This window comes from Leptospira perdikensis (assembly GCF_004769575.1).
Classification (GTDB): domain Bacteria; phylum Spirochaetota; class Leptospiria; order Leptospirales; family Leptospiraceae; genus Leptospira_A; species Leptospira_A perdikensis.
The window spans coordinates 57,672-110,141 of record NZ_RQGA01000010.1 but is presented as its reverse complement, the minus strand read 5'-3'; the positions used below and the strand labels follow the sequence as shown (position 1 = coordinate 110,141).

Below are 52,470 nucleotides of genomic sequence, written 5' to 3'. Positions count from 1 at the left end.
CATGTCGTATACATTTGTTGGGAAAAGCCTTACGTCAATTGATGTGAGGCTTTTTTTATGTTCGGATATATTTCTGAATCCAATTTCGATCTTGGATCGGAAACCCAAACCAGAATGCGTTTCTGACGGAAGCGGAGTCAAAAGTGCGGAGCTCGCCAGTCTGAGGAGGAATACCGAAAGCAAGTGGCAAAATACCCTGATGCAGTTCGCTGGTTTATCAAACGCAAAAACAAATTAAATAGTACCGAATATGCCTTTAAGAAAGTGGACATTTTAGAAAAGAAAATTGTAAAAGCCATGATCACTCATAGAAAAGATATCGATCCAGACTTAGAAAGTCGAAGACGTGAGATTGAAGACATCATCTATACGAATAGAGATAATTCGGGAAAGTTAGATAACTTATTTGGAAATCATTATGAGTATACTTCTGAATATTATAAACTAAAAATGTAGCTATTTGATTTGATCAATCCCATCCAGATGGATACTTGAAGCAATTTATAACTTCTTTCAAGAAATCTCTTCGCTTTCTGGACTTTCTACCCACAAAGCATGAACTGTATCAAAAAATTCTTTTACCTTCTGTATCTTACCTTGGTGCAGGGTAAATAGAAAATGATACTGGTTGTTATAATGTTTCCCGGTAGATTTTCTAATTGCATGAGATTCGGCGATAAGGCTCACTCGCTCCTCTTCTCCCGTCATCTCTTTCAAAGTGAACTGGAAGTTCTCAAACGCTCTGAAGATCATTTTAAATCCAAATGTAATCTTTTTAAAGTCGTAATCACCGGAAACGGGTATGTTTCCTACAATCCACCAATGTAAGTCTTCATCGAATAATTCGAATGCATCTTTCATATTTCGTTCATTCAAGTGTTTAAAAAAATCGATAACAATCTTTTTGTTTTCAGATACATTCATATGGAATTCCTTCGTAATGGATATTTTAAAAAACTAGAGCCAGTGTAGTGATCCAATCGGTCTACTTTGGTGATAGGTGCACTCTAGGTCGATCAAAAAAGTTAAGTTAAAATAGATCATTCATTTTTTTAACTTAATTCAATTTTCAGTGCACATTCCAATGAATCAAATTGAAAAAACTTTTGGAAACATTCGAAGTTGAATCCCTTTTTTAAACTGTTAAACAAACCACTTCGTATACTGTGATTGGTTTTGATTTTCCTTTGACAATGACTTGATCAATTTCACGAATTTCGAACCCATCATCTGATGAATATTTGCCGACTACTTGTTTGTAAGTGGCTTCCGAAATTAAAATAGGACAATGGTAATGTTTGGTTAATCCTTCAATTCGAGAAGCTAAGTTTACGTTGTCACCAATGACTGTATAATCTAACCTTCGGTCGGAACCAATGTTTCCAACAATGGCTTCGCCTGTATGAATCCCAATTCCCACTTGTAATTTGTCTTCTGGATTTGGCATCGTTTCGTTTAGTATTTCGATTTCACGAATCATAGCGACAGCGGATTTGACGGCGCGGAGAGCATCATCATCTCGTTTGAATGGAGCACCAAATAGGGTCATGATCGCATCACCGATAAATTTATCAATGGTGCCATTGAATTTAAATATGACCTCTGTCATGCGAGATAAATAATGATTTAAGAATTGAACCACTTCTTCGGCAGATCTTTGTTCTGAAAATTTTGTAAAAGATCTGATATCTGAGAAAAGAATGGTTACTTCTTTGTTTTCGCCACCAGGTTCTAGTTGTGCCTTGTTTTTATAAAACTCACTGACTAACTGTGATGGAAGATACCTTTCCATCATTTGTTTTGCATTGGCTTCTTTCACCATTTCGATATTGGAAACCGTAGTTAGATATCCCATTCCCAACATCATTGCCAATCCAAACATCATGGGAATCAAATCAAATGGGTAACCATCTTCTAATCCAATGGAGACCACAAGGAAGTATACAAATGCCAAAATAGCACCGTAGATCGTTCCTGCTTTCGAATGTCTCAGAAGATTGAACTGGAAAACAAACATGGCACTTGTCATTGCGATAAAATAGATGAGGCCGTTTCCTTTTAGAATCGTTGGGTCAAGAAAAATCATAAGCCCAATGATAAAATAGTCTAAGGTAATCGTGAAAAATTTTAAATACGGTTTGTAAGGTAAATAAAATAGAAAAACCAAAACAAGGGTGGCAAAGATTAGAAATAAAATATCCAATCCAACAGTGATGAGACTAGTGGGAACGATTGTGTAATGGATCCATCCAAAATAGGATAAACTATCTAAAATTGAAGTGAGTGAAAATAGGGCAAATCGAACAAAAGCGACTGTTTTTTCGTTTTTCATCTCCCTTGCAATTAAGATTTCATCAACTAATGAAAGTTTCATGTATTAAACCATATCAAAAATTTAGAGCTATTATTCCGAAATCAAATTGAAAAATAAAGATTTGGTTTTTTGAAAAAGTTCGGAATCTATCCGTCATGATAAGAGGTGTGTTGTGTGGAATGCGAGTCTATTTTATTTCACTGAGTTCCCTGTGAAAGGATCGGCGAATGGAGTGGTTTCTTGAATTTTCCCGCGTTAGGGAGACGAAGGGCTTGGTCACCTGCCATCGTTAGATGGCTGGGGACGGGAGCGTTAGCGGACCCCGGAGTGGCCCGACCCTTATTAGATCAAATCCAGTGACACGAACCCATTGGGAACGCCCTAAAAATTCCCACTAGTCCAGGCCGATCTTTCCATCTGCCCAGTAGGCACGAACCTTTAGTTTGTTAGTTGGTATGCCGGAGTTTTTTAAATAGTTTCTGACTTGTTGGATGGAACTTGCTCGACCGGTTAAAAAAACTTTTGTGTCGGGAATCTGCGAGATGCGGTCCACAATTTCTTGTGAAAGTTTTTGGAGATGTGATCCATCGGCGGATCGTTCTAGCATTCTCTGCCCAGTAACTCCTAATTTTTCGAGAGCCTCTTTGTTTGTTTCTACCGAAGTCAGCTCGAAGAATAAGTGAGATTTTTTCCCCACTTTGTTTTGCAAAACCTTCGCGATACCAAAAGAAGTTTCATCGCCGAATAGGATGGCATCTCCCTCAAGGTCCGAAAAATCCAATGACTCACGAGGGCCGAATACTTCGCATGTGTCACCAACTTTTAAGGTACTTAACCAATGGGAAGCAGGGCCATTGTGATGTTCGTAACATAAAAAAGAAAGTTTGCCTTCCGCTTTATCAACGTTAATGGGAGTGAAAGTGCGGTAGGTTAGATTTCCAACATCGACTTGTACTTTGCCACCGGGCACCCACTTTGACTCTTTTAATTTTTTCCCCGTCATTTCGATAAGGACGAATGTATTCGTTAGCCGTTCTATTTTTGAAATTTTAGTTTGAGTTAAAAAAATACTGAAGACCGACTTTAAGCTACGTTTGAAAAATGAATTTGGTTCCGACATTTAATTCTCCTATGAATGTGTGTCCGCTTGTTTGTAATGTTTCAAGCGATCCGTGAGATAAGTATAAAACAATTTTCTTCCGTGCAGCCGTGGAAGAAAAATAGAATCATAAACCGAAAAATACGATTTTTTTGATAAAGGGAAACTAATCTTTTCCAAAGTATTTTCCTAAAATTGGGTCTCTAACAAACAGAACCGTTAAGAATCAATTCGGAAAGCAAAAAAGGAAATATTTTACGAATTCTACTGTGAATCACAAAATGGTGAAACTGGAATTTATCCGTTATGAAAATAAGTAAAACCATCCTTAATTATTTATCTGAATTAAAATTAAATAACAATCGAACCTGGTTTATTGAAAACAAAGATCGGTTTACTGAAATCCAGAGTGAATTAGTTTTACTCACTGGTTATTTTTTATCAGAGATAGAGAAGTTTGATAAAAGTTTAAAGGGTGTTGATCCCAAGTCTTGTATTTTTAGGATTTATAAAGATGTTCGTTTTTCTAAAGATAAAAGCCCTTACAAAACTCACTTCGGAATTTTTATGAGAGGTGGGAATCGGAAAATTGAAGGAACGGGTTATTATCTTCACATCGAACCAAGTGAATCCCTAATCGGTGGTGGGTGTTATATGCCCGACCCGAAATCATTATTTAAAATCAGAGAAAGAATCATAGCGGATTCGAAAACTTTAAAAACAATATTTGAGGACCGTAAGTTCATCCAAGATTTTGGAACGGAATTCTATGCAGAGAAATTAAAAACAGCTCCCAAGGGATTTGATAAGGAACATCCCATGATTGAATTTTTGAAATACAAAGGATTTGCCGTAGCCAAAAAAATAAAAAATTCAGACTTAACTTCAAATCACTTTGCGAGCGAAACTGTAAAAACCTTTCAAAACCTATATCCCTTGAACCAGTTTTTGGAAAAGGCAATGGATCGAAAGTAGAACGAAAAAGCACAATCTGAATTTACTATTTTGACAGTTAAAATAAAACCGAAGCTAGGATCTTTTTTATTTTTTGGATTTTTGTAAGAAAAGATAAGAAACAAAAATGATTACAAGTATGGAATCGAAAACAAGAGCAATTCCCGACTTCATTAAAAAAGATGATCCATAAATCAGATTGAGTAGAACAAAAATACTTTTACTCAACGAAGCCACAACGAGAACTAAGTTACGATTTGGTTCGTTATAAGCTCCATAAATGAGCATCCCACCCACAATAGTGATCAAGGCAGCCCAATTACGAACGATGATATTGGCTAAATCGCCGTTTAACGTATCTCCAAAGGTTAACATAAGTCCTAAACTTGGATGTAACGCAGAAAGTAACATGGAACAGGTGATGATTCCGGACCCGAGCATAATCCATTTGATATTGGAAAAAATAAATTTCATTCTTTATACCTCGGGACTAACAGGAACAGAAAGGGAAATAAAAGCGAGTTTTATTTCTTTAGCTTTTCCTTTGAATTTTGAATTCTAGCTCTTTCGGGTACCGTGCTCGAAAAAAGATCTTCTTTGTGAACGGAGCGATGGTTTGTTGAGAATATTGTATAGCTTGGATTAGATAAATCAGTAGAAGCACCGAATAAAAATCGTTCGATTCGATTGTTTTTTTATGATAAGCACGGGCACCAGAATGTGGGGATGTGAGGATTAAGAAAAATATTACCAGCGAAATAAAATATGTATGAATTTATATTCGGAGTTACTAATGCGTTTGCGAATTGACTTTGTTTATGATCCAGATTTTGAAATCAATTTCTGTTTTTCCCTAATTTGATTGTTTGCATTTTTGAATGACTTCTGAAATTTTACATTGATTTAAATAGCAAGTCGTGTTTTTTTCCAAGATAGTTTTAGCTTAAAGAGATTTTGATTTTAGGGGGAAAAATGAATAAATTAAAATATATTGGTATCTCCATTGTCACCTTGATTGTCCTTGGGATCGCATTTTACGGTTATATGGGTGGGTTTCAGCAAGTGACGGTGAGTCGCGAATCATTTGGTCCAGCGGAAGTTTACTATACAACCCATAAGGGAGCTTATGAAAACATAGGGGCCAGTTGGGAGAATTTTCAGAAAGATTGGGAATCCGTTGGAATTACCGATTGTGATAGTTTGGCAATTTATTTGGACAGCCCTGATACAGAACCTGAAAAATTACGATCTGTTTTAGGTTGTCGATTGGAAGGGCTTTCTCCAGAACAAAAAAAACAAATAGAAGGTAAGTTTAAAACTTTTTATATGCCTAAGATGAATGGACTGGGTGCTTCTTTCCCATTTAAGAATTTTTTGTCATATTTTTTAGCGCCGACCAAAGTGTATCCAAAGTTCCAAGAAATACTAGTTGCTGAGACGGCGGAAACTTCTGTGGCGATTGAAATCTACGGAGGTTCTTCTAAAACTGTAGATAAGATCGGATTTTTTATGCCTGTTGGTGTTAGTCGAGAAGTGTTTAAGTCTTTGGAAGAAGCGTTTCAATAATAAAGTTTAAATTAACCCGCGTTAGGGATCGGTAGGGCTTGGTCCGCCATAGGGCGGACGGGAGCGTTAGCGCACCCCGGAGGAGCCCGACCCGGTATTTATCAAATTTCAAAATAAAAACAAAATTGGGAACGCACAAGTTAATAAAATGCAATTCCATAATATGATAACATTGTATTGTATGAATCTGATTTGGTTGTGAGAATTATGAAGATGCGTATAAAAATTTTGTTTTAAGAGGAATGTTATGCAATTGTTGCGTTCTAGGAAAGTTGTAGCCGTTTTTGGTATTTCCACATTGTTTGTTTCTCTCATTGGACTTTTTATGTATCCAAGTCAAGCGGCATTGAGTGAAGGATTTAGAACTCCAGTCATTGCTTTCGAATTTGCGCAATCAACAGAAGATTTAAAATTTTTAACGGGAAACGAAGAAGTAACAAAAAAACTTCGCTCTGAAATGAGGGTAGGTCAAAAGCTCGATATCTTTTTTCCTTTTTTATATGCCGGTTTCATGTTTTTTCTTGTATTCTCTGAAATTAAAAAAATAAATCCGTTCACTTGGTTGGGTTTTGTTATTAGTATAATCATTGTTCCCTGTGATTTGTATGAGAATTACATTATGGATCAAATTTTATTTCGTTTGGATAGACTAGAAGATTTTCGTGACTTACTCTCACACCTAGAAGTGGCTACTTGGTGGAAATGGGGAGCTATAGCGATTGTTATGTTTGTTTTGTCTTCGATTTATTTTTCCACTAAACAGTGGTTTAATGGAATGATTTCTTTTTTTCCTGGTGTTGCAATTTTTTGCACTTGGATTTCTGGTTCCAATGGGTACGTCGCAGAAGTCATGATGATTTTTGTTTCTTTCTTTTTTATTTATTTTGGGATTCGTAGTTTTATTCTGTATCGAAAATTTGAGACAACTTGATTGGATTTGGTTCTTTAATTTAAAACGATGAAACAATTTTTGATCTGGGATGATTTTGCTACTTATCGTGGAGACGGTTTCTCAACTCAGAGGCACAGCCATTTTTATATTCAGATCAGTTTGCCTGATTCTGGATATGTAGAATTACGTACGTTTGGTGGTGATTGGAAAAAATATCACGCGGTTTGTATTCCTTCTGGTGTGAGTCATGAAATGCGATCTGCCGAAGGAAATCTCACATTGCTTTATTTGGACCCTTTAACCACAGGATATCATCTTTTTCGTGATCGGAGTTTGACTGCAAATCACTCTGCATTTGAAGTTGGGGATTTGTTTACCGAAACGATAAAACATCGAATCCAGGAAATTTTGAACCTATCAAATACAAACGTTCGTTCTTTGTTATTAGAAATCATTAACAAAGATTTTGTTTATCCAACAAACCGTATCATGGATGTTCGCATTCAAAAGAGCATTCAAAATGTAGAAATCGAAAATTTTTCACTCCAACGTTTAGCTTTGGAAGCATCTTTGTCTGCGGAACGGTTTCGTCATTTATTTCGAGCGGAAACCGGTGTTCCTTTTTCTGTTTATCGACTTTGGCTGAAAACAAAGAAGGCTGTGGATTATTTGGCGAATCATCCTCATTTATTGGATGCGGCTCATGAAGGAGGGTTTGCCGATCAATCTCACTTTACCCGTATTTTTCGTAGATCCTTTGGGGTTGGTCCTTCCGATTTTACAAAAAAGAAAGAACCTTTTTCTGCCATTTTCTTCTCTCGATAGCCGTTCCGTTCAAGACTGATTTTTTAAATCTGATATTGTATTTGTTTCGGAGAGAAAGAGATATGAGTTCAAAAGTTACGGCGAAAAACCTCGCAGAATTGTTTTATGAGAGTGCCAAGAAGTATGGTGATAAACCAGCCTTTGGAACAAGGAACAATCTTAAACAATTTGTTACGATTAATTTCAGTGAATTATATGAAGTTGGCCTCGCTCTAGCTACTGGATTAATCGAACTTGGGTTAAATGCTCGTGAACATGTAGCCGTTCTTTCTGATAATCGGAAAGAATGGATCATCGCCAATTATGGGATTATTCTCAGTGGAGCTGCAGATGTGCCACGCGGAACAGACGTAACTGATGGTGATATTCAATATATTATTCCACATTCTGATGCCAAAATGGTGTTCGTAGAAAATGAAACTACATTGCGAAAAATTGAGAAAAATCGGAATGATTTACCAAACATAACCTATGTGATTCTTATGGATGAGGAATCTATTTTAAAAAACACAAAAGATAATTTAGACAAAAGAATACAAACTCATTCGAATGTCCAAACGATTTCTAATACCATAAAAATGAGTGATCTGATCGCAAAAGGGAAAAAGTTGCGGGAGTTAGGTGATAGGCGGGTAGAGGAACGAGTTGCCGCAATCAAACCGGAGGATTTATTTACCATCATTTATACATCGGGAACCACGGGGGAACCAAAAGGTGTGATGTTAACTCATACAAATATGATTTCGCAGTTGCGGAATATTCCAATTTCAATTGGTCCGAAAGATCGATTTCTTTCTATTCTACCTGTTTGGCATAGTTTCGAAAGAGTTTTTCAGATGGGAACCATTGCTATGGGCGCCTCACAATACTATACGAACGTTCGAAACATTCGTGAAGATCTATCCATCGTAAAACCTACTTTTATGGCCTCCGCACCGAGGCTTTGGGAAAGTATTTATCAAGCAATGCAAACAAAGATACAAACAGGTTCTTTCCTTAAAAAAATATTATTTAAGGCTGCCTATCACTCTGCTCTTCGCATACAAAGATCACTCCATTTTTTTAAAGGGAACCAGTTGGATCTGAATGGTCGGAATTTTTTGCAGTCTGTTTTACTTTTTATTTTCTCTCTGTTTACATTCATCATATTTCTGGTTCCCTACTTGATCCTTGATACTCTAGTTTTAAAAAAAATTAGACAAGTGACAGGTGGGAACTTAAGAGGCACTGTTTCTGGTGGGGGAGCTTTGCCTTTACACATTGATGAGTTCTTCAACACGATCAGAATTCCCGTATTTGAAGGGTATGGATTGACGGAAACTTCTCCTGGTCTTGCGTTCCGTACACCAAAACATTTGGTTGTTGGCAGCGTGGGACCCTTGTTTCCAGAAACAGAAATTATGCTGAAAGATATAGAAACTGGTAAAGTATTATATCCTCCTGAAAAAGGAATCAAAGGCGAAGTGCATGTACGTGGACCTCAGATTATGAAAGGTTACTACAAAAGACCTGATATTACCACCAAAGTATTGTCAAATGATGGTTGGTTTAATACAGGAGATCTTGGGATCATGACGTACAATGATACACTTAAGATTGTTGGTAGAACTAAAGAAACAATTGTTCTTCTTAACGGCGAAAACATTGAACCTGTACCTATTGAAAACAAACTTTGCCAATCTCCTTACATCGACCATGTGATGGTTGTCGGTCAGGATCAAAAATACTTAGGTGCATTGATTTTACCTGCACTTGATAAATTCAAAGATTACGGATCTACTTACGAACAACTGGCAACAAATCGTTCCGTTCAGCAGAAAATGGAACAGGAAGTGAAGAATATGATTCGTACGGAAAATGGATTTAAAAGTTTTGAAAAGGTCGTCGAAGTAAGACTTCTCCCAAAGGCATTTGAAGTTGGGGATGAATTGTCGGCAAAATTATCGATCAAAAGACATGTTGTCACTGCTAAATATCAATCTTTGATTGATTCGATGTATTTGGAAAAAATAAAAGTTTCTGTTGATTAAAAACGATTTTTTTAGGAGATGATCGCAACTGCTTTGTAGGAAAAACAGTTGCGATTATTTTCTTTTATGATGAGGGTCGGAAAATTATTCTGTAATAAAAATCGCCTCCGCTTCGTTATAAGAACCGCCTCCAGGATTGAGACAACCTGTTTGGTTGGTGGTTTGGTTTGCAAATCCACCTTCTGCATAATAATTTCTTGTAGTTAAGCCACTGTCTCCAGGATAAGTGCAACGTCCGGTTCTTGTTGGACTGTATACTGCCATTTGAACAGCACAGGTGTTTGTTGTGGCTGGTCCAGTCCCCATTGTATCATAACATAGATTAAACGTCCATCCGGAGTAAGTTAATTTAGCTGAAGAGGTTGGCACTACTCCGCTATTGGCCACTTGCAAATTATAAGTACCACCGAAACCACTGATATGTTTTGCCATAATGTAAACAGTTCCTGCATTCAGTGCAACGCGATTGAATTCTGCCCCCGTCATTCTTTTTTCAGCAAAAGGAATGGGGGTACCGTTCAAACTTGTAAAATAATATAAATCTAAGTCAAAAGCTCCATGACCTAAAGTATTAAAAACATGCGTTGCTGTGGTTGCCGTAATTTGGAAAAAACTTTTATTGTCTCTGGCATCAATCGGACGAGAGGTTCCTATCGGTTGGTTGATCGCCCAACTGAGTATTGGCCTGTAACGAACCTTTGTAGAATAAACACTGGCTCCATCTTTTTCGACTACAAAATCAACGGCTGCATTTTCCGTTATGCCTGGGATTGTTGGCATCGTGAATTGGATGGTGTCGGAAGCTGGTGAGGAAACACCCGTGGCTGTAATCCCACCCACTTTCACTGTAATTCCTGAGGTTTTCCCTGAAAGTTCCGAATTCTTCAGCTGGTTTTGCGAGCCAGGATATCCCAATTCGAAGACGATATCAGTGGGAGCCAGAAGGAACAGAGCTAAGAGAGTGTTCTCAGTATCAGAAGAGTCCTTTTTTTTGCAGCCAAACAGACAAAGAAGGAAGGTGAATAGGAGGATCGGTTTCATAGCATATACGAAGTTAAATGGTTAGAAAAAATAGTAAATACGAAAATTCGGATTTATGAATATTGCGTGTTTTAAAAAAAACTATAAAAAAACAAGCGAAATGCAATATTCGTAAACATAATGCAAAAGTAGGGGGTTGGTTCCCTGGGTAAAACGATAAGAATTTTGATAATAATGTTTATGAGGGAGTGAATTCCTTTTTTGACCTTATGATTTTGGGTTAAATAGAAAATAAATAATCCAAATAATAGGTTTAAAATAATTACCTAACAAATATTAGAAATTTTTTTCCATATTGTTTTTATCGAATCGCCTATATCAACAACAGGCACTTACTAGTCCAGCATCCGAAGCCCTAATCAAGGGAGTTGGGCCACAATCGAAAAGTCCAAAATGTTTTGATTTATCACCAATGATTTGAAAATGGTCTTTGTAGTGAGTGGTAGAGACCATGTCTGCCGTATTACCACAAACTAACATTGGTTTTCCTGTGATAAAAACATGGTGATCATCTAATGTAAAATTATGTGGGGATCCGTCGATGGTTCCTTTGTAATATGCTACTTGCCCATAGTCTTCGCAACGATCTTCCAATGGAATGTTAAAGGCCCTAAATGTGATGGAATAAAAGTTGATATTCCCCACTTTTTTCTGAATTTCCGAGTTCAATAAATTAATTTTGGACTGAGAGACAATCCGAAAATCGTGAATTCCTAGTTCAGTGAGTAATCGTCTAAAATCTTCTGTATAAAGAGCTCCTCCCAAACATTCACCAAGTAAAACAGGATCTTTTTTGAGTTCTTCAGGAATTCTTTGGTCAGCAAATACATCGGAAAAATACAATTCACCACCTGGTTTTAAGACTCTAAATATCTCGGAAAAAACGGATTTTTTGTTAGGTGATAGATTCGTAACACAGTTAGAAACAACTAAATCGATAGATTTATCTTCTATACCACAGGATTTTAAGTTTTCAATATAACCTTTAACAAAAGAAACATTGGATTTTTTATAACCAAACTGTTTTTGATGGTATTCGATGTATTTATTTGCAACTTCTAATTGTTCGTTTGTCATATCGATACCAATCACGGATCCAAACTCTCCAACTAATTGAGATAATAGATAAACATCTCTTCCTGAACCACATCCTAAATCTAAAATTTTTCTGCCAGTAAGTGCGGGTGGAAAGGGGGATCCACACCCATAAAATTTATCTTTGATCACTGGGTGGATATTGGACAATAACGGTAAATAGGTGGAAGGTAAGGATTCAGTGCTACAACATGCAGAGGTTTTTAAATCTTTGTTTGTTTGGAGTATTTTTCCATAATAATTTTGTACTGCTTCCAATGTCTCATTTTCAGTATTTTTAGCCATCGATTTGGTTCCGATAAATTAGGTAAGTAAAACTAGGTTTATGATTTGTTTCACCTTTTTGATGTAAATCGAATCCTTTGTGGGAAGTTTTCAGTCCGCACAAAATAATGGTCTCTTATTGCATTGAATTGTTCTAAAAGTAAAATTACTACAATTTGAATTCTTAAGTTACCGCTATTTTACGAGGTATGATTTGGAACTATTGAACAAATACCAATTCGTTATTAGGTAGATTTTGTTGGGGTCGGGTGAATGATTGTTGGCAACCATTTCAGAAGAGTGTGTCTCAGATTTGTTAATCGAGCTGGTTTTATCAAAACTTCATCCATTCCTATGGCTATACAACGTTCATTTTCTTCGCTTAAAACATTTGCAGTATAACCGATGATAGGGATTCGTTTTTGATAGCTAAAGGTTTCCACATTTCGAATCTCTTTTGTTAATGCATAACCGTCTTTAATAGGCATGTTACAATCGGTAATGATGAGATCATATTTGTTTGTTTGCCATAACATGAGCGCTTTTTCACCATCTTCAGCACCGTCTACTTGAAGTCCCAAGATTTCAAGTTGGCGAATTAAAAGTTCCAAATTTACCGAGTTATCATCCACGGCTAAAATACGAGGGACAGCAGAGGGAGGATGAGTGATGGGTTCAATGGATGTATTCTCAGTTCCCAATTGGTTTGAATTTTTTAGATCAAGATTAGCGATAGGAAGAGGTAATGTGATGCTGAATGTAGAACCTACACCCGGTTCACTATCAATCGTGATCGTACCATCCAATAAATCTGCCAATCGTCTGCAGATGGCAAGCCCAAGGCCAGTGCCACCATACAACCTCGCTGTATCAGCAGTAGCTTGTGTGTAAGTTTGAAACAATTTGGTTTGGTCTTTTTTACTAAGACCTATTCCTGTATCTGTGACCGAAAATTGAATTTGTTGTGCATTGGTTAGATTTTTAACCAATGTTGCAGAAATCTTTATATTTCCTTTTAAGGTGAATTTAATTCCGTTACTGACAAAATTATTGATAATTTGCGATAGGCGTAGCGGATCCATAATATGTGCATCCAAAATATTTTCGTCAACACTATATGTTAATATTAAACCTTTGGCACTTGCAATATGTAAATAAGTTGTTACCACTTCAGATAGAAGTTGGTTGATAGATGTTGGCTGTAGTGATAATTCTAATTTACCTTCTTCTATTTTTGACCAATCAAGAATGTCACTTAAAATACGTAGTAAACTGTTCCCGGATCCTAGAGCATTTTTAACCATACTTCTTTGATCATCACTTAAGTTAGTTTGAAAAAGTAATTCTAACATTCCTATGAGCCCGCTAAGTGGTGTACGAATTTCGTGACTCATTGTGGCAAGGAATGAATCCTTTGCTTTGTTTGCTAGTTCAGCGTCTTCTTTTGCTTTTTCTAAAAATGTTTTTGCTGCAAACTCTTCTGAAATATCTCGAAAAACTAAAATGGATCCAATGATCTGGCCTGATTTATTTCTTATTGGTGCGCAGTTATCTGAAAGATTGATCCTTCTTCCATTTCGATGGATTAGAATTCCATCTTGACTATTTACCTTTGCTTTCCCGGTCGATAGGACTTCAAATATTGGAATATCTTTGGTTATGCCAGTTTTTGCATTTACTAATTTTAATACTTCGTTTACATTTCGACCAATTGCTTCACTTTCAGTCCATCCAGTTAACCCTTCTGCTACTGGATTTAAACGGTTGATGATACCATATTCATCTGTGGCAAGTACAGCATCACCTATCGAACTTAAGGTGATAGATAAGTTTTGTTCGCTATTTAATAGAGCTTCATTTTTTTCAATGACTTCTTTGGCACGAGTAATCACTTCGGATTCCATCTTTGCGATTCGCTCTGACATATCTTCAGTAACTTCTGATTGTTCTAATTTTTGTTGTTTTAAATAAACAAATTCGGTAACATCTTCCGCACAATGAACAATACAAATTAAGTTTCCGGCTTTATCTAACACTGGAGAGTTTCTAGGGCTCCAATACCTAACTTCAAATCCACTTCCATCAGGTTTAGAAATATCATATTTTTGTAATGTCATTGTGCTAGAAACTTTGTAGTTAAGCACTTGCATCAAAGAAGCTCTGAGTAGTTTGACTCCATCAGCATTTTTATCATTTGGATTGTCCGGGAATATTTCAAAAATATTATGTCCTACTACTTTATCTCTTTCAATCAATGTGGCTTTCGCATAGGCATCACTGATGTTGATGATATTAAAGTCTAAATCTAAGAGCATATAAAGCTCGGGAAGAGCCTCAAAGACGTTTTGGAAATTTAAAATTGGATTTGTTTTCTCTTGGGGAGTCGGTTCCGACCTTTGCTCTTTTGAATCCATATTTCTTAATCCATTCTAGTGGTGAAAAAGCGTAAAAAAGAAGGGCACCATGAAACAAAACTATAGGCAATCAGAAAATATACTGATGTAGCGAGATAATTGTAATAAATTTCCCGATGGTTTGTTTTCTGTTTCTTCTCTTAGTGAAAGAACTAAAGCAGTGATAAAAAAACACAAAAATGCTATTTTTTTTAGGATCCATGCAATAAATGAAAACCTGCGTTATGCGAACACGGTTCTTGAATGTCGGAACGGATTAGGGAAATCCTATTTTTTACAGTGATGTAAATATTGGTTGTGTAGACAATCAACTGACTCGGATTTTGTTATTTAAACAATAAAATAACACCGCCGATATCATCAGTTGTAGATTTGATTTTCTCTAACAATTTAGATAAATTTTCTCCTTCTGAAAATGTTGCTTTTACGTTTGAATCCATCGCTTGTGCCACATCAGAAATTAACTTTTGTGAGTTATTTTGATCTGTAATGTTTTCGTTGATCTCAGCTAACATTTGTGAAAGTTGTTCGGATTCGAAAATTAATTTCTCTTTGATTTGAATTTGGTTTGTTGCCGATTCGGAAATGAAATCAATTTTTTCGAAAATTTCTTTTACTTCTCCAATGATTTCTTTGTATAACTGGTTGGTCTCGTTAATTTTTTGACGGTTAAGAGTTACTTCTTCTTTATTCCGTTTTACGTTATTATCAATTTCTTTGATGCTATTGGAGGTTTGAGTTGCTAGTTTTGATACTTCTTGGGCAACAACAGCAAAACCACTTCCATATTCGCCGGCTCGTGCCGCTTCGATAGAAGCATTGAGTGCTAGTAAGTTAACACGTTCCGAAATTTCTTTAATGACAATGACCATCCCTTCAATTTTGCCGGAACTGACAGCAATGTTCTCAATGACGTTCGCCATTTCTTCCATCGCCTTATTACCTTTTTGAATTTTATTTGAAATACCAAATGTTAAATTTTTTGATAAGTTACTATTTTTTTCTGACTCATTGATGTGTTCGGAAAGAAGTTTGATACTTTCAGAAACTCTAATCAAAGTCGAATAATTATTCGTAGAAGCATTTTCTATATTTGTCATGTTGTCCGTCATTTTACGGACTGTTAAATCTAAATTCTGCGAATAGTCTTTTTGACTGATTAAACTTGAGTTAAACGAATCGTCAGCTAACTTTGCATTATCGACGGAAGCTTTTAACCCTTTTGTTGCATCTTTTAATAATGAAATAATGTCTTGAAAGATATGTAATAGTTCAAATAAGGATAGTAGTATTGAATCAACTTCACTTTTTTTGTTCAATTTTGATTTGAGCGAAGGTTCAATGTGTAAACTACCATTGATTGCATTGGTTATTGTCTTTTTGATAACCAAAAATTGTTTTTTATAACTTTTAATTTGTTTGAAGGCAAATAACACTGTGACAAGCGAGAGGATAAGTCCAGTCGCTTGTAAAAGAGTGATGACCCAACTTAGTTTTGATGTATCATATAGTTGATACACCAAAGTGGCAAGTTGGGTTGTGATCAGTCCAATCGATAAAACTAAGTATTGGGTTGTTTTGTTAAATTTCATGAATGGAATCTAAACTGACTCCAGCCATTTGTATCCTTCTTCAGGTGTTTCGAAAATTTTAACTTCGATGCCATTTGTAGCAAAAAAATCGACAAGGTTTTTTTCAGACATAGCAGACAATGCTGATTGCGGTTGGATCAGTGCCCACTTTTTCCAGCCAGCTTTGATGGCTCTTGGAGTCCAGTCGTTGTTCAGCCATTCTACATCTTCTGCAGTATGTGTGCCCATATTTCTGTTATCGGACAACCACTTGACTGCTTTATTGTTAATGAGCGCCTCAACTCCTTTGTCTAAACTGTCTTTTAAATTAGCTCCAGTGTTTTTTCCTGTCTGTGTAAGAACGACGATCTTTTTATCTTCCAGGTATTCTGTCACAGCTGTGGGGCATTGAAATATAATCATTCGAATTGAACCTTCTTGTTGAAGTGATTGGTATTTTCTTAAGACGAAAATTGCAAGGTAATTCTATTTCGAGTGATTCCTTTTTTTTGTTTTGTTGTTCGATGCTGACACTGAGATGTCATACGCGCATGAGAATCATTTCATTTTTTATGTGGGAGTCCATATTGAACTTGATTAGATTTCTGATCATTTCTGGGTCTCAGTTTTAAAAAATTCCACCATTTTTGGTAATAGAATTTTTGTATCTACCATATGATCTTGTTTTGGCACTCCTTGTAAAAGAGAAGTTTGGATGGTTTGTCCCAGTAAACGAGATACCCTTTGAATTTCCTCGGGACTTTCTTCTCCGTAAGCAATACAAATCGGTATTTTGATTTTTGATAATCTTTCTGTAGGTGCGAGATTTTCAGTAAGAGCAATATCATAAAGAAGGGTTGGTGCCAGTTTTACAGTTCTTTTCCAACCTGGAGTGAGCGGTAAAAAAAATGTAAATATCCTTGGCATACCAATGGAAACTAGAAACTCATCAACGGCTTTAGAGTATTTTTCTTCGGCAAGTAGAGTTTTGACTTTTTCTTTTGTTAGCTGATAATCTTTATATTCTTTTTCGTTTGATACATAGGATGGATCATAAATATAAACTTTTTTAACTTTGTTTGTTAAAGTGAGCGCGGCTTCCATAGCTAATACTGCACCTGAAGAATGACCGTAAATGTATGCTGATCCTCCGGCCGCATCGATTAATGCTTCTATATCCTGTATTTCCGATTGGATGGAATAGGTTTCTGTATCTCCGCTATCACCTCGGCCACGCCTATCGTAATTATAAACAGTAAAATTTTCACTAAGAGCCTTTGCATCATCAATGATCGGTTGGAACTTTCTATGGCAAATGGCTCCCGTAATAAAAATTAAGGCTGGGCCGGATCCGATTTTTTCATACGCAATGTTCGTTCCGTCTTTTGAAATTACTTTTAAAAATGGTTCATTGTTATTCGAAGAACTGTTACAAGCTGTGCTCGCTAATGCAATGCTGATACTGGTAAGTGCAATAAAAAGGATTTTCATATCTTCTCCCATGTTTCTTATCTCCCATTGTAAAATTGTTTGACCCGGATTGGTTTAGGGATTATTATAGAACTAGACTGTCTAGTACTATAATTTAGTAATAGTTGATTGAAAGTTGTCGTCAAGACGTTTTTTAATAGGGTTTGTGTGAATGAGTCAATACGAAGAGAAACATCAGTTTATATTAAGTGCAGGTACTCAAGTTTTTTTAAAGAAAGGGTATCTGGGCACTAATATGGAAGAGATTGCAACGGAAGCTGCTGTTTCCAAACAGACGGTATACAAACATTTTGCTAGCAAAGAAGTTCTATTTACAGAAATTATTACGAACTTGACCTCTCGGAAAACCGCTGATTCTTATCAGAGTTTAAAACCGACCAGCGAAGTAAGGGATATAAAAAAATTCTTAGTTGGTTATGCTATCGGAGAACTTTCTGTTTTACTCACTCCGGAAGTCATCAGGCTTCGGCGACTTGTGATTGGTGAAGCGGACCGGTTTCCTGAATTAGCAGCATCTTTTTATAAAAATGGTCCTCAAGTGGCTTTTACCAAACTAGCAGAATTGTTTCATCATTTTTGCAAACAAGGTTTGTTACAAATGGTTGATAAAAAAAAAGCAGCAGAAGATTTTAATTGGCTAATTTTATCTGCCTATTTGAATCAGGCGATGTTTCTTGGTGACTCAAGTTTACCGAATCAGAAAGAAATTCGTAAACATGCTGTACATAGTGTATCTTTGTTTCTGAAGTTTTATGGAAAAAATAGAAAGTAAATAATCTCGTTGAATATCGTCAACTCGGGAGAGGTAAGTTGTATGACAGAAAAAAGATATTGGAAAAATTCAGAACCCTATCACCTTGTCGAAATCCTAATCGAAGGAGATCATGTTATTTTTAAAGATTGGTTTGATACAGGGAAGGATCCTAATCGTTATGATTGGAAGTTTGAAGAAATTTTGAATGGATCTGGAAAATCTGATATTGAATACCATTTGGGTTCTGGTGTTTATTTGGAAATTTTGGCGGAAGTGAAAACTAGATTGAAAAAATAAGAACAAAAGTTTAGAATTTACTTATCTTCTAGTTGGTAAGTTTAATTCAATCTACGATTGTGATTTTGATCCATTTGGCTTTATTATATTAGTTTCCTCATTTGATTCGAAAACATCATCTTCCATAAAATCATAAGTAGTAAATCCTAATAAGAAGTCGGTAAATTCACTAAAGTTAAATCCGGCACGAACACCTAAAAATAAACCTAAAGAAACTTCGACACTTACCGGTTGGTTGCAGTGTTTTTTTCCTGAACTAGTTTTTTTATCCGTAAAAAACACTAACATCATCACGTTGGATGCATCATAGGATTTTTTTCGACTTCTTTTTAAATCAGGATAAATAGATCTATGTTGGTTGGAATTGAGAATTATAAATGAATTTCCCATTTGGTTCGTAAAGGTTTTGTTACTTGGTCCACCAAAGATTCCAATATCATCAACACCGCCAGCTTTGTACAAACCAAGATGTCCGTTCCGTAAACCGATTCCTTTTGCGTTTTGGTTGATATTAGCTCCTCCTCCCAAACACCATACCCAAAACCCGGCACCATAATGGTTTGTTTCCACTCCGAGTGTGAAAGAATCCGCAAGGTCCAAACTCCTATTTGTTAAATAGTTTCCTGTGGATTGGCAAGTGAATAAACTAATAAAAGAAAAAAGAATGAATAATATTTGTTTTGTTAACATCTGTTAGTTAAAACAATTCTAATTGATTAAAAAAGTCGATACATTTATTCTTTCTTTTTTAGTTGCATTATCTTAATTTTATTAAGATAATGAGTCAAAGTTCACAATGACAACACTTTTTAAAAAAGACTATTCGATTATTGTCTCGCTTCTTTTTTTAACTTTGGTTCCTGGCATTGCGGGTTTCATTCGTTTCACTCAATTAACAACTGGCGTTGGTTATACTGTGGAAAATCAAAGGTTTTTTAATGATCCGATACCTGTTCTCATTCATATTGTAGCAGTGATTTTCTTTAGCATCTTAGGAGTGTTTCAGTTTTCACCGGGGTTGCGAAAGAAATATACCAGCTGGCATCGAATTTCGGGAAGGATTCTCGTTTGTATGGGACTTGTCTCCGCATTATCTGGTTTGTGGCTTACTATTTTTTATCCAAGAGTTCCAACTGATGGAGATTGGCTGTTTGGAATTCGTTTGGTGGTGGGAGTTTGGATGACTCTATGTTTAGTGGTTGGTTTTTCTTTGATTCTTCAAAAAAAGATCACATTACATGGTCATTGGATGATTCGTGGTTATGCGATTGGGATGGGTGCTGGCACACAAGTGTTTACACATTTACCTTGGTTCCTTTTTGTTGGTGGTGATCCTTCCGGAATTCCACGGGATTTGATGATGGGAGCAGGTTGGTTGATCAATTTTTTATTTGCAGAATGGATTGTAAGGAAGACCAGTCGGTGAACCTGGATTTAAGTTTATGTTAAGTATCATCATTCCAACTGACAATGGAGAAAATTCACTTTTCCAAGAATCTCTTAAGGACTTTGTCAATCGCCAGGATCTCGAAATCATTCTTGTAAGTCAGTCGGAAGCAGTCAAACGAGCAGAAAGATTAAATATCGGATTTCATAGATCCAAAGGTGAGGTGATCCTTTTCCATCACCCGCGAACAAAACTTCCCAAAGAAGCCATTGAACACCTAATCCAAATCAGTTGCGCGAGCGAAAGGCCGATGATTTGGGGTGGATTTATCCATCAATTTGATAAATCACATTTTCTCTTGAGATTTATATCCTGGTATTCCAATTTTATTCGTTTGAAGTGGCAAGGGATTGTTTATCTTGATCATTGTATTTTTTTTGATCGTAAGTTTTGGAAATCGGATCTAAGTTCTGAATATCTATTTGAGGATACAGAACTGAGCATTCAGTTTCGAAAAATTGAACAGCCTGTTTTATTACCTTATCTTGCTATTACGTCAGCCCATCGATTTGAAAAAAACGGGATATTACAACAGGCGTTCATCAATCAAATTTTAAAATTGGGATATTTTTTACGACTACCTTCTTCTTTTCTTTTTTCTCTATACCAAAGATAAATTTGATTTGGATTAGGTTGTGTTGTGACAGTTGTTGCATCCAAATGGGTTTCGATGTTAGAGTCTAGGATTGTTGTTCAAATAAAGATACAATTTTGCAATATAATGGACTTTATTCCCTGATTTATAGATTCGCAAATTGATTCTGAAGCTGACTCTTGAAACTATAGTATTTTAAAAAAGGAACTATCGAATGATGAAACCATACTTTTTAATTCTCATTTTTTGTTTTAATTTATCGGTATTTGCTGAGACAAAAACCATTTATGAAATTTGTCAGCCAGAGATTGCCACTTACTGTAAAGGTATTAAACCCACAAAAGCTCGGATTTTACAATGTTTGAAAGAACGGGGGAAAGATCTTTCCGATGTTTGTGAAGCAGCTCAGAGTGCACTTTCTGATACAATGAAAACTAAGTCACAAGGTTTTTGTAAGGAAGATGTAAGTGAATATTGTCGATGGGTCATCCCAGGCGGTGGACGTATTTTAAAATGTTTGTTTGAAAATGAATCAAAAATCTCAAATCAATGTAAGGTCGTTTTAAACGAAACATGACAAACGTTAGGGATACGTAGGGCTTGGTCTGCCGAGAGGCAGACGGGAGCGTAAGCGGACCCCGAAGGAGCCCGGCCCTGCCTTGATGGAATTTGTATTTAAGGTTGGATTGGGAACGCAACACAAAAGGTCATACAACTCTTCCTTCTGTGTTACGTTTATGATACTACGATTTTTTGTATCAGTTCAAAGATGGAAATCTCCATTTGCTTCCGGTTGGTATTTGATATTAGTGATTTGGAATTGGTTTTCTCCGCCGGGAACTTTCCATTGAATCACATCTCCAATTTTATAACCTAAAATTGCAGTTCCCATCGGTGCTAAAATAGAAATTTTGTTTTCATTTGTATTGGCATCCTCAGGAAAAACTAATCTAAATTCTTGAAACTCTAGTTCTTCTAGGTTTTTGATTTCAATTACTGAATTCATTGTCACAAAGTTTGATGGGATTTTTTGTGAGTCCACTTTTTGTGCTCTTTCCATTTCACCTAATAGATCTTTTACGTTAGCATCCATTTTGTTCCTTTTAGTATACTCCTGAATCATTGATTTGAGTCGTTCATAATCATAATGAGTCAAACAGATTTTGTTTTTAGTATTCATTCTAATACTCCTTTTAATTTGTGCAAAACTTTATACTATAAATAAACTGCTGGCGTTGTCAAGGGATAATGGGCAATGGGTGTTTGTAGACTTGCAAGCAATTCGAACTTGACAAAAAAATAAAACCAATTATTGTTGCTATAGCAACATATGTCGGATTCATTTGATTTAGAGAATTCATATGCTTATTTAATTTATCGAACGGTTCGATCTTTGCGGCGTCAGTTTATGAGATTGGCATCTGCAAATGGGTTGGAGTTATTTCCGGAACAATGGTTTGTTCTGGTTCGTTTGATGAAACAACCTGGTTGTAGCCAATCGGATTTGGGCAGGGATTTTGATGATAGACCATCTATGGCGCGAGCACTTCGGAATATGGAAGAAAAAGGTTGGATTAAAATCCAGACTGATTCAGAGGACCGTAGGAAAAACCAAGTTTATCCTACTAAAAAAGGTTCAGAAATCTATCACTTGATGGTGTCTGTTGTTACAGAAGAACGGAAACGAATGTTTAAAAAACTTTCCTCACAGGATTTTAAAACATTCAAACGAATCATCGATCAAATTTATGAAGAATCAATGGATTGATTTTTTTATTTATATTGTTGCTATAACAACAATAATTGATCTTAAAAATTGAGGTTTTATTAAGGTATTATAAATTTTAGGAGAAAGGCGATGACAATTCAAACAAAGATGGATGGGGAACAGGATATTTTGAAAAGAGAATTTATTTCTCTTATGAAGAATATTGATGAAAGGAAAGTTTCTGAAGTGGAGTCTGCATTCCATTCAGATTATACTGATAGTGTTTCTATCAAAGGAAGTGGTTCTATATTTAGTTCCGATAAAACAAAATACATAGAGTCTCTGAAGGAAGGAAAAATTGGTGGTGTGGAAAGAGAAGTGAAAGTTCATTCGATTGAATTTTTGGATCAGTTTGGATTTGTAAAAGCGGATTTGGAAAGTAAGGTAATGAAATTCCAATCTGTTTATACATTTTATAATGATCAAAATGGCTGGAAGATAATCAAAGCGGTTGTAGTTGCTGAAAAAAAGTAATTTAGTTCAACCATGTCCAGAAGGTTTTTGGTTTAAGGGAATGGAACCGGACTGAAAAACCTTTCTGGATTCTTTTACCGTTTCTAAATGAATGAGTTCGTTTAAACCATTTTGATAATCGATAAAAAAGTCATAATCGATCGAATCCAAGTTGAATTCAGTTTGTAAGATTAAAGTTTTTAGTTCTTCACTCTCAAAGACTGTGTTTGAGACAAGTATCTTTGTTGGTTCATTTGGTTTTGGATTTTTATTTGTAGTATATTCTTTTTTAAAGATCCACTCTTTTAGAAAAACTCGCCTCGGGCCGTATACACGAAAACGAAGTGCCCTGAATAAATCTCCCGTCGGGAAAGAATGGTCGATTCCTATACTTTGAATTTTGATTAATACTTGATTGTTGTTAATTTTCGTTGCGCTGACATCAAAAGAGTCTGAAATTAATTTTAAAGTATGTCCTCCGGGAAATGAGTGAGATTCTTTTTTTCCACTAGAAAGATGGCATGACTGGCAAGTTTTTTTGTTTGATGATTTGTTTTTTATCCATTCCTTGTATGTGTCTTGCATGGCTACCATGGAATATTCAAAGGAATGATTTTTTTCGAGAGACTGTGATGTAGGAAATGAAAATTGATGGCAATTGGCACAAAACTTTGATTCGTTCATCATTTCTACTTTTGTATAGTTATGTGTAAGTGAATTTAATTTTGGAATTTGCCCTGTTAGAATTTTACCCTCTCGTACATGACATGTGATACAAGAAACACCGTCTTCCTGTTGGATTCTTTTTAACTGATTTTCTTTTGATTTTATTTGTTCACCTAACAAGGGAGCGTGGCAGTTCAAACACCAGTCCATTGGTTCAATTTTGAAACTAGTTTGAAAAAGTTGGTTTGTATAAGCTTCTTTATGGCGAGATTTAGACCAATTGAGATAAATTTGTTTGTGGCAGGTTTCACATGATTGGTTAGTTTCTAATAAATTATTTGTTTTTGAGTCCCAAATAGAATCTTTTGTGAGTGAATACCCTATAGGATTCACTCCATTCGTAAATCTTAACGTATTTTCATCGTTTTGATTTTTACAACTAATTGTGAAAGTGGTTGTTAGGCCCACAAACAAAGTAACGGAAAAAAACGAGATTAAGTGATAACTCATTGAGGGAGTTAAATTTTTGATCGTATCAACTTCCCAGATTTTAATGTATATTTGTAGGTCTTTTTCCCAATTTTTAAAATGAGATTTGGTGATTCAATGTTCATTGAACATGTAGTATTTTCATTGGCCTGGTCCGTATTGGAAGATAAATCAAGAACCTCTTTGTTGTTAATGGTAAAGCTACATGAGTTGGGTGAATAATCATTAGTTTCCATTTGCAAAATCTGAACAAATTTTGAATTTTGAAGTGAATAGATATGAAGGGAATAATCCGCTCTCCCCGATTTTGTTGATTTCCACTCAGAAATCCCATCTCCATCTATATCTATAATTTCGCTGTCTGAATAGTTTTCTGTAAGAACATAAAAGTCATTTGATACCTGGCGTATTAATTGTCTCGGTTCCCATTCAGCATTATAACTATTGTCTAATTTTTTATAAGAAACATCCCAAACTTTGTTGAGTTGGTTATCATTTAAAGGTAATTGATTTACTTTTAAAGTGGATACATCTTCTAAAGGGTTTTCGTTTTGATTGTGAAGGAATTGAATCAGCGGTAATTGTTCTTTTTCCGGATAATCAGCAAGAGTTTTCTCATACAGTGAATCTTTGACATATTCTAAATCATTGGAAGAAACCCATCCAGATAAGTTTCCTTCGCAATCTCTTGAATTAATACTATAATAACAGAATTCGCGTTCAAGGTAGTAATAAGTTTCTCCTTCTACGACTGCTTTTTTCAAAGCTGGGAACCGTAACCCTGATTTTGTATGTTTTAACAATGATTTGGGTGCTCCGAAATTATCCGAATCATCTTTGTCGGTTAGTTTTACTTTGTTTGGTTCGAGCCAAAATGTTGGTTGGTCTTGTGTTAGAACAACAAATCCTGATATAATTTCTTCATTTGTTAAGACCGCTTCGGTTTCATCTTTTACTTCTCTTAAGAATCCCCCGTAACTAAAACCGGAAATACCAGAATTTGTTTTTACTTGGATCCAACTATCCCATTTATCCTCAACTTTAAATTTATGTGCAGAAGATCCGAATGCTGTGATAATTTCACCGTTCCGTAAAGATGTAATTACTTTTGCTGACAATGAAGGTAGTTCTCTCAATCGAAGGGAACTTGCAGTGACAACCATTTTCCATTCTGTGAGATTGGGTATGATGACAGAAAACTTTAATCGAATTTCTTCTTCATCTTGTGATACGAATCCTATTTGTTGATTGGTTCTGATTTTATACCAATTCATATAGCGATCGTTAGCTTCATTTTTAATGTTTTTTTCTAAAACTTCGACTTTGGTTCCGGGTGTAAGTCTTAAAGTACACAAAGACAGAACCGAAGGACTTTGGTGTAAACAAACATCACCGAAGACATAACCTTCGCCAATTGGTGCCAACGTCTCTTTAGGTTTACAACTGAACATGAGCGAAAGCAACAAACAGAAATTGAAAATCAACAGTATCTTGGATGGTTTCTGCACGGTGGGTCCTCTTTGTCGGGTAGCTGGATGATTCTATGGGCAAAGAATGATGGGAATCAATTTCTTTTTGAGACATTGTTCGGGACTAAAATCAAAGTTCAGCACGATTCGTCGTAAATCTTCTGACAATCTTTCCCTTTTTCTCGTACAACTCCGATTCGATTTCGGTTTTCAAACGGTTCGGCTTTTTTTATTTGCCAGGAAACATGAGAATCAATATTTGTTTCCATTAGAAACAAAGGATACAAAGTATGTTTCCAATACAAATAATCGAAACCAAAATGACTCCTCCTAGTGCAAACCTTCTGGCCTTATTTTTCGCTATTTTCGTAGCATTCGGGCCACTTTCTGCTAAAGAGCCCGTGAAAGCTACGTCTTTGCGAATGGATGACATCCTCCGGATGGCGTGGGAAAACCAGGTCAGTTTACAGACCTTAAAATTGCAGTTAAAGACCACAAACTATGATTGGGAAAAAGCAAACGGAGCTTATGCCTGGACGACGGAGGCGAAGGGGACGGCAAAGAACACAACAAACTTTAATCTTCCGCAATACGCCATCCAAGGAACAAGAATTACAGATAACAGTCTGCAGGCGGGAATCAACAAGAAGTTTAGCACAGGGACAACGTTTGGAATTGCAGTCATTGACAATCGTTTTGAAACAAATGCCGGTAAAACGCAGAGTTCGAGTGGATTCTCCAGTTTTGCACAACCTTCTTATCATTTTGCCACTGTAGGTATCAATATTAGCCAAGATCTCTTAAAAAACTTTTTTGGTTATCAGGATCGATTAAAATTAGCAACTGCTAGACGGTCATCTTCCATCCAAAGATTGAATACATTGGATTCTTTATCTAAAAGTTTGGTGAACTCATTAATTGAATTCTGGAATTTGAGTTTATCGGAAGAGATTTTAGAAACAAACTCATCGCTTCTTGGAAATGCAAAAACGATTAGGGATATTTATTCTAAAAAAGCAAACTTTGGCTTTGATACCACTGGTGATATTCACCAATGGAATTCTATTGTTCTTACTGCCACAAGTGCTGTCAAAAATTCAGAATTAGAAAGAAACAAAAATAGACGGGATTTACTTGCTTCACTTGGAAGGGAACCAGAAGAGAATTTTTCGTTTTTACCCGTTTTGATTGAAGAAAAAATTGCGGTAACCTCTAATTATGAAGAAGAGGTACACACTGCTCTAGAAAAAAGATATGATGTAAGAGCATCACTTTTGCAACTCAAAAATTCAGAAGATAACTTTAAGTCAGCTGATAATGGTTTATTGCCAAAGTTCTCTGTTGGTGGAACTTACAATTTTAAAAATTATGACCAACAGTTCCCGCAAGACTTCTATGGAATTCTAGGCGGAAGGTTCAATCAAAACACCGCTGAGTTTAAGTTGGAATATCCTTTAGGAAATGAGATAGCAGAAGCTGAATTTAAAAAAGCCGAATCAGAAAAAAGACAAGCACAGTTAGAGTGGATTGAAGCTCAAAACAAAGTAAGAGCTGATTTGTTATCGAAACGAGAAAATCTAACTATCAGTTATGAACTCTTTTTAGAAGCCAAAAAAAACAAAGAGGAAAGTAAACTTTTTTACGATAAAGCTTTATCCGCTTTTCGTAACGGAAGAGGCACTTCTGTTATCTTAAGAAATGCAATGGATGCCTATGTTCGGTCCCAATCGAATCATTCACAATCTCTCATTACTTACAATATTGCAATCGTTCAATATGAAATATCGAAAGGAACGTTCTTTGAGAAGTATTCTTTAGATCCTGAACAACTAACATTACTTAACGAAGAGGAAAACAAATGAATTTAGCAAAATTATCAATTCAAAGGCCTGTATTTATTGCCTGCACAGTAATTCTGATTGTTGTGGTTGGGATTGTGAGTTTTGGAAAACTCGGAGTTGAAAACTTTCCGGATATGAGTATTCCTACCATATCGATTAATGTGACCTATCCAGGTGCTGCTCCGAATGAAATCGAAACCTTGGTCGCTAAACCCATTGAAGATGAACTTTCTACCATTTCAGGATTAAAGAAGCTGAGATCAATTTGTAACGAAGGATCGGCAGTGATTGTTGCTGAGTTTTCTTCGGAAACTGTAATTAGTTATGCGGAGCAACAAATTCGCGACAAAGTTGCTTTTGCCAAGAAAAAATTGCCAGCAGAGCTAGAAGAACCGGTGATCAAACGATTGGATCCAGCAGACCAACCGATTTTAAGTATTTCCCTTCAATCCAAATTAGGAGACAATGAGTTTTATGATTTTGCCTCCGAGACCATTAAACAAAGGTTAATCTCTGTAAACAATGTAGGATCTGTAGACATTGTTGGAGGAAGGAAAAAGGAAATTTGGGTGGAGCTGGATCGAAATCAATTAAAATTAAGGAATTTGTCAGCTTCTCAAGTTTCACAGAAAATTGCCGCAGGTGGTGCGAATATTCCGGCCGGAAAAGTTCGCGGGGAAAATTCTGATTTATCTTTTCGAACGATTAACGAATACCGAAGTTTTGATGAAATTCGGAATGTTCCCATTAGTTTTTTAAATAACGAAATACCCATTCAATTGTCGGATGTGGGTCGGGTTCTTGTGGGTTCGGAAGATGTGACTTCCCTTGCGTATTGGAATGGAAAACCAGCATTGTTTTTACTAGTTTATAAACAATCGGGAGCTAACTCTGTGCAGGTGGCTGAAGGAGTGAAGAAGAAAGTAAGTGATCTGCAGAAAGAATTCCCTGATGTAAGTTTTGATTATTATAATGATTCTTCTAAAGTGGTAAAAGATAATGTTTGGGACGTAGAAGAATCTATTTATATTGGAATTGCACTGACTATCATTGTGGTTTTATTCTTTTTAGGAAGTGTTCGTTCCACTCTGATTACAGGTCTTGCGTTACCCACTTCTCTCTTGGGTTCCTTTATCCTTATGGGTATTGCTGGATTTACAATCAATCAAATGACTCTACTTGCACTTTCTCTTGCCGTTGGACTTCTCATTGATGATGCGATTGTGGTCAGAGAAAATATCCATAGGCATAAAGAAATGGGAAAAGATAGTAAACAAGCAGCCCTAGATGGAACAAAAGAAGTCACTCTAGCTGTTCTTGCTACTACATTTGCAATCCTTGCTGTGTTTGGGCCGATTGCTTTTATTGATGGTGTGATTGGACAAATTTTACGCCCTTTTGGACTTACCGTATGTTTTGCCTTGCTCATTTCCTTGTATGATGCTTTAACCATTGCGCCGATGATGTCGGCTTACTTTGGTGGGGAACACAATCCAAAAGAAAAAGGAAAAATGGAAAGGGTTCTTTCAGTTCCTTTAGAGGCCTTTGACCGATTCCAGGAAAAATTAACCAATGGGTATGTAAAAACTTTAGAGATTACAACCAAATACCCGTTATCTATTTTGGCGATTGCTTTCTTTATATTTGTGAGTAGTATCTTTGTTTCTAAAACATTAAAATCAGAGTTCATTCCCACACAAGATTTAGGACAATTTACGGTGACCTTTGAATTACCACCAGGTTCTAGTGTTGAAGCTACCAAAAAACTAAATGAAGAAGTAAATACACTTTTGCGATCAAAAAAGGAAGTGTATTTGACTGCTGGATATGTAAAACAAAACAAAATTGATATTTATGTGGAACTTGTATCTTCTAAAAAAAGAAAACTAAATACACCTCAGTTTAAGGAATATATTAGAAAGGAATTGGTTCCTTATGCTGATGCAAAACCTATAGTTAAAAACTATGATGCAATCGGGGGTGGACAACGATCTTTTTCCTTTGTTATTACAGGGAATGAACCAGAAAAGGTGGAAACATATAGTAAACTTATCTTTGAAAAAATCAAAAAAATTCCTGATTTAACAGATCCAGATATCAGTTTAAGAGATGGTGCTCCTGAATTCAAAATTGTTCCGAAAGGAGAACAAATTGTAAAGTTAGGTGTCAATCCACAATCTCTCGGTAAAGAATTAAGAACCATAGTGGAAGGAGATACCTCTGCCGTATTTCGTGAAAATAATCTCGAATATGATATTCGTGTTCGTATGTTAGAAGATCAGAGAAATATAGAAAAGAATTTTAAACAAGTGATGGTTCCGAATATCAACGGTTACTTGGTTCCACTTTCTTTTGTAACTTCTGGTGTCGCAACGACGGGGCCTGCCAGCATCCAAAGACAAAACAGAAGTCGTTCCGTTGAAATTTCAGCAGATACAAATCCTAATGGACGCGGGTCTGGATACTCAATGTCCGAATTACAAAGGATACTGAAAGAGGAATTACCCCTTCCCGATGGACTCAAACTGTCCTATAGTGGACAAACAGAAAATTTGGAATCCACGGGAAAAAATATGGCGATAGCCCTTGGCCTCGGAGTTGTGTTTATTTATCTCGTACTTGCTTCTTTGTATGAAAGTTTTATCATTCCGATCTCTATTTTGGTAGTGATTCCCTTGGCAATGACTGGTGCATTTTTCGGACTTTTTCTTACCGGAAAATCGATGGATATATTTGCTAACATTGGAATGATTTTACTTTTTGGATTGGCTACTAAAAATTCGATTCTTCTCATTGATTTTGCGAAAGACTTACAAAATACTGGAGTGGATACAAGGACTGCGCTCATCGAAGCGGGTAGGGCAAGGTTACGACCGATTTTAATGACATCAATTGCACTCATCGCTGGTATGTTGCCTGTGGTCATTGGACTGAATGAAGCTTCGAAACAGAGAACCAGTATGGGAGTGACTGTAATTGGAGGATTGATTTCTTCCACGATTTTGACTCTCTATGTGATTCCAGCGGTCTACCAATATATAACGCGATTGATTGATTCTATGAAACAGAAGAAAAAGTGAGGGATTTCAATTTGGATCCGGTTCAGATTAGAATATTAGAAAAAGCAGAAGAGCTCTTCTTAAAATATGGATATTCGAAAACAAAAATGGAAGAGATTGCTAGTTCTCTAAAGATCAGCCGTAAAACTTTGTATAAATATTATTCCAATAAACAAGACCTTATGGAATTTTATATGGATTATAAACAAACTGAGATTCAAAAGATCATTCAGGAAATTGCTAATGATGAAACTCTCACGGCGGTGCAAAAGTTTTCTAAAATGCACCGCTCACTTGTGGAAGAATCTCCTTACGTAATGAATGATTTGTTTATCCGAGAAATTTCAGAAATGTTTCCACAACAAATGGAACGATTCAAAAAACGAAGAGAAAAAGAAATTCCGGAATCTATTGGAAAGATTTTTAATATGGCAAAGGTGAGAGGTGAACTTCGGGATGGATTTATGCCTGAAGTGGCTGTTCATCTTTTTCTTTCTTCTATAGAGATGATTCTTAGTAATAAAAATTCGATTACAGTTCCTTTGAACATTCATGAGTTTCAATTGGAGGTTGTGAATGTTATTTTTTATGGGGTTTTGAAGAGGTAGAAGTTAACTCTTTATAACGAAAACAACTTTCTACATGGTCATTGACAAGCCCACATGCTTGCATATGTGCATAGATGACCGTACTTCCCACAAATTTGAATCCACGTTTAATTAAATCCTTACTTAAGGCATCGGATTCTTTTGTTGTTGCCGGAACTTCTTTTAAACTCTTTCGTCGATTCTGAATCGGTTTGTGGTTTACAAAACTCCAAATGTAAAAATCAAAAGATCCAAATTCTTTTTGGATTTCTAAAAATCGTTTTGCGTTGTTGACAGCTGCAAATACTTTCAATCGATTCCTTACAATAGATGGATCCAAAAGAATTTTTTCTAGTTTTTTATCAGTGAATTTGGCGACCTTTGTCGGATCAAAGTTTGCAAAAACTTTTCTATAACCTTCTCGTTTTTTAAGGATAGTTGACCAACTGAGTCCAGCTTGTGCACCTTCTAAAATCAAAAATTCAAAATGTGTTTTGTCATCGTGTACAGGTACACCCCATTCTTCGTCATGGTATTGGATGTATTGGTCAAATTTCAAACACCAGGAACATCGTTCCTTTTCTGTATGCGTTTTCATTTCATTAAAGATCCATTAGACAAACAAGCGAAACTCTATAAGAAATCGATTGGTTTGGTATCTAACCATAACTTAGGAATTGTACGGAAGTAGTCAATGCAATTGTAATGAATGTTTGCATCATGAAATTGGAATATTCAATGAGGAATCCGCACCAAAAAGAGTAAAAAAATTATTGCCTTAAGATTCTATTCCTTGGTATATTTACCCTCTACGAAATTGGGAAAGTATAAGGAGTGGATATGAATCGATTTTTAATTCTAAAGTTACTGGTGGTTTTTCTTTTTTCTCTCTCTCCCGTGTTTGCTGAAGAATGTGAGGAAAATGATCTCTCCTGCCAGATGCAAGGCAAAGTAGAAACTGCGGAAAATGAACCAGCACTAAACCCAGATAAGGTGGAAGATAAAGTACATAAACTTTGTACCAAAAAACCAGACAGTACTAAGTGTTTGAAAAACCCTGATTGTTATTGGGACTCTACAGTAAAGGGTGGAAAGTGTAAGGGAAAAGGCCACCCGTAAAAAGATTTTAACAAGGGATTTCGTTCTTTGGGAATCCCTTGTTGATTAAGACCACTCATTTCGATTTTATAATCGATAAGTGAAATATCGGTTCTGTTTTGTTCCTTGATATTCACACGGAATCAATTGAATCTTTTTCTCCCATTTAGACCTGAGAGAAAGTTTTCAATACTTTCATCTCTATCCTTTAGTTTATCAAAAAGTATTCCATAATGATTTGTTTTGATTTCTTTTCCAATAGAATAAGGAATTCGGTTTAACATAGATTCGAACGATTCTTTTGGTAGTAAATCATCGTTCGGAAATAAGTTCATCTCAGTTGCGCGAAGGATGAGAGTAGGAGATTCAATCTTTTCAAATTCTAGATGTTTGTTCTCTTTGACTTTTGAGATTACTTTTTTGGGATTTTGGATTAAATTTTTGAATATTTTATGAAAATACATAGAACCCCCCATCTCCTTCAATTCTTCTTCCATCACAAATCCAGGCATGTGACAGACAAATCCATCTTCTTTTTTGTCTAATTCCAATCGAAAGTATTCTTCTATTTCTTTTGACCAGTGTGGAACAAGAGGGGAGTTTTTGATTAGTTTCAAATATTCAGATACTGATGGGTAGGTAATATCTAATCTTTCAAACGATTGTTTTAAGACTTTTAGAACTTGTATTCGTTTTAGTAAGCTGAGAAGTCCACCTCCATCCATTAAGATCATTGCTTTTACAAGTTCCGGGTAGGCAATCGCATAACGTAGAGCAATCATACACCCGAAAGAATGCGCAAAAAAGATTGGATTTTTAATTTTATAATGAGCAATGATACCTCTCAAATCTTTGATATGGTTTTTGAATCCATATCCGGATTTTGGTTTATCTGATTTTCCTCGACCTCGTAAATCATAAGATAAAACTCTATATCCGAAACGGTTCAATCTTTCTGCCAAAGGTTTCATAGAGTATAAATTCCCAGACAAACCGTGAAGACAAACAATGGTTTGTTTGGTACCATGCCAAAGGCCTACACGAATATTAATACCATTTGTGGTGATCACCTCTTCCCTATATTTTTGGGGTTTGGTTTTCTTTGTTGGTTGTCCCATAGGATCGACTTTAAATAAATTTCCGTTTTGTCGTAAATGAAAATCAGGAAATATTTATATGGGCTTTGTTTCATTCGATATTATTTTTGATTTTCCTTAACTTCTTATTTTTTTCGTAACCAAATTGTAATACAAATTAATTAAATAGAATTTCTCTAAAACGATTCCGTTTGAGATTATGAGTTCTGTCGGTTCTGATATTTTTGGTTCGGCAGTTTTCTAGTAATAGAATGAGGGTTTGTAGGTTAATTATTGATGCTTAGAGGAATGAAACGTCTCAATCGATACGAAAATAGAATTTTAAAGATAGTAAAGTTAGGTGGCAAACTAGTTCGCTTCCGACAATATGGGTTCTCAACAAAAACGGCTGAAGGATTTCGTTTTCCCATTTATGTTTTAGAAATTGGAAAAGAAAAAGCTATTAAACGAAACGTAGCCGGTCTTGTCGCCGGAGTACACGGACTTGAAACAATTGGAATTCGTGTTTTATTAGATTTTTTAGATGATCTCTTCGCTCGTAAAACCTCAGATTTATATAAGGAAATTAGAGATGGAGAATTAGGAATTGTTTGTATTCCTATTTTAAATCCTGGTGGGGTTGCAATGAAACGTAGGTCGAACCCTGGTGGGGTTGATTTGATGAGAAACTCCGGTGTGGAAGCAGTGAAAGCACCTTTCTTTTTTGGCGGACATAAAATTTCGAATTTGTTTCCGTATTATAGAGGTAATGTCTTACAATCTGAATCTAAAGTTTTGGACAGATTTTACGCCGAATATCTGTTACCTGCAGAAAATAAAATGATTCCTGTGATTGATATTCATTCCGGCTTTGGTGCAGTGGACCATGTGTGGTGGCCTTATGCGGGAACACATGAACAGTGTGCTGACGAGACTTTATTCCAGAATATTGCAAATTACCTGACAACAAAGTTTAATCATATTTTGTATAGGTTTGGTCCGCAAAGTGAGACATATACAACTCATGGTGACCTCTGGGATAGATTGTACAACGAATACCAAAAAATAAAACCTGATACTGATATTAACGGATCTAGATTTCTTCCTTTAACCTTGGAGATTGGAACCTGGTCCGACATTCAATTAGATCCTTGGAAAATATTTCGTAAACGTGGTATTTTTAATCCAACGAGAGAATTGAAACAAGAATCCATCATTAGTCATCGGAAATTTCTGACTGACGTTTTGCGATTAGCAAAAATAAAACCAATGGACTTGGTTTGAAATTTCTACTATAGAGTCATCGGTAGGGAATTTAACTGATTTCCCTACCAAGAAACTTTCCTTTGCCTAACAAATATTGGATGGCTCGTTCTACATTTTCAATTTTAGTTTTTTCTGATTTGAGTCCAAAGATATATCGCATCAATTCGTTTTGAAGTGAAGGGCTTAAACTTTCAAACTTAGCTTTTGCCTTTTTGTTTTTTTCCAGTGCCGTTTTTAACTCCAAAGATACGGGGTGTTCTTTTTTTTCTGGATTGAATCTGATTTCAAACTTGGCACGGTCCCCCACTTCTTTTTTTGCCGTAGATCGCATAGGTGTGTTTAAGTAGAGTCGCCAGTAGCCGCTATACTTAACGAGTGTTTGCGTAAACTCAAATCCTTCTATTTTGATATGGACTCGAATTTTGCCTTTGTTTGTCCCTGCTTGGAGCATTAACGATTGCAAAACGGAGTCAGGTAAAAAAACAAATGGATTGATGCCAATGATTTCGATTTTGGCTGAAAATGGTAGGTAAGAATAATCTAACATTTTGTTTTGGTATGAAATAAATTAAGTCTTAATCAATCATAATTTCTTTCTATGTAGCGAATTCTTTTGTGATTAGAAGATTTTATCTTCCTTATTTCCTAAATAATCACTTTACCACAATCCAAATTCTGTTATAGTTTGTCCTCTAACTAATCCAGATTTTTTGGGTTCGACAGAATATGTATCAAATTAGTGAAGTATTGAATCTTGTTTTTGATAGCATCGGGTTGTTGATTACCTTACGTTTACTTTGGTCCGGTCTCATTCCTAAATTCTATTTTTTAATTTTTAGTTTTTTCTGTGTTTGGCTCAGTAATATTTTTACGGTCGTTGAAGGTTTCTGGTTCCCAGATTTTTTTAATATTTTGGAACATTCATTTTATTTTATTTCCTCTCTCTTTTTTTTAGTGAGTTTGAAAAAAGAAATTTTGGTGTCGTTACGTTGATATGAATTTTATAGCACTACTCAATCTTTTGTCTTTATTTGTCTACGTGGTTGCATTTTTTATCATCATCAAAAATTTGATTCGTAATCCGAATTATCGCGGAGAAGGGATGTTCGTATTAATTTTGGCAGTGATCCCTTGTTATGTAAGTATTTCAAATGTCTTTGAACATGGATATTCAATCGATTATTTTGATGAATATGAAGGTTTTTTTAAGGATTTGTATGCAATGTTTTTTCTAATTTTTTTGTATGTTCATTCTGTGAAAAAGGAACAAACTCAAAGAATAGAACATGAAAGACAAATCAAATCAGATTTGAAACTAAAATCAAAACTACTAACGGAAATTCATCACAGAGTAAATAACAATTTACAGATCATATCTGGACTTTTGGCAATGCAGGCCGAATCGGAGAATGATCTAAAGTTAACTTCTTCTTTAGGTTTGATTCAAAATAGAATTATGGCTATTGCATCGGTCCATAAGATTATCTATGGATCACCTAATTTATTATATGTAGATTTAAATCTTATTTTTAATTCGATTTTAGGTAATTTGAAAATTACTTATGTGAATGAACGAAATAAAATAGAATTGTATGAATCCATCGAAGACGGTTTGGAGATGGATCTTGATCGGGCCATTCCAATGGGGCTTATACTTAATGAACTTGTTTCCAATTCTTTTCGCCATGCCTTCATGAATCGAAACTATGGGAAAATTGAAGTAAGTTTGGGAAAGATGGATGATTTATTTGTCCTTATAGTCGAGGACGATGGTTTGGGTTTAGGAACCGATTTTTTAGATGGAAAAGGAATTGGCCTTACACTAGTTAAAAATTTAGTGAAACAACTAAGAGGGACATTGCTTACTGAAGAAACAAATGGTACTCGTTTTGAAATTCGATTTCCCATCCTGAATCAGAATCCAATTCAGATTTAAGAACTCCTGTGTCCCATATAATATAGTTACGGTACATTCACTTTCCCCATTATATAATTATCTTTAAACCCGCCGGGACCGTCTTGTACAAGATAGGAGGATATCACAATACATTGGTTATTATAAGCAGTTACATCAAAAGATCTTATATCTGTTTGGTATTCTCCTGCTGCAATCGGAGAGAAAAATTCTATCCAGGAATAATTTGTGGGTCCCGTACCTCCGCTCGGTGTTGTGTTATCAGCATCTAAAGATAAATATTCTTCTGTATTGGTCCCAATGGTTGTTTTTGCGGTATATTGCATTTGATTGCCGACCAAATCGACGACCAAACAATGTTCGGAACAATTGCCTATCGTAGTGGGCGCATTTACACTTCCTGCACAAGGGGATGGCGGTGGCGGTGGTGGAACAGTATCGACACTCCTATTTCCTTTTGCATCTGTTGTTGAACCAACAACAATGATTTTATAGGATGCATTCAATTCAGGAGTTAGGAATAAAAAGTAGTTGAGCGATTCGTTGTATGATGATGCAGAAATATAATTAATTACGTTATAATTATCTGCTGCCATAGTAATGATACTTGGTCTTCCAATGTATGCATCTAATTTTTTATAGGCACTAAGGTCTGAGCCGGCTTGGAATTTTACACGTATTACCTGGTATTCCGTTCCGCCGATGAGTGATCGATTGTTTTCGTAACTTATAGGTGGTAAGGTTATGGAATTTGGAGGTATGTTTGGCGGACTTGGTGGGGTAGTTGTGAACTCTCGTAATGATAAAATTTTTCCATCTTTTTTTACAGTTAAAAAGACTTTGAATTTTTTTGTGAAATCTGAATAAGAAAACACAACTGAATTTGTTTGATATAAATCTTCCTTTTGAGTGATGTGTCCTGAAATTTTGTTAGTTAGTGAACTATAGGTTATATCATTTGGGTTTCCGAAAAAAGCTTCCACAGTTTCCGAGTTTTCTTTTGGATTCTTTAATTTGTATTCAATGAGTATATCTTGAAATTGAAAAATTCCATCTTTTCTATAGAAAGTGGTTACCTGTGCCGTTTGGAATCGATCTTCGAGAGTTGTGTTTGATTGTATTCCTAAAGAGCCTAAGAGTAAAAGTCCAGATAAATCATTTTTTGTTGATTGTCCATTACACGAAATCAGGAAGAATGAAAAAGATAAAATTGGCAAAAAAATAGAAAAACGCATCTCCTTATTTTAACAAGTGGAGGAAATATTTTATTCACTTGTATTGTTGGATTTCCGGGTTTAAGGGAAATTTTTGAAATTACGAGTATTAGTATATTTGAAAGTATTTGCGTTGTCGTGGTATTAGGGATTCTATTGTGAATTTTCGTGGATTACGCTACAATCTTCCTTCGGGTCTAAACTAACCTTCATTCTGTTAGGTTTATAGGTTTAGGATTTCGCCTAATTCCCTGATACAATGAGTTGCCGATTCTCTAAATGGAAATGTTCCTGTAGGATCAATGTAGATGGTTTCTACTCCGGCCGCAGAGCCAGCGTCTAAATCGTAAACATAGTCTCCGATCATAACAGTTTCCATTGGATTGGCTTTCCAAAGATCCATCAAACGAAAGATTCCCTCAGGATTGGGTTTCGGTATGGCTCGTTCTCTACAAAAGATAAAATTGGAATCAAAGTAATCGATAAGGCCAGTTGCTTTCAAAGTTTCGATTGAATTAGAAAAACTATTTCTTGTTAGAATACCTAAGTTGTTTGTTTGTGTTTTGATTTCTTGTAGTAATTCAGAACTGCCAGGAGAGGGAATTGATGACTTTGCAATTTTTAGTTCAATTCCGTTCAGTTGAGTGTGTTTCTTTTCTGCTTCCTCTTTGGAAAGTTTGGATAATGAAGTGAGTATATCTGTATCTAAGGGAATCTCTAATTCTCTTTTGATGGCATCAAAATCATGATTAGCTATGGTTAGAGTGCCATCCATATCGAAGATCCAATTCTTTTTTCTTTTGAAAAAGCTCATTGATTGATTCCTTTATAATTCATTTTTTGAGTTTATATTTCTAAAATTAATTTCTTCTTCAGAGGGAAGTTTTACCAAAATAGGTTGTAGATCCAAAGATTTGATTCGTTTCTGTAAGGAAAATTCCTGATTCCCTGCTACGAAAAGAGACTTTTCCCATGAAGATAATGTCGATGTTGTATAGATTCCGCATAACGGCTCTAAACCTGTTTTTGATTCATAAAAAATTCCAGACACAGGCTTTTGTTGCCCGTGGAATGTATCTAATAATCGTTTTATAGTTCTATCTTCGACGAAGGGGATATCAATCGGCATTACATACATAAAATCATTCCACTCGTTATTTTTTTTTAAATATAAATAAGAAGAGAGGATTCCTTTGAGTGGACCTTCCACGGGAAGATTTTGGTCGAGTATAAGAGATGATTTCGGTAAGTAATTTACGTAAGATTCTACTTGTTCCGCTCTTAGAGAGATATAGATGGAAGAAGTAAATCCATTTAGTTTTTTTAGAATCTGATCTAAAAAATGAGAATTGGAGCCAATCGTAACAAAACCTTTGTCTTCGCCCATTCGAACACTCCGTCCGCCAACAAGTAGTACAAAGGTGGGATCAGTGTTCGTGTGAGTCATGCAAACAACCTTTTGACCATTCAGAACTTCCATCTACATAGTATTCTTTTTTCCAAATAGGAACTTCGTGTTTGACTCGATCAATAATGTAACGGTTTGCTTTGTAAGCTTCGTCTCTGTGGATGGAACCCGTGTTGACTAGAACTGCCACTTCCCCTAAAACAAGTTTTCCTAGTCTATGGATACAATCAGCATATTGTAAGTCCCATTTTTGAAAGGCATCAGCTATGATAGCTGAAATCATTTGATTTGCCATTTCAGAATATGCTTCGTATTCTAAATGAGTGACTTGTTTTCCTTCGTTGATATCTCTTACGATACCTGCGAATAAGACATACCCTCCCATACTGGGAAGTGGTGGTAATTGCAAAGAAAGTTCTAATTTGGTTTCTGTTATGTGTTTGTATTGAGTATTTGTTTCCATTTAACCACCACTTGACGGAGGAAGGATTGCCACCACTGCACCTTCCGTAATTGAATCTGAATCTTTGGCGATGATTTGGTTAATTGAAATGCGACTGATTTTGATTAAGTTAGTGGCCTCTGGATTTAGATTACTAAGATAAGATTTTAATTCTAAAACTGATTTAGCCCCATCAAAAGTGAGTTCTTGTTTGGATGGAAAATAGTCTTTGAGAGCCGCAAACGATAAAAGTTGGATTTTCATTTATCCTCCAATGAATTTCATAGAAAGTTCGGAACCTGTAAATTGTGTTTTTTTAGTTTCCATTGCTTGTTCCAAGACGAAGGGAACGTCGGAAGGTTCGGAAGGAAGATCAAAGGAAGTCTGATCACTCAAACATCCATAAATTCTTCCAAGAGAATCCATCCGAAGTCGATTACACCCTTCGCAAAATGGTTCTGTGTGATTGGCAATAATTCCAAAAATAAATCCTTCATCCGTTATGTGATAGGTGGCAGTGGAATCGGGTGCCGTTGGATAAGGTCTAAAGTTGTATTGGCTGTGGATGGTTTCTCTGATTTCTTCTGCGGAATAAAAACAATTTGAATGTTCTTCTTGCAAAGGACCCATTTTCATAAACTCTAAAAATCGAATGGGGATTTCATTTTCACCAGCCCATTGTAATAAGTTTAAAATTTCTGATTCATTGAAGCCTTTTAAAACTGTACAATTGACTTTGACATCTAATCCAAATGTTTTTGCTTCCAAGATTCGTTTTAATAAACGTTCGACAGGTAACTTGCGATCACTGAGTCTTTCAAAACCACTTTGCGAAAAACTATCTAGAGAAAAGTTCATCCGTGTGAGTCCGGCCAATTTCATTTTTTGTATGAGTCCATCTTCAAAGAATCCATTAGAAGTGATGGCAATTTCATCTATTGAAATTTCTTTTAGTTTTTGAATTAATAAAACAAGATCTTTATGTAGTGTCGGTTCTCCACCTGTTAGGTGAACTTCCTTCAGTTGTATATGGGATGTGAGTAATCTGATTTTTGATTCTAAAAGTTCAGGATTTAGATAATGAATTTTCGGATAGAAGTCAGTTCTGTCCGGTTTGTTTTTTGGTGCACAATAAACACAGGCAAAACTACAATGAGAGAGTATACTCACGCGAAGTACTTCAAATTTTCTCGTATTTGCTTTCACCTTAAAGTCGAGTTTAATCTAGTTTTCTCAATTGAAAACAAAAATAGGAACTTTGATTCGGTTATTAAACTATTTTACCTAAAGGTCAATTTCTCCTTGATTGCGATAAATCTTAAATTCTCCTCTAATTTATGGATACAGACGAGGGACAATTTTTCCAACGCCAAATCCAAGTTCCAGAAATTGGGTCTCTTGGACAAAAAAAATGGCGAGATTCCTCCGTCCTCATTATTGGCCTTGGTGGGCTTGGATGTCCTGCTGCTCTGCAACTTGCTCTTGGCGGAATTGGCCGGTTAGGCCTTGTTGATTTTGATCAAGTGGAAGTTTCTAATCTTCACCGCCAAACATTGTTTACTTTTAAAGACTTAGGCCTTCCCAAAACAGAAGTGGTTTCTAAGGTTCTGTTAGAACATTGCCCTTGGTTACAAGTGGAATGTTTTTCGGAACTGGTTTCGGAAGGGACCAAACCTGAATTCCTTAACGGATGGGATCTTGTTTTGGATTGTACGGACACAATTACATCCAAATATCAGATCAACGAACTTTGTATTCAAAAATCGATTCCCTTAGTCACCGCATCTGTATTTCGTACGAGTGCTCAATTTGCTATTTTTTCTGGAAAAGGACAACCATGTTACCGTTGTTTGTTTCCAGATTTAAAAGAAGGGGATACTTTAAATTGTAGTTTGGGTGGTGTGCTCGGTGTACAAACGACACTTGCCGGTACTTACCAATCCTCCTTGGCGATGCAGTATCTTTTAGATCCAAATTCGACGGATCTATCTTCTGTATACTTTATGGAATGGAATCCACCGACACTCTATCAGTCCAAAATAGAAGCAAATCTGGATTGTCCGACCTGTGGTCATGAAAAAAAAGAAAACAATCTAAGTTTGAATAAAACAGAGATACATCCAAACGAATTCGTTGTTTATCAGAAAAAGGGAAATGTCCTTCTTATTGATGTCAGAGAAAAAGAGGAAACGGATTCTCATCCAATCCCAGAAGTTTTTTTGTTACCTCTATCAGAGTTGGAAAAAGGATTCGTTCCTGAATTTTCATCGGAGTTAACTCTTGTTTGTATTTGTGAAACGGGAGTACGATCTCAAAAAGCAATTTCCTATTTACAAACCACAAATGAGGTTTTTTCACTCAGTGGAGGAAAGCGTGCCTATTTCCAATACTTAAAAAACAATCCGACCTCTTAGGCAGGCTGTTTTTTAATCGATACTTTGATTCCACTAAAGGCAGCATTTCCTGAAAACGCATCAATGGCCTGGTCATCAGTGAGGTCGTTGATACTCGCACCTGAAAACTCGGTAGCAACTTTTTGATTGGTTCCTCCACGGTTGTGTCCAAAACCATGAGGGATACTCACAACACCTTGCATCAGTTCTTCAGTAATTTCTGCATGGATATGAATTTTACCAACAGATGATTCTACTATGACTTCTTCATCATTCAAAATTCCCAAATGGTTGGCATCATTGGGATGGATCATTACGGTGCAACGTGGTTTTCCTGTCATGAGTTTTGGTAGGTTGTGCATCCAAGAATTATTACTTCGTAAATGCCTTCTTCCTATGAGTAAAAAATGAGATTTGTCAGAAGTAAATTTTTCCCATTCGGTAAATTTACTCTTAAGCCTTGGCAGATCTTCTTTTAAAATTTCGGGGAATAGGTGGATCCGTTTGTCTTCTGTGTACAAACGATCGGGAAAACTAGATCTGAGAGGCCCCAAGTCTACACCATGAGGGCTGTTTTTTAGAAGTTCTAAACTCATTTCCCTGTTATGAGGTCCTTTGTTACCATAAGGCCCTGATTTGAGTGCGTGGTCTATAATACTAGCAGGTGTTAGTTTTGTTTTGATGATGTCTTTGGGTAGCTCTTTGCCGGCCCGGGTAAGTTCCAAACGTTTTGTTAGATCAGAAAAAATTTCCCAATCATGTAACATCCCTGGTTCTGGTGTAAAAAGAGGTTGGTTGTACCGTGCTGTATTCCTAACTGCAAATACATTAAAAATTAAATCATAATGATCATGTTCTAAAGCGGAGGTGGGAGGTAAGATATAGTTTGCATGTTTTGTAGTCTCATTCAAATAAAAATCAACACTTACCATAAAATCCAGACTAGACAAAGCTTTATCGAGTTTGGTTCCGTTAGGTGTCGATAAAACGGGATTCCCTGCCGATGTAAAAAGGGCTCGGATTTTTCCTTCCCCTTCGGTAAGAATTTCTTCTGCTAGTGCCGCCACCGGAAGTTCATCACTGAATTCAGGAAGTTTGCGAACTCGGGATTGGTAGGAATTAAAACTTCCAGGTGAGGAGCGCATCACAGATCCTTCTCCAACCAAATCCACCGCAGGGAGAGTGAACATAGCACCACCCTTGTTATCTAAATTTCCAGTAACAATATTGATGACATTGATAAGCCATTGGCAAACGGCTCCGAACTCTTGTGTGGAAACACCAACTCTTCCGTAACAGACGGCTGAAGGTGCATTCGCAAATTCAAATGTGATTCTTTCGATGGTTTCTTTGGAAACACCAGTGATTTTGGAAACTCTTTCCGGGTCGTATTCTTTTGCGACCATTTGAATGGTTTGTAAATCTTCTTTGCGGATCAGGTCATTTGGTTTTGTCAGTTGTTTTTCAAAAAGTACATGGAGGATGGCTAGTAGGAAATAAGCATCAGTTCCTGGTTTGATAAATAAATGTTCGTCAGCATGGGTTGCCGTTTCAGATTTACGAGGATCCACAACCACATACTTTCCACCTCTGTCCTGAATTGCTTTTAATCTTTTTTTAACATCGGGAACACTCATTAAACTTCCGTTAGATGCAAATGGGTTTCCTCCCAAAATTAAGAAAAAGTCGGTATGATCAATGTCAGGTATGGGGACTAGGAGTTGGTGACCAAACATCAGATAGGAAAGTAATTGGTGGGGTAACTGGTCTACTGAAGTAGCCGAGAAATTGTTTTTTGTTTTGAGCCTGCTGGCAAACCGCTGTCCTAGTAACATTGATCCGTAATTGTGGACCGTCGGATTTCCATTATAAATGGCTACAGAATCACTTCCGTATGTGTTTTGGATTTTTACAAGTTGTGTAGCAATATCGGAAAGGGCTTCGACCCAGGAAACAGTTTCCCATCCAGTTTTCGTTCTTTTTTGAGGGAGTTTGATACGATCGGGGTCTTGGTAAAGGCTTTTGAGTTCAGGTCCTTTCGGGCAAATATGGCCTCGACTAAACTGATCTTCCGGATCTCCTTTGAATCCTTGGATGGAGCCATCTTTCAATTCGATTTGTAGTCCACACATTGCCTCGCACAAACTGCAAGACCGGTAATGAATTTGGTCCATAACTCTCTCCTAAGACAAAGATCTTAAGAGAGAGTTTTTCTTTAGACAAGTTTAAAATGAGTCTATTTCTCTCAAAAATCGACTCTTTCGAAGTTCTATGTAGCAGAAACTAAAGTGGAATCCTTTTCACTAGTTGGGAGAATTTTACTCATTTCATCACCCACTTCTTTTTCCTCTTCTGTTGAAAATCTTACAAGGAGGGTAAAAAAGGAAGCGATGGTAACGGTCACTCCAATAATTAAAAGTGCGTTTTGGTAAGTTAAGTCGCCTCGGAATAAAAATCCCGCAGACACAGCTCCTGCATTTCCACCGGCACCAACAATTCCGGAAACCGCTCCAATTGCTTTTTTGTTAATGAAAGGAACAACTGAGAACGTGGCTCCTTCGGACATTTGCACAAACAAACTAAATACAATCATAGAAGATATTGCAAGGATGAGAGAACTCATTTGCGAAAACAAAATCAAACAAAGGCCTTCTCCTGCAAGAACGGCGCTCAACCAAACAACTCTTCCACGAAGACCCCATTTAATTCCAAACTTATCGCCGAAAGCTCCGCCAAGAGTTCTTGCAAACAAGTTCATGAGACCAAAAAGCCCAGCAATGAGTCCCGCAGTAGCAGGCGTTAATTTGAACTGGTCTACATAATACAAGGCAGCAATATTATTGATGGTAAGTTCGATTCCAAAACAAGCACCATAAGCAAGGAAGAGTAACCATACTCTTGGATCTTTAATCACAAGTAGGAAGTTACTAAGTGAATTTTTCTTTCCCCCTTGGAAGGTAGGATAGGTTTCTTTGATATCTTTAAAGTTACCACCTGGGGTGTCCTGTGTTCCGAAGTAGTAAATGATCCCCATAAAAAACAAAGCAGCACCAGGAACCACCATAGCAAGTCTCCAAGAAACTCCAGTAGTAAATCCAAAAGCAACAAAGAATCCGAATAGGATTGGCATTACCATTTGTGTGACTCCACCACCTAAGTTACCCCAACCCGCAGTTGTTGCATTTGCAGTTCCGATGATATTGGGAGCAAACATAACTGAAGTATGATACTGAGTGATTACAAAAGAAGCACCAATGGCACCAATGGCCAGTCGTAACAATAAAAAGGAGAGATAACTATCTGCAAGACCAATACACATAACAGGTATGGATCCTAAAGTCAAAAGAAAAGTATACGCAATCCGCGGCCCAATTTTATCGCACAACCATCCGATAAACAATCGCATAAAGATGGTTATGGCAACAGAGGCAATGATGATATTTCCTATTTGAGCTTTTGTTAAAGAAAGTTCTTCTCTAACATATACCATAAGGGGAGCGATCCCGAACCATCCAAAAAAACATAGGAAAAATGCAATCCATGTTAGGTGAAAGGTGCGCATCTGGGGTGTTGCCAGGCTGAATAATTCGATTTTAGTTGCTTTCGCATGAGGTGTAATGGTCACGGGTAGTGTACTCCTTATGCTGATAAACAGTGCAAAAAGCGTACCAGAGCACGAAATGACCTAAAATGCGTTAAAACGCCCTAAAACTGAACTTTACGCTTATGGTTTTCCCTTATGTAGAAAATGCACTACAAACCGGCATTTTTTTGATCAGAAAGCGTGTAAACTGCGTACCAATTATACAACGGATTCGGTAACTTTCGATCACCAAGGCAGAAAGTCGATGGTATCACCCTTTTGGATTTGAGAGAGATCACTTGGGAAAATGCCAAGTCCATCAGAGAATACACCGGCTCTTACGTCTCCGCTTCCATTGAATGAAATTGGTTTCAGATAAGTATTGTCTTTTGTTTCTAATTGGACAGGGAAAAATTCAGTAAGACCACCTTTTCTTTGTTTGGTGCCATGGTAGGGAAGTTTATAAGAAGGAAGTTGATTTTGTCCATAAGATTCTCTTAAAAATGGTTCAAGAAAAATCCGAGAACAGGTTTGGACGCTGAATGGATTACCAGGCATTCCAAAAACAATGGTGTTCTTCCGTTTCCCAAACCAAATAGGTTTCCCTGGTTTGATTGCAGTTTTATGGAAGATGAGTTCGACACCTAATTTTTGTAATATGGATGGTATAAGATCAAGGTTTCCCATAGAGACTCCACCAGATAGAATTAGGATATCTGCTTCTAATCCTATCTGGATTTGTTTGGTGATTTCTGATTCTAAATCAGGAACATGGGTAACAGATTCCGGTTGGATTTTGTATTTGGATAAAATAGATTTGATTGTATACGAATTGGAATCTCTGATTTGAAAGGGTAGTGGAGAACTGTGGATCGGAACCACTTCATTTCCTGTAGAAATGATATGAACTTTTGGAGCTTTGACTACGGATACTTTATCTTTGCCGAGACTTGCAAGTAGAGAGGCGACAGAAGTTCCGATTTGGATTCCTTTTGGCAAAACCAAATCTCCAGTTTTTAAATCTTCGCCTCGTTTGGAAATATTCAACCAAGGTTTAATTTCTTTTGTAGAAAACGAAACTTGTTTTTGTCCGTTAACTTCCATTAGGTTCGCATCTTCAATTTTAATGACAACATCCAATCCCTCGGGAACAGGGGCACCGGTCATAATCCGAATGGCCTTTTCATCCTTTTCTAAATCCATACTCATACCTGCAGGTAGTTCTCTGTGGTAAGGATAAACTTGATTGGGTGTATAGTTTTGGGAACTAATCGCAAATCCATCCATCGCTGAACGGTGAAAAGGTGGATAGTCTCGATCTGATTTGATCTCTTCGCAGAGAACCCGCCCAAAAGATTGATCTAATGAGATAAGTTCACTGGGATAATGTCTAACTTCTGAAAGAATTTTTTCCAGAGCTTCCGTATAGGAAATCAATGCCCCTCTCCTCGCATCATTTTTTTAGCATGGAAAATTGCAGGTAAAATTGCCGTCATACTCTCTCTCGCACCATTGGTACTTCCTGGTACGGAAACCACCAAAGATTTTCCGATCCTACCAGCAACAGAACGAGACAACATTGCAAAAGGAGTTCTGTCTTGTCCGAAGGAACGCATTACTTCGGAAACACCTGGTAACTCCTGTTCTAAGATTTGTTTTATGGTATCAGTTGTATTATCTCTTGGACCAAGTCCTGTCCCACCAGTGGTAACAATGAGGTCAATTTTTTCTTTTGTCCAATTTGTAATGGTATCTTGAATGTCTTTTGGTTCATCGGGAACGATTTTAATTTCTAAAACATCTACCCCTTCTTGGATAAGAAGGTCTGCGATGACTTTTCCCGAACCATCTTCTTTTTTACCGGCAAAACAGGAGTCGGAACAAACTAAAATTTTTGCTGTGGACCCTGCAGCAAATTTAGAAATTTGTGCATCTGTTTTTCCTCCCTTTTTTTCCAGAAGTCGGACAGAAGAAATTTCAATTTCTTTATCAATAGGTTTTAAGAGATCATAAATGACTAAGGCAGCAACTGTAACTCCAGTTAGTGCTTCCATTTCGATTCCTGTTTTGCCTATGGACTTTGCCGTAGTTTGAATGCGAATGGCATTTTTCTCTTCTATAATTTCAAATTGAATTGAAAACGAATCGATGGGAACTGGATGGCAGTGCGGGATGAGTTCTGAAGTTTTTTTTGATCCGAGTAGGGCTGCTGCCTTTGCTACCCCAAATAGATCTCCTTTGGGTAATGTGTTGGCTTTGACTCTTTCCATTGTCTCCGCCTTACAATACACATACCCTTCTGCTTCTGCATAACGAAGGGTGGTTCTTTTGCCAGTAATATCATTCATTCCTATCCCTTATAAGGGTGTGAGAATGGAAGAACAGCCATTTTTCAAATTTTCCATCTCACAATAGAAACGTACAATCTCTCCTATCACAAGAATGGCTGGTGATTTGACCTCGTTTTCTTCAATGATGTTTTGGATTGAATCTAAATTTCCAGTGAAAACTCTTTCTGTCGTCAAGGTTGCATTTTGAATGACAGCGATAGGTGTTTCTTTTGTATTCCCTGCATCTAGAAGTTCGGAAACAATGAGACCTATCGAGTTCAAACCCATATAAACCACGATGGTTTTTCCAACACAGTTGAGATTTTTAAAACCTTCCGAGTTGGCACCATCCTTTTTGTGTCCTGAAAGAAACAGGATCTCCCTCGCATAGTCTCTGTGGGTTAATGGAAATCCTAAGGAGGAGGCAACTCCGGAAGCAGTCGTGATACCAGCAACAATCTCACAATGAATTCCTTCCGCAAGGAGTGCCGCAAATTCTTCCCCAACACGTCCAAAGATAGAAGGGTCTCCTCCTTTCAGCCTAACAACCGTTTTGAATTCGTTTGCCGCTTGGATGAGTTTTGAATTGATTTCATCTTGTAAACAACTATGAATTCCCAATCTTTTTCCAACATAAACCAATTGGATTTTTTTTCGACAAACCCCAAGAATTCTTGGGGAAACCAAATCATCATAAAAAACAACATCTGCTTTTCGTAACATTTTGAGTGCCTTAACAGTCAGAAGTTCCGGATCACCCGGTCCTGCACCTACCAAATACACCTTACCTTTATTTGTTTGGTTATTGGAAATATCCATATAGGTATCGATTAACCGCGGTTACCTGAAATGGACGGATCCACTTCTAAATATACCGATCCATTTTCTACGACGACAGGATAAAGATTAACTTTATAATTTTCACCACTAAGACATTCACCACTCGTTAGAGAATAGTTTCTTTTGTGGAGTGGACAAACTACCTTTGGTTCCCCATTGGTATCTCCTAAATATCCACGAGACAAAACCATGTCCCCTGTATGAGGACAGGCATTGTCGCAAGCATACCACTCGTTTCGGGATTCAAAGTAGAAAACTGCGATTTGTTTATCGCCTACTTTTGCCGACACTCCACCTTCTTTTTCGAATTCAGAAACTGGACCTATGAATACTCGTTCTTTGTTTTTTGTATCTACTGACATTTTGATTCTCCTGCTTATGAATTAACCAAATCTTTTTCTACCCAATCCACTGGGCGGATCTGACCACGTTCTTCGATGAATTTGATATTAGGATCTGTTTCATTACTATTGACAAAATGTCTAAATTTCTTTTGTTTTTCAGTATCTTCCACAACGTCTTTCCACTCACAGAGATAAGTGTTCACAAGAGCATTCATCTCTTCATCCAGTTGTGAGTTGATCCCTAATCTGTCATTGATAACTACATCTTTTAAGTAATCAATTCCACCTTCCAGTTGTTCTAACCAAGTAGAAGTTCTCATCAGTTTGTCTGCGGTTCTGATGTAAAACATCATATAACGGTCGATATACTTGATACAAGTGTCTTCGTCTAAATCTTCTGCAAAAAGGATCGCATGTTTAGGGTTTACTCCCCCGTTCCCACCGATATACAGGTTCCAACCTCTTTCTGTGGCAATAATTCCAAAATCTTTTCCACGGGCTTCTGCACATTCACGAATACAACCGGACACTCCGCACTTTAATTTATGAGGAGCACGAATTCCTTTGTATCTTTCTTCTAATTTGATTGCAAATGATGTACTATCTTGTACTCCGAACCGGCACCAGGTAGAACCAACACAACTTTTTACAGTTCTCATTGATTTCCCGTAAGCATGTCCACTTTCAAAACCGAACTCGATTAAATCCTTCCAGATAGCAGGGAGTTGATCGATTCTTGCACCTAACAAGTCGATACGTTGTCCACCGGTAATTTTACAATAGAGGTTGTATTTTTTGGCAACATCTCCGATCGCAATGAGTTTCTCGGGAGTAATCTCTCCTCCAGGGATTCGCGGAACCACAGAGTAGGTTCCTCCTCTTTGGATATTGGCGAGATATTTATCATTGGTGTCTTGGATTTCTCTATGTTTGAGAATGGGTTCGTTCCATACACTTGCAAGAATTGATGCGACAGCTGGTTTACAAACTTCACATCCATTTCCACGACCAATCTCTTTGATTACATCAGGAAATGATTTGAGTGCTTTTACTTTTATGACTTGGAAAAGTTCTTTTCTTGAATATTTAAAGTGTTCACAGAGATGTTCTGTAACTACCTTACCTTGCACTTTCAACTCAGCTTTAAGAATGGAGTTTACTTGTGGCAAACATCCACCACAACCACTACCAGCTTTGGAACAGTTCTTTAAACTAGTAATGTCATAACATTCTTTTTCGCGAATGGCAGTGAGGATATTCCCTTTGGAAACGTTATTACAAGAACAAATCTTTGCATCATCCGGTAAAGAATCAGCACCAAAAAGATTTTCTGCAGAAACGGAACCAACAATCAAAGTTTCTGGTTCTTCCGGAAGTTCCATTTTGTTTAAATAAAAGGACAATAAGTTTCCGTAAGCTTTAGCATCACCAACAAGGATTCCACCGAGTAAGTATTTACCGTCAGGTGAGATCACTAGTTTTTTATAAACACCACTTCTTGGATTTTTAAAAACAATTGGAATATGTTCTGCTTGGCCTAAAGCATCTCCAAAAGAGGCCACTTCAACACCAATTAACTTTAGTTTTGTGGATAAATCGGAGCCAGCATACACCTTAGGTTTGCTGCCAGGGCTACATAAGTTAAAAGCAAGAGTTTCTGCCATTTCGTAACCAGGCGCCACGAGACCATAAATAAAATTTCTATGTAATGCTACTTCACCAATCGCATAAATTCCATACACGTTTGTTCCCATTCCATCATCTACGATGATACCACCACGTTCTCCCACAGCAATACCAGCTTCTTTTGCGAGTTCATCTCGCGGACGAATTCCAGCAGAAACAATGAGCATATCGAACTGGAGATTGCCACCATCTTTGAACTCGAATCCTTCGATTTTTTCATTACCCAATACTTTTTCTGTTTGTTTGTTTAAATGAATTTCAACCCCAATCTCTTCAATTTTGGATTTTAAAATGGCAGCACCACCATCATCCAACTGCCTTGGCATAAGTCTTGGAGCAAATTCCACAACATGAGTTTCTTTTCCTAAATCAACCAGAGCTTTAGCAGCTTCGAGTCCGAGTAGTCCTCCACCGAGTACAGCAGCCTTTTTTACTTTTTTGCTGTATTCCATTGTTTGTTCTAAATCTTCAATGGTTCTATAAACAAAAACACCTTCTTTGTCTAAACCTTCGAGTGGAGGTACAAAAGGAGATGAACCAGTTGCAAAAATTAATTCATCGAATTCTAGTTCAGTTCCTAAATTAGTAACTAACTTTCGTTTGATCGTATCAATAGAGATGGCAGGTTCTGATAATAATAATTTTATACCGTTTGTTCTATACCAATCAGGGGAACAAAGGTAAAGGGAATCGGCAGATTTATCTGCAAAGTATTCTGAAAGATGGACGCGGTCATAAGCTCTTCTTGGTTCTTCTCCAAGAACAGTAATATCGAATTTATCCGTGCCACCAAATTCCACCAACTTTTCGCAGAATCTATGTCCAACCATCCCGTTTCCAATGACGATTAACTTTCGCTTGATCATTTTGTTACCCTACCTGGATCAAAAGTATTCTGAAGGGAACCGTTGTATGGTTCCAGTCTTCCTATAATATGCACGAAGTGTACCTAACGGAGGCAGCTAGATTAAAAATACTACGGATACAGGAGCTTACTTAGGAAATTGAGAGAGTCTTTGCGGAAAAAAGAGAAAATTCACTACAAGAAAAGGGAAACTGCCTATCTTTCGAGCATGAGTTCCCAAAGTAAGTCACTTTCCTTTTGAAGTTATTTTAATCCTTTCTGTTAGAATCTAATAAATATGTACGTTTTATGTGCATATTTTACGAATATTTTTTCGTGATTTTGTTGGAACCTGGTTCAATCTGGGATGATTCAATTCAAATTCCTGTCGGAATAAGCATTTTTGTGAATATTTCAGCAATTGGCATAGTTATTGCTGATTGTTTGTGTGCTGATTCAAGAAACCTATGCATCTACTTGTTCCTATTGTGGGGTTGGTTGTGGTGTGACTGTCCACAAAACAAGCCCAACAGAGATTTCTGTGGAAGGGGACAAAAACCATCCTGCAAACAAGGGCTTATTATGTTCGAAAGGGATGAATTTGCATTATACGGTTATGGATACAACTGATCGTATTCTTTATCCTTCTCATAGAAAAGACAAAAATCTTCCATTATCAAAAGTTAGTTGGGATATTGCTTTATCAGGTATTGCTGATAAGTTCAAAAAATTGATTCAAACATACGGCCCGGACTCCGTGGGATTCTATGTCTCAGGCCAACTCCTTACTGAAGAATATTATATTATCAACAAACTCATTAAAGGATTTATCGGTAGTAATAATATAGATACTAACTCGAGACTTTGTATGAGTTCTGCCGTTGTGGGATACAAAATGGCTTTGGGTGAAGATAGCGTGCCTATTGCATATGAAGACATAGAACTTGCAGATTGTTTTCTTATCGCAGGGGCAAATCCTGCATGGTGTCATCCTATTTTATTTCGGAGGATTGAAGCACATAAGAAGAACCATCCTGAAGTAAAGATCAT

The 52,470-nt window shown here is 36.6% G+C and carries 52 protein-coding genes (1 of these 52 cut by a window edge); 22 read left to right on the top strand and 30 right to left on the bottom strand.

Features of this window, described 5'->3' with window-relative positions; all coding sequences use genetic code 11:
- Window positions 1-183: 183 nt before the first annotated feature.
- Window positions 184-456, top strand: a complete 273-nt coding sequence (locus EHQ49_RS10025) for a hypothetical protein (protein ID WP_244241431.1) — start codon at window positions 184-186, stop codon at window positions 454-456.
- A gap of 57 nt (window positions 457-513) precedes the next feature.
- Here the strand turns inward: EHQ49_RS10025 and EHQ49_RS10020 are convergent, their stop codons facing one another.
- The 3 genes from EHQ49_RS10020 to EHQ49_RS10010 form a co-directional block, all read right to left on the bottom strand.
- On the bottom strand, window positions 514-924 hold the full coding sequence (locus EHQ49_RS10020; RefSeq protein ID WP_135578967.1) for a nuclear transport factor 2 family protein: 411 nt from the start codon (window positions 922-924) through the stop codon (window positions 514-516).
- Between the two features lie 211 nt (window positions 925-1,135).
- Entirely contained in the window at window positions 1,136-2,374 is a 1,239-nt protein-coding gene (locus tag EHQ49_RS10015; protein ID WP_135578965.1) for an adenylate/guanylate cyclase domain-containing protein, read from the bottom strand.
- Window positions 2,375-2,708: 334 nt separating this feature from the next.
- Window positions 2,709-3,434: a siderophore-interacting protein gene (locus EHQ49_RS10010; RefSeq protein ID WP_135578963.1), complete on the bottom strand. Its 726-nt coding sequence runs from the start codon at window positions 3,432-3,434 to the stop codon at window positions 2,709-2,711.
- A gap of 285 nt (window positions 3,435-3,719) precedes the next feature.
- Here EHQ49_RS10010 and EHQ49_RS10005 point away from each other — a divergent pair, with 285 nt between their 5' ends.
- Window positions 3,720-4,388 (top strand): DUF2461 domain-containing protein, encoded by a 669-nt coding sequence (locus EHQ49_RS10005; protein WP_135578961.1) that lies wholly within the window; start codon window positions 3,720-3,722, stop codon window positions 4,386-4,388.
- Between the two features lie 66 nt (window positions 4,389-4,454).
- Here EHQ49_RS10005 and EHQ49_RS10000 read toward each other — a convergent pair whose 3' ends face one another.
- Window positions 4,455-4,841 carry a hypothetical protein gene (locus EHQ49_RS10000; RefSeq protein WP_135578959.1) on the bottom strand — a complete coding sequence of 129 codons (387 nt, stop codon included), beginning with the start codon at window positions 4,839-4,841 and terminating at the stop codon, window positions 4,455-4,457.
- Window positions 4,842-5,339: 498 nt separating this feature from the next.
- Between EHQ49_RS10000 and EHQ49_RS09995 the strand changes: the two genes are divergently transcribed.
- From EHQ49_RS09995 to EHQ49_RS09980, 4 genes are all read left to right on the top strand, one after another.
- Window positions 5,340-5,933, top strand: a complete 594-nt coding sequence (locus EHQ49_RS09995) for a hypothetical protein (protein WP_135578957.1) — start codon at window positions 5,340-5,342, stop codon at window positions 5,931-5,933.
- A 247-nt stretch (window positions 5,934-6,180) separates the two neighbouring features.
- Window positions 6,181-6,864, top strand: a complete 684-nt coding sequence (locus EHQ49_RS09990; protein WP_135578955.1) for a hypothetical protein — start codon at window positions 6,181-6,183, stop codon at window positions 6,862-6,864.
- A 27-nt stretch (window positions 6,865-6,891) separates the two neighbouring features.
- Entirely contained in the window at window positions 6,892-7,650 is a 759-nt protein-coding gene (locus tag EHQ49_RS09985) for a helix-turn-helix transcriptional regulator (RefSeq protein WP_135578952.1), read from the top strand.
- 62 nt (window positions 7,651-7,712) lie between these two features.
- The gene (locus EHQ49_RS09980; RefSeq protein WP_135578950.1) at window positions 7,713-9,680 is read left to right on the top strand and encodes an AMP-dependent synthetase/ligase; all 1,968 of its coding nucleotides are present in this window, start codon (window positions 7,713-7,715) and stop codon (window positions 9,678-9,680) included.
- 84 nt (window positions 9,681-9,764) lie between these two features.
- On the opposite strand, the gene EHQ49_RS09975 is transcribed toward EHQ49_RS09980, so the two are convergent.
- The 6 genes from EHQ49_RS09975 to EHQ49_RS09950 form a co-directional block, all read right to left on the bottom strand.
- Window positions 9,765-10,721: a hypothetical protein gene (locus tag EHQ49_RS09975; protein WP_135578948.1), complete on the bottom strand. Its 957-nt coding sequence runs from the start codon at window positions 10,719-10,721 to the stop codon at window positions 9,765-9,767.
- 318 nt (window positions 10,722-11,039) lie between these two features.
- A complete protein-coding gene (locus EHQ49_RS09970; RefSeq protein ID WP_135578946.1) occupies window positions 11,040-12,101 on the bottom strand; it encodes a methyltransferase domain-containing protein in 1,062 nt (353 codons plus the stop codon).
- 224 nt (window positions 12,102-12,325) lie between these two features.
- Window positions 12,326-14,494, bottom strand: coding sequence for an ATP-binding protein (locus EHQ49_RS09965; protein WP_135578944.1), 2,169 nt, complete (start codon window positions 14,492-14,494; stop codon window positions 12,326-12,328).
- A 326-nt stretch (window positions 14,495-14,820) separates the two neighbouring features.
- The gene (locus EHQ49_RS09960) at window positions 14,821-16,086 is read right to left on the bottom strand and encodes a methyl-accepting chemotaxis protein (protein ID WP_135578942.1); all 1,266 of its coding nucleotides are present in this window, start codon (window positions 16,084-16,086) and stop codon (window positions 14,821-14,823) included.
- A 9-nt stretch (window positions 16,087-16,095) separates the two neighbouring features.
- A complete protein-coding gene (locus EHQ49_RS09955; protein ID WP_135578940.1) occupies window positions 16,096-16,488 on the bottom strand; it encodes an STAS/SEC14 domain-containing protein in 393 nt (130 codons plus the stop codon).
- A 186-nt stretch (window positions 16,489-16,674) separates the two neighbouring features.
- Window positions 16,675-17,556 carry an alpha/beta fold hydrolase gene (locus tag EHQ49_RS09950; protein ID WP_135578938.1) on the bottom strand — a complete coding sequence of 294 codons (882 nt, stop codon included), beginning with the start codon at window positions 17,554-17,556 and terminating at the stop codon, window positions 16,675-16,677.
- Between the two features lie 151 nt (window positions 17,557-17,707).
- Here EHQ49_RS09950 and EHQ49_RS09945 point away from each other — a divergent pair, with 151 nt between their 5' ends.
- The gene (locus tag EHQ49_RS09945) at window positions 17,708-18,328 is read left to right on the top strand and encodes a TetR/AcrR family transcriptional regulator (protein ID WP_135578936.1); all 621 of its coding nucleotides are present in this window, start codon (window positions 17,708-17,710) and stop codon (window positions 18,326-18,328) included.
- A gap of 42 nt (window positions 18,329-18,370) precedes the next feature.
- Window positions 18,371-18,607: a hypothetical protein gene (locus tag EHQ49_RS09940; RefSeq protein WP_135578934.1), complete on the top strand. Its 237-nt coding sequence runs from the start codon at window positions 18,371-18,373 to the stop codon at window positions 18,605-18,607.
- Window positions 18,608-18,658: 51 nt separating this feature from the next.
- On the opposite strand, the gene EHQ49_RS09935 is transcribed toward EHQ49_RS09940, so the two are convergent.
- Window positions 18,659-19,297: a hypothetical protein gene (locus EHQ49_RS09935; RefSeq protein WP_135578932.1), complete on the bottom strand. Its 639-nt coding sequence runs from the start codon at window positions 19,295-19,297 to the stop codon at window positions 18,659-18,661.
- 106 nt (window positions 19,298-19,403) lie between these two features.
- On the opposite strand from EHQ49_RS09935, the gene EHQ49_RS09930 reads away from it, so the two are divergent.
- The 3 genes from EHQ49_RS09930 to EHQ49_RS09920 all read left to right on the top strand — a co-directional run bounded on the left by EHQ49_RS09930 (window position 19,404) and on the right by EHQ49_RS09920 (window position 21,226).
- Complete coding sequence (locus EHQ49_RS09930; RefSeq protein WP_135578930.1) at window positions 19,404-20,033, top strand: DUF2306 domain-containing protein; 630 nt, start codon at window positions 19,404-19,406, stop codon at window positions 20,031-20,033.
- A 16-nt stretch (window positions 20,034-20,049) separates the two neighbouring features.
- Window positions 20,050-20,670: a glycosyltransferase gene (locus EHQ49_RS09925; RefSeq protein ID WP_135578928.1), complete on the top strand. Its 621-nt coding sequence runs from the start codon at window positions 20,050-20,052 to the stop codon at window positions 20,668-20,670.
- 193 nt (window positions 20,671-20,863) lie between these two features.
- A complete protein-coding gene (locus EHQ49_RS09920) occupies window positions 20,864-21,226 on the top strand; it encodes a cysteine rich repeat-containing protein (protein ID WP_244241430.1) in 363 nt (120 codons plus the stop codon).
- A 186-nt stretch (window positions 21,227-21,412) separates the two neighbouring features.
- Here EHQ49_RS09920 and rnk read toward each other — a convergent pair whose 3' ends face one another.
- Entirely contained in the window at window positions 21,413-21,829 is a 417-nt protein-coding gene (gene rnk, locus EHQ49_RS09915; protein WP_135578924.1) for a nucleoside diphosphate kinase regulator, read from the bottom strand.
- A 150-nt stretch (window positions 21,830-21,979) separates the two neighbouring features.
- Between rnk and EHQ49_RS09910 the strand changes: the two genes are divergently transcribed.
- Both EHQ49_RS09910 and EHQ49_RS09905 read left to right on the top strand, forming a co-directional pair.
- On the top strand, window positions 21,980-22,417 hold the full coding sequence (locus EHQ49_RS09910; RefSeq protein WP_135578922.1) for a MarR family winged helix-turn-helix transcriptional regulator: 438 nt from the start codon (window positions 21,980-21,982) through the stop codon (window positions 22,415-22,417).
- Between the two features lie 90 nt (window positions 22,418-22,507).
- Complete coding sequence (locus EHQ49_RS09905) at window positions 22,508-22,891, top strand: nuclear transport factor 2 family protein (protein WP_135578920.1); 384 nt, start codon at window positions 22,508-22,510, stop codon at window positions 22,889-22,891.
- 6 nt (window positions 22,892-22,897) lie between these two features.
- On the opposite strand, the gene EHQ49_RS09900 is transcribed toward EHQ49_RS09905, so the two are convergent.
- Both EHQ49_RS09900 and EHQ49_RS09895 read right to left on the bottom strand, forming a co-directional pair.
- Window positions 22,898-24,046, bottom strand: a complete 1,149-nt coding sequence (locus tag EHQ49_RS09900) for a multiheme c-type cytochrome (RefSeq protein WP_135578918.1) — start codon at window positions 24,044-24,046, stop codon at window positions 22,898-22,900.
- Between the two features lie 8 nt (window positions 24,047-24,054).
- Window positions 24,055-25,449, bottom strand: coding sequence for an SH3 domain-containing protein (locus EHQ49_RS09895; protein WP_167483004.1), 1,395 nt, complete (start codon window positions 25,447-25,449; stop codon window positions 24,055-24,057).
- 335 nt (window positions 25,450-25,784) lie between these two features.
- On the opposite strand from EHQ49_RS09895, the gene EHQ49_RS09890 reads away from it, so the two are divergent.
- Genes EHQ49_RS09890 through EHQ49_RS09880 form a run of 3 tightly spaced genes read left to right on the top strand, consistent with a single transcriptional unit; the run spans window position 25,785 to window position 31,002 of the window.
- Window positions 25,785-27,356 (top strand): TolC family protein, encoded by a 1,572-nt coding sequence (locus EHQ49_RS09890; RefSeq protein WP_135578914.1) that lies wholly within the window; start codon window positions 25,785-25,787, stop codon window positions 27,354-27,356.
- Window positions 27,353-30,415: an efflux RND transporter permease subunit gene (locus tag EHQ49_RS09885; protein ID WP_135578912.1), complete on the top strand. Its 3,063-nt coding sequence runs from the start codon at window positions 27,353-27,355 to the stop codon at window positions 30,413-30,415. Before EHQ49_RS09890 ends, EHQ49_RS09885 begins: the two co-directional genes overlap by 4 nt.
- Window positions 30,416-30,426: 11 nt before the next feature.
- Window positions 30,427-31,002, top strand: a complete 576-nt coding sequence (locus tag EHQ49_RS09880) for a TetR/AcrR family transcriptional regulator (protein WP_135578910.1) — start codon at window positions 30,427-30,429, stop codon at window positions 31,000-31,002.
- Here the strand turns inward: EHQ49_RS09880 and EHQ49_RS09875 are convergent.
- On the bottom strand, window positions 30,974-31,579 hold the full coding sequence (locus tag EHQ49_RS09875) for a DNA-3-methyladenine glycosylase I (protein ID WP_135578908.1): 606 nt from the start codon (window positions 31,577-31,579) through the stop codon (window positions 30,974-30,976). The genes EHQ49_RS09880 and EHQ49_RS09875 overlap by 29 nt on opposite strands.
- Before the next feature lie 242 nt (window positions 31,580-31,821).
- Between EHQ49_RS09875 and EHQ49_RS09870 the strand changes: the two genes are divergently transcribed.
- Window positions 31,822-32,100, top strand: a complete 279-nt coding sequence (locus tag EHQ49_RS09870) for a hypothetical protein (protein WP_135578906.1) — start codon at window positions 31,822-31,824, stop codon at window positions 32,098-32,100.
- A gap of 122 nt (window positions 32,101-32,222) precedes the next feature.
- Here the strand turns inward: EHQ49_RS09870 and EHQ49_RS09865 are convergent, their stop codons facing one another.
- Window positions 32,223-33,197: an alpha/beta fold hydrolase gene (locus EHQ49_RS09865; RefSeq protein WP_135578904.1), complete on the bottom strand. Its 975-nt coding sequence runs from the start codon at window positions 33,195-33,197 to the stop codon at window positions 32,223-32,225.
- Between the two features lie 255 nt (window positions 33,198-33,452).
- Between EHQ49_RS09865 and EHQ49_RS09860 the strand changes: the two genes are divergently transcribed.
- Complete coding sequence (locus EHQ49_RS09860) at window positions 33,453-34,439, top strand: M14 family zinc carboxypeptidase (protein WP_135578902.1); 987 nt, start codon at window positions 33,453-33,455, stop codon at window positions 34,437-34,439.
- 31 nt (window positions 34,440-34,470) lie between these two features.
- Here EHQ49_RS09860 and EHQ49_RS09855 read toward each other — a convergent pair whose 3' ends face one another.
- Complete coding sequence (locus tag EHQ49_RS09855; RefSeq protein WP_135578900.1) at window positions 34,471-34,968, bottom strand: YdeI/OmpD-associated family protein; 498 nt, start codon at window positions 34,966-34,968, stop codon at window positions 34,471-34,473.
- A gap of 179 nt (window positions 34,969-35,147) precedes the next feature.
- Here EHQ49_RS09855 and EHQ49_RS09850 point away from each other — a divergent pair, with 179 nt between their 5' ends.
- Together EHQ49_RS09850 and EHQ49_RS09845 are read left to right on the top strand one after the other, a co-directional pair.
- The gene (locus EHQ49_RS09850; RefSeq protein ID WP_135578898.1) at window positions 35,148-35,414 is read left to right on the top strand and encodes a hypothetical protein; all 267 of its coding nucleotides are present in this window, start codon (window positions 35,148-35,150) and stop codon (window positions 35,412-35,414) included.
- 1 nt (window position 35,415) lies between these two features.
- Window positions 35,416-36,357: a sensor histidine kinase gene (locus EHQ49_RS09845; RefSeq protein ID WP_135578896.1), complete on the top strand. Its 942-nt coding sequence runs from the start codon at window positions 35,416-35,418 to the stop codon at window positions 36,355-36,357.
- 26 nt (window positions 36,358-36,383) lie between these two features.
- On the opposite strand, the gene EHQ49_RS09840 is transcribed toward EHQ49_RS09845, so the two are convergent.
- The 6 genes from EHQ49_RS09840 to EHQ49_RS09815 all read right to left on the bottom strand — a co-directional run bounded on the left by EHQ49_RS09840 (window position 36,384) and on the right by EHQ49_RS09815 (window position 40,606).
- Entirely contained in the window at window positions 36,384-37,571 is a 1,188-nt protein-coding gene (locus EHQ49_RS09840) for a hypothetical protein (protein ID WP_135578894.1), read from the bottom strand.
- A 202-nt stretch (window positions 37,572-37,773) separates the two neighbouring features.
- Complete coding sequence (locus EHQ49_RS09835; RefSeq protein WP_135578892.1) at window positions 37,774-38,364, bottom strand: HAD family hydrolase; 591 nt, start codon at window positions 38,362-38,364, stop codon at window positions 37,774-37,776.
- A gap of 12 nt (window positions 38,365-38,376) precedes the next feature.
- Window positions 38,377-38,997, bottom strand: a complete 621-nt coding sequence (locus EHQ49_RS09830; protein ID WP_135578890.1) for a molybdenum cofactor guanylyltransferase — start codon at window positions 38,995-38,997, stop codon at window positions 38,377-38,379.
- The gene (locus EHQ49_RS09825; protein ID WP_135578889.1) at window positions 38,978-39,421 is read right to left on the bottom strand and encodes a molybdenum cofactor biosynthesis protein MoaE; all 444 of its coding nucleotides are present in this window, start codon (window positions 39,419-39,421) and stop codon (window positions 38,978-38,980) included. Before EHQ49_RS09825 ends, EHQ49_RS09830 begins: the two co-directional genes overlap by 20 nt.
- Window positions 39,422-39,664 carry a MoaD/ThiS family protein gene (locus EHQ49_RS09820; RefSeq protein WP_135578887.1) on the bottom strand — a complete coding sequence of 81 codons (243 nt, stop codon included), beginning with the start codon at window positions 39,662-39,664 and terminating at the stop codon, window positions 39,422-39,424.
- Window positions 39,665-40,606, bottom strand: coding sequence for a radical SAM protein (locus EHQ49_RS09815; RefSeq protein WP_135578884.1), 942 nt, complete (start codon window positions 40,604-40,606; stop codon window positions 39,665-39,667).
- A gap of 131 nt (window positions 40,607-40,737) precedes the next feature.
- Here EHQ49_RS09815 and EHQ49_RS09810 point away from each other — a divergent pair, with 131 nt between their 5' ends.
- Window positions 40,738-41,814, top strand: a complete 1,077-nt coding sequence (locus EHQ49_RS09810; RefSeq protein WP_135578882.1) for a ThiF family adenylyltransferase — start codon at window positions 40,738-40,740, stop codon at window positions 41,812-41,814.
- Here the strand turns inward: EHQ49_RS09810 and EHQ49_RS09805 are convergent.
- From EHQ49_RS09805 to nirB, 7 genes are all read right to left on the bottom strand, one after another.
- A complete protein-coding gene (locus EHQ49_RS09805; RefSeq protein WP_135578880.1) occupies window positions 41,811-43,967 on the bottom strand; it encodes a molybdopterin-dependent oxidoreductase in 2,157 nt (718 codons plus the stop codon). The genes EHQ49_RS09810 and EHQ49_RS09805 overlap by 4 nt on opposite strands.
- Window positions 43,968-44,062: 95 nt before the next feature.
- Window positions 44,063-45,418, bottom strand: coding sequence for an MFS transporter (locus EHQ49_RS09800; protein WP_208732196.1), 1,356 nt, complete (start codon window positions 45,416-45,418; stop codon window positions 44,063-44,065).
- 204 nt (window positions 45,419-45,622) lie between these two features.
- Window positions 45,623-46,813, bottom strand: a complete 1,191-nt coding sequence (locus tag EHQ49_RS09795; RefSeq protein ID WP_135578878.1) for a molybdopterin molybdotransferase MoeA — start codon at window positions 46,811-46,813, stop codon at window positions 45,623-45,625.
- Entirely contained in the window at window positions 46,810-47,724 is a 915-nt protein-coding gene (gene moaCB, locus EHQ49_RS09790) for a bifunctional molybdenum cofactor biosynthesis protein MoaC/MoaB (RefSeq protein WP_135578876.1), read from the bottom strand. Before moaCB ends, EHQ49_RS09795 begins: the two co-directional genes overlap by 4 nt.
- A 9-nt stretch (window positions 47,725-47,733) precedes the next feature.
- Entirely contained in the window at window positions 47,734-48,525 is a 792-nt protein-coding gene (cobA, locus tag EHQ49_RS09785) for a uroporphyrinogen-III C-methyltransferase (RefSeq protein ID WP_135578874.1), read from the bottom strand.
- Between the two features lie 11 nt (window positions 48,526-48,536).
- Window positions 48,537-48,908, bottom strand: a complete 372-nt coding sequence (gene nirD, locus EHQ49_RS09780; protein WP_135578872.1) for a nitrite reductase small subunit NirD — start codon at window positions 48,906-48,908, stop codon at window positions 48,537-48,539.
- A gap of 14 nt (window positions 48,909-48,922) precedes the next feature.
- On the bottom strand, window positions 48,923-51,442 hold the full coding sequence (gene nirB / locus EHQ49_RS09775) for a nitrite reductase large subunit NirB (protein ID WP_135578870.1): 2,520 nt from the start codon (window positions 51,440-51,442) through the stop codon (window positions 48,923-48,925).
- 426 nt (window positions 51,443-51,868) lie between these two features.
- Here nirB and EHQ49_RS09770 point away from each other — a divergent pair, with 426 nt between their 5' ends.
- Window positions 51,869-52,470 carry the 5' portion of a nitrate reductase gene (locus EHQ49_RS09770; RefSeq protein ID WP_208732195.1) on the top strand. It continues 2,923 nt past the right edge of the window, so 602 of the gene's 3,525 nt are visible here — the first part of the coding sequence; it begins with the start codon at window positions 51,869-51,871; its stop codon lies beyond the right edge, outside the window.

What these genes read in the sequence shown, in the direction of transcription:
- EHQ49_RS09845 (WP_135578896.1), top strand. Translation starts at nt 35,416, where the DNA reads ATGAATTTTATAGCACTACTCAATCTTTTGTCTTTATTTGTCTACGTG.
- cobA (WP_135578874.1), bottom strand. Translation starts at nt 48,525, where the DNA reads ATGGATATTTCCAATAACCAAACAAATAAAGGTAAGGTGTATTTGGTA.
- EHQ49_RS09840 (WP_135578894.1), bottom strand. Translation starts at nt 37,571, where the DNA reads ATGCGTTTTTCTATTTTTTTGCCAATTTTATCTTTTTCATTCTTCCTG.
- EHQ49_RS10015 (WP_135578965.1), bottom strand. Translation starts at nt 2,374, where the DNA reads ATGAAACTTTCATTAGTTGATGAAATCTTAATTGCAAGGGAGATGAAA.
- EHQ49_RS09830 (WP_135578890.1), bottom strand. Translation starts at nt 38,997, where the DNA reads ATGACTCACACGAACACTGATCCCACCTTTGTACTACTTGTTGGCGGA.
- EHQ49_RS09920 (WP_244241430.1), top strand. Translation starts at nt 20,864, where the DNA reads ATGATGAAACCATACTTTTTAATTCTCATTTTTTGTTTTAATTTATCG.
- EHQ49_RS10000 (WP_135578959.1), bottom strand. Translation starts at nt 4,841, where the DNA reads ATGAAATTTATTTTTTCCAATATCAAATGGATTATGCTCGGGTCCGGA.
- EHQ49_RS09860 (WP_135578902.1), top strand. Translation starts at nt 33,453, where the DNA reads ATGCTTAGAGGAATGAAACGTCTCAATCGATACGAAAATAGAATTTTA.
- nirB (WP_135578870.1), bottom strand. Translation starts at nt 51,442, where the DNA reads ATGATCAAGCGAAAGTTAATCGTCATTGGAAACGGGATGGTTGGACAT.
- EHQ49_RS09810 (WP_135578882.1), top strand. Translation starts at nt 40,738, where the DNA reads ATGGATACAGACGAGGGACAATTTTTCCAACGCCAAATCCAAGTTCCA.
- nirD (WP_135578872.1), bottom strand. Translation starts at nt 48,908, where the DNA reads ATGTCAGTAGATACAAAAAACAAAGAACGAGTATTCATAGGTCCAGTT.
- EHQ49_RS09960 (WP_135578942.1), bottom strand. Translation starts at nt 16,086, where the DNA reads ATGAAATTTAACAAAACAACCCAATACTTAGTTTTATCGATTGGACTG.
- EHQ49_RS10010 (WP_135578963.1), bottom strand. Translation starts at nt 3,434, where the DNA reads ATGTCGGAACCAAATTCATTTTTCAAACGTAGCTTAAAGTCGGTCTTC.
- EHQ49_RS09930 (WP_135578930.1), top strand. Translation starts at nt 19,404, where the DNA reads ATGACAACACTTTTTAAAAAAGACTATTCGATTATTGTCTCGCTTCTT.
- EHQ49_RS10005 (WP_135578961.1), top strand. Translation starts at nt 3,720, where the DNA reads ATGAAAATAAGTAAAACCATCCTTAATTATTTATCTGAATTAAAATTA.
- EHQ49_RS09910 (WP_135578922.1), top strand. Translation starts at nt 21,980, where the DNA reads ATGTCGGATTCATTTGATTTAGAGAATTCATATGCTTATTTAATTTAT.
- EHQ49_RS09940 (WP_135578934.1), top strand. Translation starts at nt 18,371, where the DNA reads ATGACAGAAAAAAGATATTGGAAAAATTCAGAACCCTATCACCTTGTC.
- EHQ49_RS10020 (WP_135578967.1), bottom strand. Translation starts at nt 924, where the DNA reads ATGAATGTATCTGAAAACAAAAAGATTGTTATCGATTTTTTTAAACAC.
- EHQ49_RS09885 (WP_135578912.1), top strand. Translation starts at nt 27,353, where the DNA reads ATGAATTTAGCAAAATTATCAATTCAAAGGCCTGTATTTATTGCCTGC.
- EHQ49_RS09875 (WP_135578908.1), bottom strand. Translation starts at nt 31,579, where the DNA reads ATGAAAACGCATACAGAAAAGGAACGATGTTCCTGGTGTTTGAAATTT.
- EHQ49_RS09825 (WP_135578889.1), bottom strand. Translation starts at nt 39,421, where the DNA reads ATGGAAACAAATACTCAATACAAACACATAACAGAAACCAAATTAGAA.
- EHQ49_RS09855 (WP_135578900.1), bottom strand. Translation starts at nt 34,968, where the DNA reads ATGTTAGATTATTCTTACCTACCATTTTCAGCCAAAATCGAAATCATT.
- EHQ49_RS09865 (WP_135578904.1), bottom strand. Translation starts at nt 33,197, where the DNA reads ATGGGACAACCAACAAAGAAAACCAAACCCCAAAAATATAGGGAAGAG.
- EHQ49_RS09965 (WP_135578944.1), bottom strand. Translation starts at nt 14,494, where the DNA reads ATGGATTCAAAAGAGCAAAGGTCGGAACCGACTCCCCAAGAGAAAACA.
- EHQ49_RS09980 (WP_135578950.1), top strand. Translation starts at nt 7,713, where the DNA reads ATGAGTTCAAAAGTTACGGCGAAAAACCTCGCAGAATTGTTTTATGAG.
- EHQ49_RS09955 (WP_135578940.1), bottom strand. Translation starts at nt 16,488, where the DNA reads ATGATTATATTTCAATGCCCCACAGCTGTGACAGAATACCTGGAAGAT.
- EHQ49_RS09805 (WP_135578880.1), bottom strand. Translation starts at nt 43,967, where the DNA reads ATGGACCAAATTCATTACCGGTCTTGCAGTTTGTGCGAGGCAATGTGT.
- EHQ49_RS09975 (WP_135578948.1), bottom strand. Translation starts at nt 10,721, where the DNA reads ATGAAACCGATCCTCCTATTCACCTTCCTTCTTTGTCTGTTTGGCTGC.
- rnk (WP_135578924.1), bottom strand. Translation starts at nt 21,829, where the DNA reads ATGAATACTAAAAACAAAATCTGTTTGACTCATTATGATTATGAACGA.
- EHQ49_RS09925 (WP_135578928.1), top strand. Translation starts at nt 20,050, where the DNA reads ATGTTAAGTATCATCATTCCAACTGACAATGGAGAAAATTCACTTTTC.
- EHQ49_RS09835 (WP_135578892.1), bottom strand. Translation starts at nt 38,364, where the DNA reads ATGAGCTTTTTCAAAAGAAAAAAGAATTGGATCTTCGATATGGATGGC.
- EHQ49_RS09970 (WP_135578946.1), bottom strand. Translation starts at nt 12,101, where the DNA reads ATGGCTAAAAATACTGAAAATGAGACATTGGAAGCAGTACAAAATTAT.
- EHQ49_RS09820 (WP_135578887.1), bottom strand. Translation starts at nt 39,664, where the DNA reads ATGAAAATCCAACTTTTATCGTTTGCGGCTCTCAAAGACTATTTTCCA.
- EHQ49_RS09870 (WP_135578906.1), top strand. Translation starts at nt 31,822, where the DNA reads ATGAATCGATTTTTAATTCTAAAGTTACTGGTGGTTTTTCTTTTTTCT.
- EHQ49_RS09985 (WP_135578952.1), top strand. Translation starts at nt 6,892, where the DNA reads ATGAAACAATTTTTGATCTGGGATGATTTTGCTACTTATCGTGGAGAC.
- EHQ49_RS09850 (WP_135578898.1), top strand. Translation starts at nt 35,148, where the DNA reads ATGTATCAAATTAGTGAAGTATTGAATCTTGTTTTTGATAGCATCGGG.
- EHQ49_RS09900 (WP_135578918.1), bottom strand. Translation starts at nt 24,046, where the DNA reads ATGAGTTATCACTTAATCTCGTTTTTTTCCGTTACTTTGTTTGTGGGC.
- EHQ49_RS09935 (WP_135578932.1), bottom strand. Translation starts at nt 19,297, where the DNA reads ATGTTAACAAAACAAATATTATTCATTCTTTTTTCTTTTATTAGTTTA.
- EHQ49_RS09995 (WP_135578957.1), top strand. Translation starts at nt 5,340, where the DNA reads ATGAATAAATTAAAATATATTGGTATCTCCATTGTCACCTTGATTGTC.
- EHQ49_RS09945 (WP_135578936.1), top strand. Translation starts at nt 17,708, where the DNA reads ATGAGTCAATACGAAGAGAAACATCAGTTTATATTAAGTGCAGGTACT.
- moaCB (WP_135578876.1), bottom strand. Translation starts at nt 47,724, where the DNA reads ATGAATGATATTACTGGCAAAAGAACCACCCTTCGTTATGCAGAAGCA.
- EHQ49_RS09905 (WP_135578920.1), top strand. Translation starts at nt 22,508, where the DNA reads ATGACAATTCAAACAAAGATGGATGGGGAACAGGATATTTTGAAAAGA.
- EHQ49_RS09890 (WP_135578914.1), top strand. Translation starts at nt 25,785, where the DNA reads ATGTTTCCAATACAAATAATCGAAACCAAAATGACTCCTCCTAGTGCA.
- EHQ49_RS09990 (WP_135578955.1), top strand. Translation starts at nt 6,181, where the DNA reads ATGCAATTGTTGCGTTCTAGGAAAGTTGTAGCCGTTTTTGGTATTTCC.
- EHQ49_RS09950 (WP_135578938.1), bottom strand. Translation starts at nt 17,556, where the DNA reads ATGAAAATCCTTTTTATTGCACTTACCAGTATCAGCATTGCATTAGCG.